Genomic DNA, 56,473 nt, shown 5'->3' with positions numbered 1-56,473 from the left:
CGTAAACGCTATCCCGATTACTATGTAGGCGGTAAGCCGGTCGGAGCCCCCAAGCTCGGATTGCGAAACAGGCCGGAGCCGGGAAGCGCCGCGTGAGTATCCCCAATTTAATCACCCTCGGGCGCATCCTGCTGGTGCCCGTGATCGTCTGGGCGATTGCCTCGAACCAGATGGAAATCGCCTTTGCAATCTTCGTGATTGCGGGGGTCAGCGACGCCGTGGACGGCTTTCTCGCCAAGCGTTTCAACATGGCCAGCGAACTCGGTGCGCTGCTCGACCCCTTGGCCGATAAGGCGCTGCTGGTCTCGATCTATGTCTCCCTGGGGATATGGGGGGCAGTTCCGCGTTGGATCGTGATTCTCGTGGTGTCGCGGGATATCATGATCGTGGGCGCCGTCATTGTGTCGTGGTTGTTCGGCAAACCGATCCCGATGAAGCCGCTAATGGTATCGAAGCTCAATACGGTGGCGCAGGTGGCCTTCGCAGCCTTGGTTCTTGCTGCCCTCGGATTTGGTTTCAAATCCTCGCCTTATGATTTGATTTTAATGGGCTTTGTGACCGTCTTGACGCTGCTCTCTGTGTCCTTCTATCTCGTCGAGTGGATGCGACACATGAGCACCATCGAACCCGGTCAAGAGCCCCGGTAAACCGGTATTCGTGACGTTCGCCGGCGGAGCCGGCAGGAGTATTTGCGTGGTCGCCCGCGTCCAACCCCGTCAATTGGCGTTCGCGCTGCCCCATGCGGAGAGTCTGTCCCGCGACAACTTCCTTGAGGGCCCGGCCAATGCCGAGGCGCTGGGACTGATCGACTGCTGGCCGGACTGGCCGAACCGGGTCATGCTCCTTGTCGGCCCGGAAGGGTCCGGCAAGAGCCATCTGGCGGCGATCTGGGCCGAGGAGGCCGGCGCGCGCTCCACCATGGCGCACAGCCTGACGGCTGCGACGATTCCGGCTGAGTTGGTGACCAACGCACTGGTGGTGGAGGATCTCAATGCCGGTGCCTTCGACGAGCGGGCGCTGTTCCACCTTCTTAATCTGGCACGTCAGGACAACGCCTATGTGCTGATTACGGCGCGGGTCGCCCCGGCCGCCATGGAGGTCGAGTTGCGCGATCTGCGGTCGCGGCTCCGTGCGATCCCGGTAGTCAATCTGCTGCCACCGGATGACGGGTTGTTTCGGGCGCTGATCGTGAAGTTTTGCGCCGACCGCCAGCTCAGCATCGACGAGAGCGTGGTCAGCTATGTGGCCAGCCGCATCGAGCGGTCATTCGCCGCCGCCCGCCATACGGTGGAATTGCTGGATAGCGAGGCGCTCCGGCTTGGGCGGCCGGTGACCCGTGCATTGGCTGCGGAACTGCTGCGCGACGCCTGACTTAGCCTTGGACGTCAAACGCGGCGCGTCGAACGGTGCCTTGACGGCGCGGCAGGCAGGTTCCTCAATGTCATCGAAGCGTCATGCAACTGACGCAATGTCCGCTGTGATTTGCCGGCACTATAGCGCTGCTTGAACTAGATGGATTGCTGTCTCATGGACTCCGCAGAAGAGATTGTTATTGAAGAGAAAAAGGGCGAAGCGAAGCCGGCAGAGGTGGTCGCGTCGGGTCCCGAGCGCTTCATCAATCGCGAGCTGTCCTGGCTGCATTTCAATCGCCGCGTCCTTGAGGAGTCCGTCAATCCGGGCCATCCGGCGCTGGAGCGCGTTCGCTTCCTGTCGATTTCCGCAAACAACCTTGATGAATTCTTCATGGTCCGCGTCGCCGGCATCAAGGCGCAGGTCCGTGAGGGAATCAGCGAGCGCAGCCCGGACGGCCTGACCCCGGCCGAGCAACTGGTGCTGATCAACAGCGCGGTCTCCAAGCTCGGCAGCGACCAGCAGGCGATCTGGCGCGACCAGCGCGGCATGCTGGCCGATGTCGGAATCGTGCTGCTCGACGGCAAGGAGGTCAGCAAGGCCGACCGGACCTGGATCGAGGACCACTTCCTCCACAACATTTTCCCGCTGCTGACGCCGCTGGCGATTGATCCGGCGCATCCGTTCCCGTTCATTCCGAGTCTGGGCTTCACCATCGCGCTGCATCTGTCGCGGGTGTCCGACGGCAAGACGATGAACGCGCTGATCCGCATGCCCGGCAAGATCGATCGCTTCATCCGCCTGCCGACCCCCGGCAAGGACGGCGCGGTCCGCCTTATCACGCTGGAACAGGCCACTGGCCTGTTCATCGCGCGTCTATTCCCGGGCTACACCGTTCAGGGGCAGGGTGCCTTCCGCATCATCCGCGACAGTGAACTTGAAGTCGAAGAAGAGGCCGAGGATCTGGTCCGGCTGTTCGAGACTGCGCTGAAGCGTCGCCGCAGAGGGTCGGTGATCCGCCTCGAAATCGAAGCCAGCATGCCGGCCGAACTCCGTGCCTTCGTGCAGCGCGCGCTGGCGACCTCGGATGACGAAATCCTGCTGGTCGACGGCATTCTCGCCATGAACGAGGTCTCGCAGCTCACACGGCTTGATCGGCCCGATCTCGAATTCGTGCCTTATGTGCCGCGTCATCCGGAACGTGTCCGCGATCATGGCGGCGACATCTTTGCCGCTATCCGTCAGAAGGACCTGATTGTCCATCATCCCTATGAATCCTTCGACGTTGTCGTGCAATTCCTGCAGCAGGCTGCGCGCGATCCGGACGTGGTGGCGATCAAGCAGACTCTGTATCGCACCTCCAACAATTCGCCGATTGTCCGCACGCTGGTGGAGGCCGCTGAGGCCGGTAAGTCGGTAACGGCTCTCGTCGAACTGCGTGCGCGGTTTGATGAAGAGGCCAATATCCGCTGGGCTCGCGATCTCGAACGCGCCGGTGTCCAAGTGGTCTATGGCTTCCTGGAATTGAAGACCCATGCCAAGCTGTCGCTGGTGGTGCGCCGCGAGGGCGGCTCGCTCACGACCTATGTGCACACCGGCACCGGCAACTATCATCCGGTCACCGCGCGCATCTACACCGATCTGTCATATTTCACATCCGACCCGATCATCGGTCGCGATGCCGCACGCGTGTTCAACTATATCACCGGTTATGCCGAGCCGAGCGACATCGAGAAGATGGCCGTATCGCCGCTGACCTTGCGCGGGCGCATGCTCGAACACATCCGCGGCGAAGCGGCATTCGCCCGCAGCGGCAAGCCGGGTGCGATCTGGCTCAAGATGAATTCGCTGGTCGATCCGGAAATCATCGATGCGCTCTATGAGGCGTCGAATGCCGGTGTATCCGTTGAACTGATCGTGCGTGGCATCTGCTGCCTGCGGCCGGGCGTGCCCGGCCTGTCCGAAAACATTCGCGTCAAGTCGATCATCGGCCGCTTCCTTGAACATGGTCGAATCTATTGCTTCGGTATGGGCAATGGCCTGCCGAGCCCGAAGGCGGCGATATACATATCGTCGGCTGACATGATGCCGCGCAATCTGGATCGCCGCGTCGAGGTTCTGTGTCCGCTGCAGAACCCCACCGTGCATACCCAGGTGCTCGAGCAGATCATGGTGGCCAATCTCAAGGATACGGAACAGAGCTGGCAATTGTTGCCGGACGGGTCGTCAACGCGTATGAAGGCAGCGAAGGGCGAGGAACCCTTCAATGTGCACAATTACTTCATGACGAATCCGAGTCTGTCTGGCCGTGGAAAGTCGCTTGAGAAATCATCCCCGCGCCGGCTCACCCGCCGTTCGGAGCGTCACCAATCCTCGTAAGGAACCAGCAACGTGGTAGCGCGTGCCAATCAACGCGCGACCAGCGTCGCCGTCATCGATATTGGCTCCAACTCGGTGCGTCTCGTTGTCTACGAGTCGCTGACGCGAAGCCTTGTTACGCTCTTCAATGAGAAGGCGCTGTGCGGTCTCGGCCGCGAAGTGCAGAGCACTGGACTGCTAGCCAAGGACGCCGTCGACAAGGCGCTGACGGCGCTTCGGCGCTTCCGTGCGCTGTGCAGGGTCATGAAGGTCGGTCGCGTCTACGCGATCGCGACCGCTGCGGCGCGCGATGCGAGCAATGGACCTGCCTTCATCGCAGCAGCCGAGAAAATCTGCGGCTGCGAGATCCAGATCATATCGGGGCCGCGCGAAGCGAAGCTCTCGGCGCTGGGCGTAATTTCAGGCGTGCACAAGCCGGATGGCCTGGTTGGCGATCTCGGTGGCGGTTCGCTCGAATTGATCGATGTCAAAGGCAATGCGGTCCGGCAGGGCGTGACGCTGCCGCTCGGTAGTCTCGCATTGCAGGACGCCTCACAAAAATCGCCGAAGAAGGCCGAACGCATCGTCAAACTGGCGCTGGCTGACGTCGCGCAACTCAAGGCGGGCGTGGGTCGCAATTTCTATGCGGTCGGCGGCACCTGGCGTGCTCTTGCCCGGCTGCACATCATCCAGAGCGGCTATCCGCTACGTGTGATGCATGGCTATTCGATCCCGGCCACCGAAGCGCTCGATTTCGTGCGCCGCTTGCGCCGGCTCGCAACAGCCAACATTCTTGCCAACATCGAAGCCATAGCCGAACAGCGCCAGCCTCTGCTGGTCTACGCGGCGCTCGTGCTTGAATATGTCATTCGCACCGCCAAGCCGAAGACTATCGTGTTCTCGACCTATGGCGTCCGTGAAGGCTTGCTGTACGAAATGCTGCCGCAAGCGCAGCGCATGCAAGATGGTCTGGTCGGCGCCGCGCAGACCATGAACGAGTTGCTGTCGCGTTCGGCCCGCCACGCGCAGGAGCTGAGCGACTGGAGTGATCGGTTCGCCCGTGTCGCCAAGCTCAAAGAGACCGACGAGGATCGTCGGCTACGCCGGGTGGCGTGTCTGTTGTCCGATATCGGCTGGCGCGTCCATCCGGATCATCGCGGCGAGCAGACGCTCAGTCTGATCACGAACGGCAATTTCGGCTCGGTCGATCATCACGGTCGCGCATTCCTCGCGCTCTGTGTGTACTACCGCTACGCAGGATTCGGCGCCGAGAACGAGCCCCCGGAGCTGGTCCGCGCGCTTGTCTCGCCGGCACAGGTCGAACGCGCCCGTTTGCTCGGCGCGTTATTCAGGGTCGCGCATCTCATTTCGGCGGCGCGGCCGGGCGTGCTGCCCGCCACGCATTTCGCCACCAAGGATCGCAAGATGATGCTCGTCTTCGAGCATCGCATGGTCGATCTCGTCGCCGACCGCGTCGGCAGCCGCTTCAAGCAGCTGGCACGATTAGTGGGGAAGTCCGGGACGATCGTCAGGCGATAGCCACCGTCGCTCATTCTGAATGACACTACTGATTGCAGCGCGGCGTGACTCTCGGTTTCCGTGCGTATACTATTTTCTGGTGCGGCCGTTTTGGTCCACGCGGCAAGTACATACGATTTCCGGACCGGGAGAGTCGAAATGTCAGCCCTTCTGATCAACCTTATCGTTCAACTGATTGGCGGCGCGATTGGCGGAAATGTTGCCGGCGGTGCATCGAAGTCTGTCGATCTTGGTACAATCGGCAACACGATCGCAGGTGCAATAGGTGGCGGCGTTGGCGGTCAAATTCTCGGAATGCTGATTCCTATGCTTTCAAACGCATCGGCGACCACCGATATCGGTTCGCTGATCGGTCAGGTGGCCGGAGGCGGTGTCGCGGGTGCGGTGCTGACGGCAATCGTCGGAGCCATCAAGAACAGATCGGCGGCGTAAAGCGATCGTCATTGCGTCTCGCAGGGCGAGGTCTGGTACGCCCCGTCCTGCTGTTTGCGGCAGGCAATTAGAACGCTACCTTGGACGACGCAGCCTACGCGCGATCCACCCGGATCACCCGGCCTTTTTCCATCGCCAATGCAAGGCGGCCATGCTTGAGCGCCAGGGCGGCCTCGCCGAACAACTCACGCCGCCAGCCGTGCAGGGCGCCGACGTCGGCATTGTCGTCGGTGGCGATCTGCTCGAGATCGTCGACGGTGGCGATGACCTTGCTGGCGACGGCGTGACGTTCCGACGTCATGCGTAGCAGCACTTTCAGCAGTTCGACGGTGGCCGCGCCATTGGAATTGCCGCGCGGCTTCTCGATCTTCGGCAACGTGGCGGGATCGCGGGCGACGCCACGCTGGACGGCGGCAACAATGTCGCTGCCCCACTTGGAGCGATCAAAGCCCTTCGGCAGCGAACGCAGATTGGCAAGCTTCTCCAGTGACGTCGGCGCATGGGTCGCGATATCGCCGACGGCATCGTCCTTCAGCACGCGCGAGCGCGGCACATCGCGGCTCTGTGCTTCCTGTTCGCGCCAGGCAGCGACTTCCATCAGCACTGCGAGCTCTTTCGGCTTGCGGACGCGGGTCTTCAGCCGTTCCCAGGCGCGCTCGGGATGGAAATCATAGGTCTTTGGCGAGGTGAGAATTTCCATTTCCTCGCTGACCCAGTCGCTGCGGTCGCGCTTCTTCAGATCGGCATCGAGCTTGGCGAAGACATCACGCAGATGGGTGACGTCAGAGACGGCGTAGTGCAACTGCTCTTCGGTCAGCGGACGGCGCGACCAATCGGTAAAGCGGTGGGTCTTGTCGGGGCGGTGGCCGGTGACGCGTTCGACGAGCTGGTCATAGGCGATGCTGTCGCCGTAGCCGAGCACCATGGCCGCGACCTGAGTATCGAAGATCGGATGCGGCACGACGCCGGCGCGGTGCACGATGATTTCGATATCCTGCCGCGCGGCATGGAAGACCTTCAGCACGGCCTCGTTGGCCATCAGGTCGAAGAACGACGTGAGGTCGATGCCCTCGGCAAGCGTGTCGATCACCACCGCGTCTTCCGCGCTGGCCATCTGGACCACGCAGAGCAGCGGGTAATAAGTGGTCTCGCGGAGGAATTCCGTATCGACCGTAATGACGGGGTGCTTGGCAAGTCGCTCGCACGCGGCGGTCAGCTGGGCAGTGGTCGTGATCAGTTCCATGGACGGTCCATAACGCTTTTGCCAAGGCGTTCGGCCGAAAAACCTGTTGAGTCAAGGTGTTTCGGGCAGATTGGAGGTCTGCTCCGATAGAATGAGGGTGTTTAGGTGCCGCAGAAGGTCTTCAGTACGCGCTGATCCGGCTCCGGCGGCTCGGCGTAATCCGCCATCTCCGGTTGATCTTCATAGGGTTTCGCCAGTACGGCCAGCAATTTCTCGAACGGCGCGTAGTCGTCGGCCAGCGCCGCCTGGATCACCGCCTCGACGCGATGATTGCGGGGGATGAAGGCTGGATTGATCGTCTGCATGGCCTGATGGCGGGTACCGGCGTCCTGCGACTCCCGGCCGAGTCGTGCCCGCCAGTTCACGGCCCAGGCGTCAAACGCCGTCGGATCGATAAACAGTCCGCGGACGGCTTCGTCGCTGTCTGCGTCAACCGCGGCGGCGCCGAGGCGGCGGAAGGTCAGGGTGAAATCGGCCTGATTGGCGGTCATGGCGGTCAGCAGATCCTGCGCCAATGCGGCATCGTCCGGCTGGCTGGTGAACAGCCCGAGCTTTCGGCGGAGACCGGCCTGATAGGCCGTGTCGAAAATATCGGAGAATTCGCCCAATGCGGCCTGCGCGATTTCGATGGCGGTCTTCTCGTCGCTGTCGATCAGCGGCAGCAGCGTCTCGGCGAAGCGCGTCAGATTCCACAGCGCGATGCGCGGCTGGTTCGCATAGGCGTAGCGGCCCATCTCGTCGATCGAGCTGTACACCGTCGCGGGATCGTAGGCGTCCATGAAGGCGCAGGGGCCGTAATCGATGGTCTCGCCGGATACCGAGCAGTTGTCGGTGTTCATCACACCATGGATGAAGCCGACATGCAGCCAGCGTGCGACAAGTTCGGCCTGACGGCGGATCACTGCATCGAGCAAGGCGCGAATGGGATGTTCGGCTTCGGCTGCGTCGGGATAGTGCCTGTTGATCACATGATCGGCGAGTTGTTTGACGCCGGCGATATCCTCGCGCGCGGCGAAAAACTGAAACGTGCCGACGCGAATATGGCTTGAGGCGACGCGAGTCAGCACGGCGCCCGGCAGCATCGTCTCACGCTGAACCCGTTCGCCCGTGAGGACGGCGGCGAGGGAGCGCGTTGTGGGAACGCCCAGGGCGGCCATGGCTTCGCTGACGATGTATTCCCGGATCACCGGACCAAGCGCAGCGCGGCCATCGCCGCGGCGCGAGAAAGGCGTCGGACCGGAGCCCTTGAGCTGGATGTCGCGGCGCACGCCGTCGCGGTCAATGACCTCGCCAAGCAGGATCGCGCGGCCATCGCCGAGCTGCGCCACGAAATGTCCGAACTGATGTCCGGCATAGGCCATCGCGAGGGGATCGGCGCCATCGGGTACACGCTTGCCGGCGAGGACTTCGACGCCTTCGGGACTGGCCAGCCAGTCAGGATCGATGCGGAGTTGGTCGGCCAGTGCGCGGTTCAGCTTGATCAGCCGCGGCGCTGTCACCGGCGTTGGTGCAACGCGGGCGAAGAAATTCGCGGGCAGGGCGGCATAGCTGTTGTCGAACGGGAAGTGGACTGTCATGGCCCCAAGATGGGGGGCCACGACGTGTTAGGCAACCGCTGAAAGCGGTCTCAGGCGGCGCGAACCGTGTCGAGGAACCGGTCGACTTCATCCTTCAGGCGATTGCTTTCGAGCGACAGCGACTGCGCTGCGGCCAGCACCTGGGTCGATGCGGAGCCAGTCTCGCTGGCGCCGCGATTGACCTCGGTGACCTCGCTGGCGACCTGGGTGCTGAGCTGGGCCGACTGCTGGACATTGCGCGCGATTTCCTGTGTCGCTGCGCCCTGTTCCTCGACCGCCGCTGCGATAGCCGACGAGACTTCGGAAATCAGCGTGATGGTCGAGCCGATCTCCTTGATGGTCTCGATCGTCTCCGCACTGGCCGCCTGCATGCCGGCGATCTGCATGCTGATTTCGTCGGTGGCCTTGGCGGTCTGCGACGCCAGCGCCTTCACTTCGGCGGCGACGACTGCGAAGCCGCGGCCGGCGTCACCGGCGCGCGCCGCCTCGATGGTGGCGTTGAGCGCCAGCAGGTTGGTTTGTTCGGCAACGGCGGTGATGAGCTTCACGACGTCATCGATCCGTGCAGTGGCCTGCGTGAGTTTGGTAATGCTTTCATTGGTCTTCTCGGCCTGCAGCACGGCGGTCGAAGCGATACGATTCGATTCATGAACCTGGCGGCCGATTTCATTCACCGACGAGGTGATTTCTTCCGTTGCCGCGGCCACCGACTGAACGTTGCTCGACACCGTATGCGATGCAGACGCTGCCGAGCCCGACAGCGTCATGGTGATATCCGACGTGCGGGTCAGCGTGGTGGCAGAGGCTTCGAGTTCGGTCGAGGCCGATGACAAGGAGCCCACCAGTTCGCTGATCATCGACTCGAAGTTGCTGGTCGCCTTCGTGATGGTTTCTGCACGGGCGGCCTTGATGGCGGCCTCGGCACCGGCAGCCTGATCCGCAGCACGCTTGGCGATGAGGGCGTCCTTGAAGATCTGCAACGCGCTGGCGATACGGCCGATCTCGGTGCTTTCGCCCTGATGCGGAATGACGGCCTCCAACTGACCATCGGTCAGCTGGCCCATTGGCTTCAGGATCGAGGCGATGCCGCCGGAGATGTCGCGCACCAGATACATGGCAGCGCTGAGACCGAGCACGACCGAGGCGCCGAGAATGATAACCATCATCCAGATCGCGTTGGCATAGGTGGCGTTCGCGTTGCTGCCGGCCACTTCGGCGCCCTTGTCGTTCAGCTCGACGAGCTTGGCCAATGTGCCGTCCATGGCGCGGCCGGTCGGAACGACCTTCTTGGCGTTGATCTCTTTGGCTGCCGCCACGTCGCCCTTGTTGGCGAGGGCCTGGACGTCGTTGCCGGCGGCGATGAAGGCCTTCCATTCCGCGTCAAGCTTATCGGCCAGTTCGCGTTCGGCTGGCGACGATACCAGCGGGGCGTAGGCCTTCGCGGCCTTGTCGAAGTCAGACTTGCGGGCGGCGAGGTTCTTGTCGACATCCGGACGGTCGGCATCGGCCACGATCAGGTGGTCGCGCAGCACAGCGCGATACCGCGCCGACTGAACGCGCATCTCACCGATCCAGCGGACGCTCGGGAGCCATTGCGTCTGGATATCCTGGGTCGCTGCGTTGATGGCTCGCATCTGCATGAAGGCGAGGGTGCCGATGCCCGCGATCACGACGAAAAGAAAAGCAACAATGACAAACAGCTTGGTACTGATCGAATATCTGGCGAGCACGAACATATTCCTCGGCGGTTCTAAGGCTGCGACGCCGGTCAGCCGAAATGGCGGCTGCCTTGGGTTGCGGCAGGGCAAGAAGCAGCAAGTTCCAGTTGAATCACCTGCCTTCAAAACGGGCTGGGTTCACGGCAAGACAGTGAATGGTGGTCGTCAACGTTCAGTAAATTTTGACACAAATACCGCTTTAAGTAGTTGAATCTGGTGCTGAAATACCGACGCGACGTATCCGGGTGCCGATGGTGCTTGACCCGAGGTAGCTGGTTATTGCGTGTGCAATCATGTAGTTCCCGCGTTGCGGGAGGTTTTCCGATCGCTCGATTGCATTTGGAAATGGTAGTCCGAAATTCATCGGTCGGAGGCCTCCGGTGATGCAGTCGCGGCCCGCAAATTCGGGCGATCTGATCGCCGAGCTTTGGTTGCCGCGTCGGATGCGGTCGGGTAAACCCTGCGCTTCGCGCTTGATCGCGAACCCGATTCCGCCCTCTGACGTATTTCCAGGATACCCATGCATCGCTACCGGTCTCACACCTGCGGCGCGCTCCGCGACAGCCATATCGACCAGACCGTTCGCCTGTCGGGGTGGTGCCATCGTATCCGCGACCATGGCGGCGTGCTCTTCATCGATCTGCGCGACCATTACGGCCTGACGCAATGCGTCGCCGATCCGGACTCGCCGGCGTTCAAGGTCGCCGAGACGCTGCGTTCGGAATGGGTCGTGAAGATCGACGGAAAGGTGCGTCGTCGTCCTGGCGGCACCGAGAATGCCGAACTGCCCACCGGCGATGTCGAGATCTATATCGATGCCATCGAGGTGCTCGGCCCCGCAGCCGAATTGCCGCTGCCGGTATTCGGCGATCAGGACTATCCGGAAGACATCCGGCTTAAATATCGCTTCCTCGACCTGCGTCGCGAGAAGCTGCATCAGAACATCATGACCCGCGGCGCCATCGTCGACTCGATGCGCAAGCGGATGAAGGAGCAGGGCTTCTTCGAATTCCAGACGCCCATCCTCACCGCGTCGTCGCCGGAAGGCGCGCGCGACTTCCTGGTGCCGTCGCGCATCCATCCCGGCAAGTTCTACGCGCTGCCGCAGGCACCGCAGCAGTACAAGCAGCTGCTGATGATGTCGGGCTTCGACCGCTACTTCCAGATCGCGCCATGTTTCCGCGACGAGGATCCGCGCGCCGATCGTCTGCCGGGCGAGTTCTACCAGCTCGATCTCGAAATGAGCTTCGTCGAACAGGAAGACGTGTTCGCGGCGGTGCAGCCCGTGATCACCGGCGTGTTCGAGGAGTTCGCCAAGGGCAAGCCGGTCAACAAGGACTGGCCGAAGATTCCCTACGCAGAGTCGCTCCGCAAATACGGCACCGACAAGCCGGACCTGCGCAACCCGATCGAGATGCAGAACACGGCGGAGCACTTCCGCGGCTCCGGCTTCAAGGTGTTCGCGCGCATGCTCGAAGACGACAAGAATCAGGTCTGGGCGATCCCCGGTCCCGGTGGCGGCAGCCGTGCATTCTGCGACCGCATGAATTCCTGGGCGCAAGGCGAAGGCCAGCCGGGCCTCGGTTACATCATGTGGCGCGAGGGCGGTGAGGGCGCTGGTCCCTTGGCCAACAACATCGGACCGGAGCGTACCGAAGCGATCCGTCAGCAGCTCGGCCTGAAGGCCGGCGATGCCGCGTTCTTCGTCGCGGGCGATCCCGAGAAATTCTACAAGTTCGCCGGTCTCGCACGCACCAAGGTCGGCGAAGAGCTCAACCTGATCGATAAGGAGCGCTTCGCGCTGGCCTGGATCGTCGATTTCCCGATGTACGAGTACAACGAGGACGACAAGAAGGTCGACTTCTCGCACAACCCGTTCTCGATGCCGCAGGGTGGCATGGATGCGCTGACAGGTCAGGATCCGCTGACCATCAAGGCTTTCCAATACGACATCACCTGCAACGGCTACGAGATCGCGTCGGGCGGCATCCGTAATCACAAGCCGGAAGCAATGGTGAAGGCGTTCGAGATCGCCGGTTATGGCGAGGAGACGGTGGTCGAGCGCTTCGGCGGCATGTATCGCGCCTTCCAGTACGGCGCACCGCCCCATGGCGGCATGGCGGCAGGCGTCGATCGTATCGTGATGCTGCTCTGCGGTACGAACAACCTGCGCGAGATCTCGCTCTTCCCGATGAACCAGCGTGCTGAAGATTTGTTGATGGGCGCGCCGTCAGAGGCTTCGCCGAAGCAGTTGCGTGAAGCGCATATCCGTCTCAATCTGCAGGACAAGTAGTCCGGCAAACCAACAAGAAGAAACGCCCTTCTACCTAACTTTTGTTTTATGACGCGCGGGAGCACGCATGTCTTCTTCATCTTCTGACGATCTCTCGCGCGCGGCGCTTGCCTATCATCGCCTTCCCAGGCCGGGTAAGCTGGAAATCCAGGCCACCAAGCCGCTTGCCAACCAGCGCGATCTGGCACTGGCCTATTCGCCGGGCGTAGCCGCGCCGTGTCTCGCGATCGCAGCCGACCCCAACGAAGCCGCTTCGCTGACCTCGCGCGCCAATCTCGTGGCCGTCGTCTCCAACGGCACGGCCGTCCTCGGTCTCGGCAATATCGGTCCGCTGGCGTCGAAGCCGGTAATGGAAGGCAAGGCGGTCCTGTTCAAGAAGTTCGCCGGCATCGACGTGTTCGACATCGAGATCGCCGCCGACACCATCGAGCGCGTGGTCGAGGTCGTCTCGGCACTGGAGCCGACCTTCGGTGGCATCAACCTTGAGGACATCAAGGGTCCGGAATGTTTCGAGATCGAGGCGCAGCTTAAAGAGCGGATGAAGATCCCGGTGTTTCACGACGATCAGCATGGCACCGCCATCATCGTCGGCGCCGCGATCAAGAATGCGCTGCTGCTCAACGGCAAGAACATAAAGAACGTCAAGATCGTCTGCTCGGGTGCTGGCGCTGCGGCGATCGCCTGTCTCAATCTTCTGGTGTCGCTGGGCGCGCAGAAGAAGAACATCTGGGTCTGCGATATCGACGGTGTCGTGCATGAGGGCCGCAACACCCTGATGGATCGCTGGAAAGCGGTCTATGCGCAGAAGACCGATGCGCGCGTGCTGGGCGATGTCATCGCCGGCGCCGATATTTTCTTGGGCGTCTCCGCTCCGGGCGTGCTGAAGCCCGAGATGGTCAAGGCGATGGCCGACAAGCCGCTGGTGATGGCGCTGGCCAATCCGACGCCGGAGATCATGCCGGACGAAGCGCGCAAGGCACGCCCGGACGCGATGATCTGCACCGGCCGGTCGGACTTTCCGAACCAGGTCAATAACGTCCTTTGTTTCCCGTTTATCTTCCGCGGTGCACTCGATTGTGGTGCGACGGCGATCAATGAGGCAATGAAGATCGCTGCCGTCGATGCCATCGCGCAGCTTGCGCAAGACCCGCCGTCGGATGCTGTGACCGCCGGCTTCGACAACGAGACCCAGGGCTTCGGTCCGGGGTCGCTGATCCCGAGCCCGTTCGATCCACGCCTGATCCTGCGCATCGCGCCGGCCGTCGCCAAGGCGGCGATGGAATCCGGCGTGGCCTCGCGCCCGATCGCCAATTTCGAGGAATACACCGCAGGTCTCGAGCGTTTCGCATTCCGCTCCGGTTTGGTGATGAAGCCGGTCTTCGCGAAGGCAAAGACCCAGCCGGTGCGCGTGATCTATGCCGAAGGCGAAGACGAGCGCGTGCTGCGCGCCGTGCAGGTGGTGCTGGAAGAGAAGCTGGCGCGTCCGATTCTCGTTGGCCGTCCGTCGGTCGTTGAAGCCCGCATCAAGCGGTTCGGTCTGGCGATCCAGGCCGGACAGGATTTCGACCTGATCAATCCCGAGGACGATCCGCGTTATCGCTCTTACGTGCAGTCCTATATCGACGTGGCTGGCCGTCGCGGCGTGACGCCGGATGCGGCGCGCACGGTCGTCCGCACCAATGCGACGGTGATCGCCGCGCTCGCCGTGATCCGCGGCGAGGCGGATGCAATGATCTGCGGCGTCGAAGGCCGCTACATGAGCCATCTGCGCCATGTGCGCGAGATCATCGGCTTCCTGCCGGGCGTCAGCGATTTTGCAGCGCTGTCGCTGATGATCACCAGCAAGGGTGCGCACTTCATCGCTGATACGCAGGTGCGTCCGAATCCGAGCGCGGAAGAACTCGCGGAAATCGCGGCGCTCGCTGCCAACCACGTGCAGCGCTTCGCCATGAAGCCGAAGATCGCTTTCGTGTCGCATTCTGACTTTGGCAGCTACGATACGGACTCTTCGCGCAAGATGCGCCGCGCCGCAGCATTGCTGCGTGAGAAGCATCCGGAAATCGAGTCCGATGGCGAAATGCAGGGCGACACCGCGCTGTCGGAAGCAGCCCGCAAGATCGTGCTGCCGCATTCGAAACTCGAAGGCTCGGCGAATGTCCTCATCATGCCGACGCTCGATGCCGCCAATGTCGCCTATCAGATGATCAAGACGCTGGCGGATGCGCTCCCGGTCGGCCCGATCTTGATCGGCCCGGCCCGTCCGGCGCATATCCTGACGCCGGGGGTGACAGCGCGTGGTATCCTCAACATGACGGCGGTTGCGGCTGTCGAGGCGCAGGAGCGGGCTGGGCGTCCGCAGGCGAGCCTGTTCGGCTAGCGCGTTCAGTCAGCCTCGCGCTGGCTGGATGCTTCCCGGCCATTGCGCTTTTGGATAGTTAGCCAATCTGAGAAGCATCGCGACAAATGGATGACGCCAACGAGGTCATCCATTTGTTCGTTTGAAAAATGTGATGGAATGATCATACTCGTCACGTATTTCGACAAGTATTCATTGCAGTCCAGCGAGGCCGACCAATGCCAGCGTTTATTACTTTCGGGCGCATTCTCTTTGCCGTGATCTTCATTGCGTCCGGCGCATCCAAGTTTCTCGACCTCAGCGCAACAGCAGATGCGATCGCGAACAAGGTTATCCCGACGATCCCTGCGGTCGTGACGCCCTATGCGACACAGCTCGAAGGGCTGGCGGGCATGGAATTGAAGCAGATTCTTGCAATCGCCGTTGCGACACTGGAACTGGTCGGCGGTATCCTCGTCGCGCTGAATCTGGGCGCGCGCTTCTTCGCCCTGGTGCTGGTGCTGTTCGTGATGGCCGCAACGTTCTACTTCCACGACTTCTGGAACCTGACCGGCCCTGAGGCCAAGAACCAGATGATCCACGCGCTGAAGAACCTGTCGCTGATCGGCGGCCTCTTCATGATCGCCGGTATCGGCCGCAGCGCGCGGCTGCCGGGCGGCTACAACGAAGTATAGTCCTCGCTCAGGACACCCGCCGCCAGGCCGTTACTGTGACTTCATGCGCGGAGTCGAGGATCTGGACCTCGCTCGCTTGCAGGCCGTGACTGGAGAGAATGTCCTGCGGTGATCGTTCGGGGACGCCGGGGAAGCATCCCTCGCCGCCGGGCAGGCGGACATGCGGCGCCTGCGACAGCCAAAACACGTCGATGCGATCAAAGAACATCTCGAATACGCTGGGGCCGCCGATGACGGCGACGGTGCCGGCATGAACGCCCGCATGCGCGCAAGCGTCTTCGAAAGATGCGCCGGCCGGATTCCACAGCGTGGCTTTGTTGTTTTCGGGATCGGGGCCTATGGCAGCGATGCTGCGGCTGACGATGATGCGCTTGCGTTTCGGTGAGTTCGGCTGATCCTCGAACGAATGCCTGCCGTGCACGATCAGGTCGGCACGGTCGAGACCTGCGGTGAAAAAGGCGAGGTCGCCGGGAAATTTGAGGGTATCGGGCATCACGCCACTGGCATCGGCGAGCATGCCGTCCGCCGAGACGATGACGTAGCCGTTGAAACGAAATGCGGGCATCAGGGGCGTCGACGAGTCCTCATTATTCCGAGATCGTCTGGACGACGCTGTTCACAGGACGGCTGCTGACCGTCGGCAGCTTGGCGTCCTTGACGATCGCTTCATCATAGGACGCGATGGTCTGTACGGGCGCCTTGGCCCGCATATGCACGACCTTGTAGCCACCGGCCTTGAGCTTGCGCAGCAGGGTCGGCAGCGCTTCGGCGGTGTGCTTCTGGAAGTCGTGCATCAGGATGATACCCTTACCGAGCTTGTCGAGCTTGGTCATCACATTGGTGATGACCTGTTCGGACTTGCGCGTCTTGAAGTCGAACGAGTCGATGTCACAGGAGAAGATCGCCATGTTGCGCGTGCCGAGATAGGTGACGATTTCCGGCGGGTGCTGCAGCGCCGGAGCGCGGAAGAACGGTGCGGGGGCTGAGCCGAGTGCCCACTTTACCGCGCTGAAGCCTTTCTCGATTTCATCAATGCGCTGCTGCTGGGTCAGTTTCTTGTTGGTCAGCGCGATATGAGCCCAGGTGTGTCCGCCGATGGTATGGCCGGCCGCAGCGACCTGCTTGAGCACCTCCGGATAATAGGTGGCGTGCTTGCCGATCGGGAAGAACACCGCCTTGACGCATTCGTCGGCGAGCGTCTTCAACACAGTCGGCGTCGTAGTCTGCCATGGACCATCGTCGAAGGTCAGCACCACTTCCTTGTCGCGCAGGAAGTCGAGCTGCTTGAAATGTTCGAAGCCGAAGCCCGGACCACCCGTCGTGTCGATCTCGACCACACGGCTGACGCCGAGCGCATCGGGATTGGCGCAGGTCGATTTGGCGGGGGCAGGTGCAGCCGCGGGCGCCGGTGGCGGCGCAGGCGTTGCCGCGGGGGCGGGGGCAGCAACACCGGCTTTGGGTGCCTGCGCCTGTGCGCCTGCTGCCCACAATGAAATAGCGCTCGCAAAAATCAGACCTGCCGCACTGCGCATCACGTCCCCCTTGACCTGCGACCAGCGTCGTCAGCGAGGTGGTCGGGCTGATCCAGATGGTCGTGGCCGCAATTCTAGCGCGATTTCAGGCGGTACCGCTATGGCAACGGCCCTTATCCCCAGTCAGTGGCTGGATCGATATTGAACCGCTCAAGCCGCGGTCAGGGCACGTCCGACGGCGGTCTTGATGCGTGTATCGGTCGGTTCGAATTCGGAGGCGAAGGAGTCGGTGAGATAGCCATCGCGGCCGACCAGATATTTGTGGAAGTTCCACCGCGGCAGGTCGCGCGGCCGTGCCTCTGCCGCCCATTTGTAGAAGGGGTGCGCGTTCGGTCCCTTCACGACGGTCTTGGCGGCCATCGGGAAACCGATGCCGAAATGTCCCTCGGCAATGTCGGCGATCTCCTTGGCGCTGCCCGGCTCCTGTCCGCCGAAGTCATTGGACGGTACGCCGACAATCATCAAGCCGCGCTCGCGGAACTCGGTCCACAGTGTCTGAAGCCCGGCATATTGCGGGGTGAAGCCGCATTGCGAGGCGGTATTGACCACCATGATCGGGCGGCCTGCATAGTCGGCAAGTTTGATGTCGCCACCCTTGAGGCCGGGAAACGCGAAGCCATAGGCGGTCATGCGGCTCACGGCGCCTTGCGCCGAGGCGTGACGCGCGACCGCCACAGCACTTGCCGCGCCCAATACCGTTGTCAGTATCTGCCTGCGATTGATCATCGCCATTCGTCGTAGCCCAGCCTGTGTCGCGAGCAGAGTAGCGTCATCTCCGAGATGACGCACTCAACAAGCTGTTACAGGGCCGGAGTGAACGAGGCTAGCGCAGCGGCACCACGAATTCGGTGCCCTGGCCGGTCTCGCCGCCGGCGGCAATGCCCTGATCGGACACCACGATGGAGCCGCCACTCGCGAGCGCTTCGGTAATCTGTGCCATGGCGTCCGCAGGGATCGTCAGGCGGTCGAGCGCTTCGGCGGCGCTGTTCGGCAGCGGCCGGGTTTTCACTTCAACCGCGCCAGTGGATTTGCGGCGTCGCGAAACATTGTCATCCTCGTCGGCGCGATGCGGCACGGCAGGCAGCGAGACTGCGGTCCAGTGAAATGCCTTGGCATCATCCTTGTCGATGCGGGCGGTAAAGATGTGAGTGCCGAGCGGGCGATCGCTGGGCTTGATCGCGATCGGCGTCTCGAACAGCGGCGCGAAATTCTGCCGCACATAGAGCTTGCCGTCCTTGCCGCTGACCAGCACGGCAATCTGGCCGGACCGCTTTGGCGTCGCATCGGCGGCAGGCATCTCGGCCTTGGCTGAATCGGCGGGGCGCGTTTCGTCCTTCTTGACGTCGGGTACGCTGGCGGCGACCGGCGTGACGTTATCTTTCGCGATTTCCGCCTTCGGTGCTTCCGTCTTGGCAGGTTCAAGCTTGGCTGGCGCTTCCGCGACGGTCTCTTCAGATTTGACCTCGGGGGTCGGCAGTTCGACGACTTTGGCAATGGCGGCGTCAAGATCGCGGCGCGTCATGATCTCGGGTTCGGCGGCTTTGACGGCGGTTTCGACCTTTGCAGATGTGGCGTCCGACATCACAGTTGCTGGCGCCGGTTTTGTCATCGCATTGCTGGCATCGGCGGTCTGGGTCTTGTCCTGAGTCTTGGTGCGGTCGGCGGCGGATGGCCTCAGACCGAGGTCTTGGGGCTTCGCATCTGCCGATGCCTTATCAGCCTTGGGCGACGCCTGGACGTCTTGAGGCGCCGCTGCCGCGACCGGAACCAGCTCAGGCTTCTGAGCGGCGAGCAGGGGATGCGAAATTTCCGCAGGCGAGATTTCGCCGGGCGCGATGATCACGCGGGCACCCATGCGGGTCCAGCCCCAGATTTTGGTCGCAAAGGCCATCGGCATGCGGATGCAGCCGTGGGACGCCGGATAGCCTGGCAGCGCGCCGGCATGCAAAGCAATGCCCGACCAGGTGATACGCTGCATGTAAGGCATCGGCGCGCCGCTATAGATGTTGGAGCGGTGCCATTTGTTCTTCTGGATGATGCTGAACACGCCCATGGGCGTCGAATGGCCGCGCATGCCGGTCGAGATCGGCGTTTCCGCGAACAGGCCGTTGGCGTCGAACACCCGCAAGGACTGTCGCTCGATCGAGATGGCGATCACCAGTGGGCCGACCGGCTTGGTGTGTTCCTTGACCTGTTTCTCAAGTCTGGCGCCAAGGCGCTTCAGCTTCTTCTGGCGCTGCTGCGGTTGCGGCGCCGGCGGTTCGATCTCCCGCATGATCATCGGGTTTTCGTCGGTCCAGAACACCGCGGCGTCCGCAGGCGCCGCCACGGTCATGCCGGCCACGGCGACCAGCGCGATCCGCAGGAAGCTGCCGGAAAAAATCGTGCCGCTCAGAAAACGGCAGTTGTCTCCCGGTTCACGCGACAATTGAAATGCACCCACGTCCAATATCCTCGAATCCATCTGAAAACATTAGTCTCGCAGGCGCGAGATGGGTTCACCAGCATGAGTGATCTGGCTACCGCTGAGTCGGGATCAGCCTAGCAAAAAAGCCTCACATTGAATTAACAGAGGGGCATCCTGGCTTCCGAATCCGGTTGGAATGCCTACATATTCTGGATCGGTCACGGAGAGTTGCATGACGTTTAATGGATCTGGCGGGCTCACCAAGATGTTGCGGCGCGGCGTCCTGGCGCTTTCGGCATTCGCGGCGTTGGCAATTGTCCCGGCGCAGGCTGCGGATGAACCGGATCTGATCTTCCGGCGCTCGACCGTGTTCAAATGGCTCAGCCCGAACGACAAGCTGGCGACCTATGGCGTCGACGACCCCGAAGTCGACGGCGTCGCCTGCCACTTCACGGTGCCTGAAAAGGGCGGCTTCAAGGGCTGGCTCGGTCTGGCCGAAGAAGTTTCGGACATCTCGCTCGCGTGCCGGCAGATCGGTCCCATCACGTTCAAGGCCAAGAGCGATCAGGGCGAGGACATGTTCCGGCAGCGCCGCAGTCTTTTTTTCAAGAAAATGCAAATCGTCCGGGGCTGCGACGCCAAGCGAAACGTGCTGGTTTACATGGTCTATTCGGACCGGATCATCGAGGGTTCGCCGAAGAACTCGACGTCATCAGTTCCGATCATGCCCTGGGGGCAGTCAGACGTTGCCGTCCAGAAATGCGGCGACTTCATCAAATAAGCGATCTATCGGCCGCTAGAACTTAGCCGTGCTTCGCTATTCAGCGGAGTGGGTGACGACGCGTTTCGTGCGCAAGCGGTCCCATGACTGCTGCGGCTGCGGGTCACGATAGCCCACGAGCTGGACTAGCTGCTGCGGATAGCACTCGTTGCCGTGCGAGCCGTAGCCCTGCTGCGACATGGCGCCTTGGCATTTGGCGCGCGCGTGTACCGTGGAGATCAGTGGCCGTCCGGGGGCGCTGATCGGGGTATCCTTGCCAACGTCGTTGTTGCCAGTTCCCACGACTGCATTCCTTCTCTTCCAAGTGAACAGAAACGCGCAGTCGCCTGAAAAGGTTGCATACGCTCTCCTGAAGTCGCTTTAGCCGCGTTTAGGTTCAGTTTTGTTAAGGGCGTGCGACAGCCAGACGAACTTTCGAGACATCCTTTCCAAGGCGTTCTTTTCGAGCCGTTCGCATAGTAACCGCCCGGATTGTGTCGTCGGATGGGCGCGACGAAACAATTGAGCAGGCAGACGAAACCATTTTCCTCTTGGGTCGCAGACGTGCCGAAACCGCCATTGGTTATCCATTTGCCAACGACGCGGCGGGAAGCGCTGCCGAACTGGAGACGTCAGATGCGCACCATCAGCTTCATCCTCGCTTTCGCCTTCATCCTGGCCGGCCCGTCGATGGCCGGTTCCACCGATGGTAACCTACCCGGTATCGGTACGTTCGCCTTTACCGGTTCGCCCGCGATCAGTGCTGCTGCGCCGATGGTTGTGGCCTACGTACGCTGATTTCGATCGCGGGTAGACAACCGAGAAACAACAAGAAAAGTTTTGAAATGACCCGACCACGTGTTCTGACCGCCATTGTTGTCGCTGCCACCCTTGCAAGTTCCATCACGGGAAGTGCAGCGCAGGCGCAGATCTGGTCGTGGCGGAAATTGCCGGACCAGCGCGGCGAATTCGTCCGCCTGTGCTCGCCGCATATGGTCGGGCGATGGGCGCATCCAGAAGAAGTGTGCGGCTGCCTGCATGACCATGCTGTAGCAACGGTGGAAGACGTCGATTTGCGCGAGGCACTGCTGCGGGGCATTAGCGAGCGCGGCGTGCCTACCATCGAGAAGGACTGGATCCCGGCATCCAAGCAGTCGATGATCAGCGCGACCTTCACGCAGATCGCGAAGCCGACCCTGCAATGCATGTATGATCCGGCGCCGCTGGATTGAACCACTCAGTTAGTTCGCGTGATCTTTTTGCGCCGCGTCGTCGCGCCAAAATGATAGCGGATTTCTGTCTTTCCCTCTCGTCATCCCGTTACTGCCGATGATAGCGTTTTGCTACACCACCGTTAGGTGGGTGGATTCGCTACTAATTGAATTGGTGGGAACCGAGGGATTTTTTATGCGATTTGTTTCGATCGGCTTGACGTGTGTCTCGATATTTCTGACCGGCGCGGCGTTAGCTGCAGATGCCAGCACCCAGGAAGCCAACAAGAAAGCCGTCGTTGAATTCTATGAGAAGGGCCTCAACCAAAAGGACTTCGAGGCGGCATCCAAATATTTCGGTCCGCGTTATGTTCAGCACAATCCCAACGCGGCTGATGGTGTCGAGGGCTTCAAAGGCTTTATCGGTTTCCTGCGGGAGAAATTCCCGGACTCGCATAGCGAGATCAAGCAGGCCTTCGCCGACGGCGACTATGTGATCCTGCATGTGCATGCCGTGCGCGAAAAGGGCACGCGCGGTAACGCGATCATCGACATCTTCAAGCTTGAGAACGGCAAGATCGTCGAACATTGGGATGCCGTTCAGCCGATCCCGGAAAAATCCGCTAACACCAACGGCATGTTCTGATGGATATGGCGCAGCCCCAGCGTGACGATCGATTGAAAGGCAAGGTCGCCATTATCACCGGTGCGGGTTCCCGCGGCGATGGCATTGGCAACGGACGTGCCGCAGCGGTGTTGTTGGCGCGGCATGGCGCGCGCGTCGCGTTGGTCGACACCGACGTAGACGCTGCCGAAGAAACCGCGCGATTGATCGCTGTGGAGGGCGGCATCACGCAGATCTATGACGGCGATGTCAGTGATCGCGCGTCATGCGAGGCGATCGTCGAACGCACCGTCGAAGGCTTTGGCCGTCTTGATATCCTCGTCAACAATGTTGGCCTCACCGGGCCGCGCGGCGACGCCATCGAGGTCGACGACCGCGCCTGGGACGGCGCCATGCGTATCAACGTTGCCTCAATGATGCTGATGGCGAAGTATGCGATTCCGGAAATGATGAAATCCGGCGGCGGCTCGATCATCAACCTGACGTCGATCGCCGGCCTGCGTGGTGGCCATCCGAGCTTGTTGTATCCAACGTCGAAATCGGCGGTGATCGGCCTCACCAGAGCGATGGCGGCACATCACGGCCGCGACGGCATTCGCGTCAACTGCATCGCTCCCGGCACGGTCTATACGCCGATGGTGGCGTCGCGTGGCATGAGTGATGAGATGCGCAAGGCGCGCGCAGCGGGCACACTGCTGGGCACCGAAGGGACCGGCTGGGATATCGGCTATGGTGTTCTGTTTCTTGCCAGCGACGAGGCCCGCTGGATCACAGGGATTACGCTAGCGATCGATGGCGGTGCGAGTGTGGGCCAGACCGGTTCACCGGTGCCGCCAAGCGAGCCGCTGCGACATTGATGAGCATGTCTTGGACTAGCGCGTCTTGGTGCCCGCGCGGGGAACGCATTTGCGAACACGCGTCACACCGGACGTGGTCAGCGTCGTGCCGGACACTTCCTTGATCTGGCCGGTGGGGCAAGAGCCGTCATCGACCAGAATGCGCTGGCCGAGGCGGACATCAACAATGTCCTGTTCGCGGTTGACCTGATCGATCGCAAGCGCCGGCGTCGCTAACGCAAGCGAAGCCAGAATTCCTGATAGCCAAATTGCCGAGCGCATTGTGCGACCTTTATTACTTGTTCTGGATCTTGAGGCCGTCGGGGCCGACATTGATCTGCAGCCCGCTGGGTTCTTTCTTGGTCTGGTAGAGATTGTAGCCGAGCACGCCGATGCCGACGATCAGCGCGCCGATGATCAGGTAGAGCACGTTGCGATTGCCGGACATGAGGTCTCCGTTGGGGGCAGATCTGCCTGCTGGGCATTTTGTCTGCCTGGATTGTAGGGATGCGCATCCGATTCTAGAAGCGCAGCGGTTGCCGGCATTGAGTGCCAGCCAGCCTCAAGTTTTAGCCCCCCACGCGGGTTCCACGCGTCTTTGCTGCAGGCTTGCGGTGGGCGCGCAAACTCGCCGCTGAGGCTTTCGCCAGTTTTTCCGCCGATGCGACAAGTTGACGAATGGGATGGCCGGCGAAGCCGAGCACGAAGCCCGGCGCAGGGCGAGCGCGCAGATAGGTGTCAGCCAGCAACCAGCCCTCGACGCCGGCTGCAGCCTTGGCCTTTGCGGCGATCTCAAGCGACGTCGCGGGCGCGAACTTCGCCACCAGATGCAGGCCCTGTGACGGCACCGGCACGGTCAGTTGCCCGTCCGACGCATCCGTCAACGTCGTCGCCAGAGCGTCGCGCGCCTCGCGATAGATGTTCCGCATCTTGCGCAGGTTGGCCGCGAAGGCGCCGGAGTTCAACATGTCGGCGACGGCGCCTTCCATCAATGTGCCGGGAAAGCGGTCCATCGCCGCGCGCGCCGTCGTGACCGGGCCAATCAGGCGTTCGGGCAGGGCGCAGTAGCCGATGCGCAGACCGGGAAACAGAGTCTTGGCAAACGTGCCCATATAGATCACGCGTTGCAGGTGATCGATGCCGGCGAGCGACAGCAACGGCGCGCCGTCATAGCGAAACTCGCTGTCGTAATCGTCTTCGAATATCCATGCGCCGGCGTCCTTCGCCCAGTCGAGCAATTCAAGACGCCGCGGCATCGCCATTTGCACGCCGAGTGGAAATTGATGCGAGGGCGTGACATAGGCCGCGCGCGCAGATGGCGCCGTGGCACGGCCCCTGGCGACGATCAGGCCGAAGTCATCGACCGGCACCGACACCGGCCGGGCGCCGCAATGTTCGATCGATTTTCGTGCGGCGGGGTAACCGGGGTCCTCGCACCAGATCTGTTCGCCTGGCTTGAGAATGGCTGACAGCACGATGCGCAGCCCGTGCTGTGTGCCCGATGTCAGCATGATCTGATCGGGATCGCAGCGTAGCCCACGCGCCGACAGAAGATGATTGGCGATGGCGGTGCGTAGTTCATGACTGCCGCGGGGATCGCCGTAGTGCAGATGCTCGGCGCCGAAAGCGCGCAGGCGGCGGCCGGCGAAAGCGCGAAAACGGCGCAGCGCCTGTTCGTCGATATGCGTGCAGCCGAGCGCGAGCGTGCCCCGCTGCGGTGCGTCGATGGCGATGGTCTTTGTCGGCTTGCTGCTGCTCCGCGTCGGGATACGCGCGGCGACGAAAGTGCCGGAGCCGACGCGTGCAATGGCAAAGCCATCGGCGATCAGCCGCTCATAGGCATTGGTGACGGCGTTGCGCTGAATGCCGGTTTGCTTGGCGAGAATACGGGACGGCGGCAAAGCTTCGCCGGGCTTGGCGACGCCGCCGGTGATGGCATGGCACAGCGCCTGATAGAGCCGATCCTGCGAGGACGATCCTTCGGTGATATGTGCGCCCGTGAGATCGAGCGGCAGCTCGGGTTTCGGAATTGGCTTCGCCAAATTGGTCGGAATTTTTCGCATGGAATTGGCACTATCGCAGACCAAATGTGGCGGTACAACACATTCGAACACTTCCAATTGACGGGGAATTGCCGTGACCACAGCCGAACTGAAGACCGATGAACCGACGAACGCAGACATCGCGTCATATCCGCTCACGGCGCGCAATCGCGTGAAGCGACGCCATGACCGCGGCTTCTATGACCACGAGACCGTGCATAAAATTCTGGACGCATCGATGATGTGCCATGTGTCCTACGTGATCGACGGGCAGCCCTATTGCACGCCGACCTTCTTCTGGCGCGAAGGCACGAAACTGTACTGGCACGGCAGTAGCGCGAGCCGCATGCTGAAGAACCAGACCGCGCAGCAACGCGTCTGTCTCACGGTGGCCTTTCTCGACAGCCTCGTGCTGGCACGTTGCGGCTTCAATCATTCAGCGGACTACCGTGCGGTGATGGCATTCGGAAACGCTTATCTCGTCACCGATCCCGACGAGAAGGAGCAGGCTGGCATCGCGATGGTCGACCGTTTCTTTCCGGATCGCACCGCCGGTCTGCGCGAGACCACGGCACAAGAGATGAAGGCGACGTCCTTCATCGCCATGGAGATCGAGGAGGCGTCGGCAAAAATTCGCGCCAAGGGCGTGGCTGACGATGACGAGGATTACGAACTGCCGATCTATGCCGAGCGCATTCCGGTGAGGACGGTGATCGGTGCGCCGGAGCCGTGTCCGCGGTTGTTGCCCGGCGTCGAACGGCCTGCATCCTTGCAAGCATATTCGGAAGGCCGGCTGCTCGAAGATGCGCTGACAGATGCCTACTTTCTGCAGTACCCGAAGGGGTAAGGGGCGAGCATCTCAGATGACGGCGTCGGTGCTCGTGCCGGTTACGGCCACAGCGCCGCGACGATCGCGTCGAGTCCGTCCGTCAATGCTGCTGGTCCTGGCTGCAGGATCAGCGGCGATTTGATCTCATAGATGCGATTGTCGCGCACGGCAGGAATCGCGTTCCAGCCCGGTCGCTGCCGGATTTTATCGGGCACGACTTTCTTGCCGCACCACGAGGCGAGGATCACATCGGGGGCCGCGGCAATCACGTCGGCAGGCATGACGATGCGATCCTTCGCTGCCTTCTGATGTCGAAGCTGCGGAAAAGCGTCTTCGCCGCCGGCGATCTCGATCAGTTCGGACACCCAGCCGATCCCGGTAATCAGCGGATCATCCCATTCCTCGAAATAGACGCGCGGCTTGTTCTGCCGCAAGTTTGCTGCATCATTGACGCTGGAAAGTCGCAGCTCAAACTGCGTTGCAAGCTGATTTGCGCGCTCAGCTGCGCCGACCATGGCACCGAGCGTTCGGATCATCGCCAGAATGCCGGCGATGTCGCGCTGGTTGAATACATGAACGGCGATGCCAGCGCGCGTCAGGTCTGCGGCGATTTCAGCCTGCAGATCGGAGAAGCACAGCACCAAGTCAGGATCGAGTGCGAGGATCTTCGGCAGGTCGGCCGAGATGAACGCGGACACCCGCGGCTTTTCGCGCCGGACCTGCGGGGGCCGCACCGCATAGCCGGAGACGCCGACGATGCGATCCTGTTCGCCGAGCAGGTACAGCGTCTCCACGGTCTCTTCCGTAAGGCAGACGATCCGGCGTGGCGGGAAGTGGCGCATGACGTCGATATGCCTGTTAACAAAGAGCTTGTCACGGCAGGGTGTTGTGTCGTGAAATTTCATCAAGCCCGCACGACGATAGGCGAGACAGGTTGCAGGGAGACGATGCCAGCATGACGCCACTCGACAAGATTCACAGCCTCGCGATGCCGTTTTCGGTCTCGATGGGCGTGACCTTTACCGACGCCGACCTGGAACGCGTCGTTGCCACGATGCTGGTGCGCGAGGACCTGTGCACACTCGGCCATACGATCCATGGCGGCGCGGTGATGGCGTTCGCCGACGCGGTGGGTGCGGCGGCGACGGTCATCAATCTGCCGGAGGGCGCCAAGGGAACGACGACCATCGAGAGTAAGACCAATTTCACAGGCGGGGCGAAAGCAGGAAGCACCGTGCGCGCCATCGCAACGCCGGTTCATCGGGGGCGCAGGACGCAGGTTTGGCAGACCCGAATCGAGACCGAGGAGGGCAAGCTGGTGGGCATCGTGACGCAGACCCAACTGGTGCTGTAGAGCGGCGCGTTGCGCCTTTAAGGCTTTGTTAATCCTGGATAATTGCATGGCTCACCTGCGGTGGGCGCTGGCAGGTGCGGCATCAGCGCCCTTGAATTTCATGGTGCGTTGCACAATATAGGGCATCTAGGGAATCGACGCTTTCCTCGAGGGCAACTTGAGGATTTTGACCATGTTAGACGCAGCTACCACCATTGCCATTTCGACACGCGCTCCGGCCCGCGGACATGTACGTGTCCTTGCAGCCCGCGAGCTGCCGCTGTTCCGCGATCATCTCTTGAGATTGGACCGCGAGAGCCGCCGTGATCGTTTCAACGGTTCGCTCGACGACGAATGGGTCGCGCGTTACGCCGAGAAGTCCGTCAATACCGGCACCGTCATTCTCGTTTACTTCGAGGATGGCATTGCGCGCGGCGCCGCCGAATTGCATCAAGCCGACCTGTCGCCGGACTCGCTGCCCGAGATTGCCTTCAGCGTTGAAGCCATCGTGCGTCGCAAGGGCGTTGGCAGCATCCTGTTCACGAAGCTGATCGCCAAGGCGCGGTCGATGGGCTACGCGAGGCTGCGTATCACCACCGGCGCGCAGAATGATGCGATGCGTGCACTGGCCAACAAGTTTGGTGCGCACCTGTCGTTCCGGCACGGCGAATCCACGGGAGTTATAGACCTGCGCGATCCCATGGGCGCTGGTGTCGCGCCGCGGCCCAAGACCTCGGCGCTCGATGTGGCGCGCGCGGTGGCCGACTATAACCGGGCTTATTGGGGTCTGTGGTTGAAGCTCGCCGGCTGGGGCAAATCGTCCTGAGCCAAGAAACTATCGCGACAAAGAAAAAGGCCTCGTGGTGAACGAGGCCTTTTTTGCGACTGCGGAGAGGGCTGTGAGCGCCCTTAAAATCAGATGCGCTTGTCGTTACCGAATTTGCGCGTCACGCGACGTTCCACGACCACCGAACGCTGAGCACCTTGCTCGCCTGCGATAACGCGGGTCACGCGCAGCGTGCCGGTCGAACGATTGGCCTTCTTCACTTCAGCCTGCACGGCGTCGAACGGCATGCCCATCAGCGAGGCGGCGATCTCCGCCTGCTGATCGAGATCCTCGGTGATACCCATCGCGGCGAAGATGGCTTCTTCCAGGGTCGGGGGATCGCGCCGTACGCGCCGCGTTCCATATTTCGTGTTCCAGTCTTCGCTCATCGCTCGCCTCAGTGTTGATTTGCGATACCTAAGCGAGCAGTTGTTGCATTGCAATATGGAATTACCGCGACAAAGCAGCCATGCAAACTTGTTCCCGGAAAACGAGAAAGAGTTTGATCGGTAGCTTTACGACAAAGCGGATGGCGGGGCGGTATCCCGTTGGGGTTGCGGCCAACGTTTCAGCGCCGCGTAACCCGCATCGGTGAGCGCGTAGGTGCCACGCGCCGGACTTTCGAACCAACCATAGACGTTGCGATGCAGGATCTTCTGCGCATCCGGATAATCCGGCGTGAGCTCACGCACCTTGCGCGGACCGACGACAAGCATCGCAGCGCAAGCGAGCGCCTGCTGGCGATACGCCGTCATGATCGGCGCGCGCGTGCTGCCGCCAAGGGCAGGATCGCCTTGACGTTTCTTGTGTTCGGTAATGAGGCGTGAACGCTTCTTCGGATTGCGTCGGGGCGCGACAGTGGCAGGCGCGACGAGAACCTCGACACCGCCGGCTTCCGTAATTCCGAGCATGCCGAAACCGAGTCTGCGGCACAGGTTGCGGTAGCGCGCATCGCTTTCGCGCCCCTTGCCCCGGATGGAGAGCTTGGCGGCGACCCAGACTTCATCACAGGCGCCGGCGCGATCGACAGCCTGCAGGATCAGTTCGAGATTGAAGCTGAGCTTGAGCTCGCCGATCACGACGATTGGCGGATCATCGCCATTCAGCGCCACGAGATCGCAGCCTGATATCTCGCCTTTGACGGTAAAGCCAAGGCCTTCGAGGAAGCGTTTCACCGGGAGGTAGAGCGAGGTTTCCAAATCGAACGTCCAAGTCGAGGTCCATGAGACGATGCGCCGCTGCAACCGCGACTCACTGGTCGAGTTTATCCAGGTTGGCCCGCGGGGACACCCGAGGCGCCTTATCCCTGTGCGATCGGAGACCCGCGGTGAAGACCCTTCTGGAAATGTCGGACAGCTTTCGTCTGTTGCCGCATCTGATCGCCATGTCGATCGCCTATGTTCTGGCGCTGCCCATCGGCTGGAATCGTGAGCGCGCCGAGCGCAGCGCCGGGCTGCGCACCTTTCCGCTGGTCGCGCTCGCCACTTGCGGTATCGTCCAGGCCACTGAGGGGTTTCTGAACGGTCATCCCGAAGGCACAGCGCGCATCATCGAAGGTCTGATGACCGGCATGGGATTTATCGGCGGCGGCGCCATTTTGAAAGACAACGGCTCGGTGCGTGGTACCGCCACTGCAGCCAGTCTGTGGGCAACCGGCGCAACTGGCGCTGCCGTGGGCCTCGGCGCCTATGACGTGGCGGTCGTCATCTCGCTGTTCACCTTCCTGACTCTTTGGCTCCTGGTACCTTTCAAGCAGGAGGGGCCAAAGACGGAAGAGGACGTTGAAAAGCCTCCTAGCGAAATTTGAGCGACAAAATACCGGTGCTGGCGCAATTCTGTGAGGGTTAACCTCATTTCGCCCGATTTCGCCGGTACATGGCAGCAATGATTGGCCTTTTGCTGCGAAGCAGCGTAAAGCTCCGTCGATCCCGATACGCACCGGACTCCTGGACCCGACGTGACCGCCAACTGAAGGGCGGCAGATTCGTTTCCGTTTGGTCCCAAGTATTGATCCCGTGGATCTCAATGAGTCCGACCGCGACGCGGTCCGCTGCAACCAAGGTTTACATCTGTGTCATTTCTTTCGACTGGTCCGTCGCTCGCCCGCGCGTTGGCTGAGCGCAACTACAATGAATCCACGCCCGTCCAGGCCGCCGTCCTCGCTGACGATGCTGTCGGTCGCGATCTTCTCGTGTCTGCGCAGACCGGCTCCGGCAAGACCGTCGCTTATGGTCTGGCGATTGCCGAAAATCTGCTCGAAGGCGCGGAGAAGCTGCCGAAGGCGGGATCGCCGCTGGCGCTGATCGTCGCGCCGACGCGCGAACTCGCACTGCAGGTGCATGGCGAACTGACCTGGCTCTATCAATATGCCGGCGCACGCGTCGTTTCCTGCGTGGGCGGTATGGATCCGCGCAAGGAGCAGCGCGAGTTGGCCGCAGGCGCGCATATCGTCGTCGGTACGCCCGGGCGTCTCTGCGACCATCTGCGTCGCAACCGCCTCGACGTCTCCGAACTGAAGGCCGTGGTACTCGATGAAGCCGACGAAATGCTCGACATGGGCTTTCGCGAGGACATGGAGTTCATTCTCAAGACCACGCCGGCATCCCGTCGTACGCTGCTCTTCTCGGCAACGTTGCCGCGCGGCATCGCCAATCTGGCCAAGCAGTATCAGCAGCAGGCGTTCCGCGTCGAAGTCGCTGGCACCGAAGGTGGCCACTCCGACATCGAATATCGTGCGATCCGGATTTCGCCGAACGACGTCGAACACGCTGTCGTCAACGTGCTCCGCTATTTTGAATCGCCGAGCAGCATCGTGTTCTGCAACACCCGCAATGCGGTGAACCATCTGCAGACCGTTCTGCTGGAGCGCGGCTTCTCGGTCGTCGCTCTGTCGGGCGAACTGTCGCAGAACGAGCGTACTCACGCGCTGCAGGCGCTGCGCGATGGTCGCGCACGGGTTTGCGTCGCCACCGACGTGGCTGCGCGCGGTATCGATTTGCCCAATCTCGGTCTCGTCATTCACTCCGACCTGCCGAACGATCCGGAAGTGATGCAGCATCGCTCGGGTCGTACTGGCCGTGCCGGCCGCAAGGGCGTCAGTGTTCTCTTGGTGCCACCATCGCGCCGTCGCCGCGCCGAGATGCTGCTCAATCTCGCTGGCACGGATGCCGTCTGGGGATCAGCGCCGACCGTCGAGGAAATCCGCGTGCTCGATCAGCAGCGCATGCTGCAGGATACGTTGTTCACTGAAGAGTCCACCGAGGACGATCTGACGCTGGCGCGCGCGATGCTCGCCGAGCGTTCGGCCGAGGAGATCGCAGCGGCGCTGGCGCGGCTGTATCGTTCGCGTCTGCCGTCGCCGGAAGATGTGCAGGATCCCGGCACGTTCCGCGGTCGCGAGGATCGCCCCGGCAGCCGTCGCCGGGACGAAGAAGGCGCTCCGGTCCGCAAGACCCCGAAGAAGAGCGAACCGATGGGCGAGGGCGCCAAGTGGTTCCGCGTCGCCATCGGCCGGCAGAAGAATGCCGAAGCGCGTTGGTTGCTGCCGATGATCTGCCGTCGCGGCGGCATCGAGAAGGCCGATATCGGCGCGATCAAGATCTATGACGGCAATTCGGAATTCGAGATTTCGGCAGCCGCGGCTGAGAAGTTCGCGACCATGATCAAGCGTCCGGACAAGGAAGACAATATCCACATCGAGCCGCTGGCTAACGGTCCGGAAGGCGCGGTCGCATCGAGCCGCACGGCGCCGGAAGATCGCGACTATTCCAACAAGCGCCCGCGCAAGCCCAGCTTCAGATCCGATGGCGACCGTCCGGACTTCAAGGACAAGGGTGCCTATAAGGAGAAGTCCTGGAAGGACAAGCCGAAGAGCGACAAGCCTTACCAGGGCGACAAGCCGCGCTACGAGGGCAAACCGCGTTTCGACGACAAGCCGAAATATGAAGGCAAGCCCAAGTTCGACGGCAAGCCGAAATACGATCCGGTGCGCGCCGACAAGCCGGCTTATGCAAAGCCCCGCAGCGAAGACACGCGTTACGAAGGCAAGCCGAAGTTCGACAAGAAACCACGCGCGGACAAGCCGCCCTACGTCGCCAAGGCCAAGCGCGATGGCGGTGCGCCAGCTGCCAAGCCGGCTTTCGGCAAGAAGAAAAAGATCTGGGGCAACGCCGGGTAGTCTGGGCTCCGACCTCATGGTGAGGAGCGCGCTACTTTAGCGCGCGTCTCGAACCATGAGTTGGTGATATGCAATCATCCTTCGAGACGCGGCCAAGCGGCCGCTCCTCAGGATGAGGGCGGAGCGTGGGACAAATAGTGGCTAAACCCGTCCGCTTACCGGCAGCAGCGCGCCGGTCAACGCACTCGCCGCATCGCTCGCCAGGAACAGGATCACGCTGGCGAGTTCGTCCGGCGTGACCCACTTTGAAAAATCGGCATTGGGCATATCGCGGCGGTTCGCGGCTGTGTCGATCGTCGACGGCAATACGGCATTGACCGTGACCTTGCCCTTCAGCTCGGCGGCGAGCGTTTCCGTCAGCCGATGCACGCCAGCCTTCGAGGCGGCGTAAGGCCCCATGCCGGCGCCGGCCTGTAGCGCACCCATCGCACCGATATTGATGATCCGTCCGGCCTTCGACGACGTCAGATGCGGGATTGCCGCGCGCGAGGCATTGAGAGCCGTGAGCAAGTTGAGCCGATGCATCGTCTCCCAGCTCTTGTTGTTACCGTCGGCAATATTCTCGAAGGTGAATGCGCCGGCGATATTGATCAGCACGTCGATCTTGCCGAGTTGTTTGACCACTGCAGCGATGGCGGCGTCGGCTTGCGCGGCATCGGAGAGGTCGACGCCGCCGATCTGCAAGCGATCTGGCGTTGAGGCCGGCGTCCTGGCGGAATGGTCGATGGCGGCAATGGTTGCACCGCTCTTAACGGCGCGTTCGAGCACGACCTGACCCAGCGCACCGGACGCTCCGGTGATGACGACGATCTTTCCGTTCATGGGGTACTCCTGTTACGCGCGATGATCCTGCCCGGAATTGGCCTTGGGTAATAGCCACAGATAGATCGCGCCGGCGGCGAGCGCCATGCCGGCCATCAGGCCGGTCATCACCAGCGCCGGGTGTCCGAACGGTTCGAACACCGCGATCATGGCGCTGGCGAAGGCGCCCATGACCATCTGCATACAGCGCATCACGCCAGCTGCCGCGCCTGCCACATGCGGCAGGTTCTGCAAGGCTTCGTGGTTGGTGCTCGGTGCGAGCAGGCCGAAGGAAAAGATCGTGAGCGCCATCAGCGGCATCAACGACAGCGTCGTGACGGCGCCTGCAGGCACCAAAGCGACCGCTGCAACAGCGCTGGCGATCATCAGCAGCAGACCGGCCATGATGATCTTGCGTGAGGCCACATGGCGGCGGCTCAGGCTCCCGCTGATCAGCGAGGCAACCAGCACGCCGCAGGAGGTCAGCCCGAACAGCAGCGCGAACACCGTGGTGGAGAGGCCGAGGCTGCCGATCAATACCGACGGCGCGCCGGAGATGAAGGCGAACATGCAGGCAAAGGCGAAGGCATAGAGCAGGGAGAAGCCGACGAAGATGCGATCGGACAGCACCATGCGGTAGCTCTCGAGCAATTGCGCGGGATTGAGCGAACGGCGTTTCTCGACCGGCTGAGATTCCTCAAGACTGATCGCGCCGACGATCAGCAGGATCAGGCCGACGGCGGCCTGCACCGCATAGATCGTTCGCCAGTCACTGACGGTCATCACCCAGCCGCCCAGCACGGGCGCGATCATCGGCGCGATGCCGAGGACGGCCGCGATCTGCGACAGCTTGTGGCGCGCCGTGCCGTGTTCGAACAGGTCGCGCACGATGGCGAAGGGCAGGATGGCGCAGGCGCCTGCAGCGAGGCCCTGCAGCAATCGAAAGGCAAGCAGCACGGTGAAGGATGGCGCGAGCGCACAGGCGCCCGCCGCGATCGAGAACAGCAGCAGTCCATCCAGCAAGGTTGCGCGGCGCCCGAAGCGGTCAGCCAAGGGACCGCAGATCAGCGGCGAGATCGCAAAGCCCGCCAGGAACAGGCTGAGCGTCAGCGGCCCGCGTCCTGCGGCGTCGGCGAAACTCGCCTCGATCGCCGGAAGACCCGGCAATCCCATGTCGATCGACAGCGGTGGCAATGCTGTCAATGTGCCCAGAAAGGCAGTGAAGGCGAAACTGTCGCGCCTGAGGGCCAAAATCGTTTCCTTGAAAATGCGAAAATACTTACGCGGTCGCGACGCTATTCTGCCGGACTGATCTGCGCCGGCAAGATCCGGCGGTCAATGAGACTGCTCAGCGTGAGCCCAAGCCCGACCATGGCAACGAGCGCTGCGAGCAGCGGAAGCTGCGCGTAGTGCATGCCGGCATTCAGCGGACAATAGGCCGGCTGTGCGATCTCAGCATAAAATGCAGGCGGACGGCTCAGACCGGAGGCCAGCTGCGCATGGCCATGTCGGCGAGTTTTCGCAATTGCTCGCGCGGTGCGCCGCCTGCGGCTTGCACGGCCATGCCCTGCAAGATGGCAGACACGTAGCGCGCGAGATCGCCGGCATCCGCGTCGGCTGGCAGATCGCCTTCGGCGAGGGCGCGTGTGAAGCGAAGGCGCAGATCGTCCTCGCTCTTCGAGCGACGCGCCATCAGTTCCTGCTTGATCGTCTCCGCGGCATCACCGCAGCAGAGGGCGCCCTGGACCGCGAGACAACCGGGATTCCTGGGATCAGTCACCGCCTCAACGGATTCGTAGAGGATATGTTCGACCGCTTCGCGGGCCGTGGCCTTCTCCAGGCCGGTGCGGAAATAGCCGCCGGGGCCATCGACGTAGCGATCCAGCGCCTTGCGGAACAGATCTTCCTTGTTGCCAAACGCTGCATAGAGACTGGGCTTGGTGATGCCCATGGCTTCGGTGAGGTCGGCCATCGACGCGCCTTCGTAACCCTTGCGCCAGAACACATGCAGCGCGAGGTCGAGGGCCGTGTCGGTATCGAATTCACGAGGACGTCCCAGTGCCACGACGGGCCCTCCAAAGTTTTCTACCGTTCAGTAGATAAGTCTCTTGACAGTGGATGTCGATAGTCCATCTATACCGGACGTTACGAATGTGTGCGTTGCAGCGAGATGCCCGGCGGGACCGGCCAGACGCGGAATGTACAGCTTAGCTACTGAAATGACAGGGCTTTACAAAGCCCACGCAGATTAAATGGGGTTCACAATGGCACATAATCTCCCTCGCAAGATCGCTTTTGGCGCCGGAATCGCGTTGGTAGCGGTCGCCGTTGGCGGCGGTGCGGCGCTGATGAATCTGTCCAGCGTTGCAGCTCAAGCCGAGTCCGGTGCGGTTGTTCCCGCTGCTGTTCAGGCTTCGGTTGCCCTGGTGGAAGCCAAGGCCACGGCGCCTTCGGACGAGTTCTCGGGCCGCCTTGAGGCAATTGAGCGCGTGGAGATTCGCTCCCGCGTCGCAGGCGCCGTTCAGGAGATCCACTTTCGCGAAGGCGCGCTGGTCAAGAAGGACGACCTTCTGGTGCTGATCGATCCGGCGCTCTACGCCGCCGACGTCGATCGTGCCCAGGGGCAGGTGTCCGCGTCGCGGGCACGCCTGATCCTCACCAAGGCCGATTTCGACCGCGGTCAGCAACTGACCAGCTCCAGCATCACCCAGCGCGACCTCGACAATCGTATCAATGCGTATCGTGAGGCCGAAGCCAACCTCAAGGCTGCAGAAGCCGCGCTCAAGACCGCCGAGCTCAATCTCAGCTACACTGAAGTGCGCGCGCCGGTCGCGGGCCGGGTCGGCAAGGTGGAGATCACCGTCGGCAACCTGATTTCGGCCGGCCCGTCCGCGCCGCTGCTGACGACGCTGGTCTCGGTCAATCCGATCTATGCAAGCTTCAATGCCGACGAACAGGTAGTGTCGCGCGCGTTGAAGACGCTGGCAGACGAGAAGACGCCGGGCGATATCGACCGCATCCCGGTTCACATGACCACCGTCACTGATAGCGCACCGGTGAAGGGCCGCATGCAGTTCATCGATAATCAGGTCGATCCGCGCAGCGGCACGGTGCGGGTGCGTGCGATGTTCGACAATGCCGATGGTCGCTTGATGCCCGGCCAGTTCGCGCGGCTCACAATGGGCCAGCCGAAGGCAGAACAGACGCTGCTGATTAGCGAGCGGGCAGTTGGCACCGACCAGAACAAGAAGTTCGTCATGGTGGTCGATGCCAAGGACAAGGCGCAATATCGCGAAGTGATCCTGGGGCCCTCGGTTGATGGCATGCGCGTGATCCTCAACGGCCTCAAAGCCGGTGAACGGATCGTCGTCAACGGACTTCAGCGCGTGCGGCCGGGTGTGACCATCAAGCCGGAGATGGTGGCGATGAACGCCGCGTCTCTCGTCTCGATCAAGGCCGTCGCGCAGAACTGATAACGACCGCCCTGTCCGCAGGCGGGCAGGGCGCTCTTCCTAATACACAGCACGTCATCGAGGTCGAGCGATCGGCCGCGCGGGGCCCTTGTACCCCGCAGGTCTGGATCGTCACGGAATAGCGCCATGAACTTTTCAAAATTCTTTATTGATCGTCCGATCTTTGCCGGCGTGTTGTCGACGGTGATTTTTCTCGCCGGCCTGTTGTCGATGCCGGTGCTGCCGATCTCCGAATATCCGGAAGTCGCGCCGCCGACCGTGGTGGTGACAGCGAATTATCCCGGCGCCAATCCAAAGGTGATTGCGGAAACGGTCTCGACGCCGATCGAAGAGCAGATCAATGGCGTCGAGAACATGCTTTATATGAGCAGCCAGGCGACCACCGACGGCAGGATGACGCTCAACGTCACCTTCCGCCTTGGCACCGATCCCGACAAGGCGCAGCAACTGGTGCAGAACCGCGTCTCGCAGGCCGAGCCGCGCTTGCCGGCGGAAGTGCGCGCGCTGGGCGTGACGACGATCAAGAGCGCGCCAGACCTCACCATGGTCGTTCACTTGCTGTCGCCGAACGACCGCTATGACATGACCTATCTGCGTAACTACGCCGTGCTCAACGTCAAGGATCGCCTCGCGCGCATCGAAGGCGTCGGTCAGGTTCAGCTGTTCGGCTCGGGCGACTACTCCATGCGCGTCTGGCTCGATCCGCAGAAGGTCGCCGAGCGCGGTCTGTCGCCCGGCGACGTGGTGCGTGAGATCCGTGCGCAGAACGTGCAGGCGGCAGCGGGGCAGGTGGGCGGTTCGCCCAATGAGCCAGGCCTCGATCTACAGCTCTCCATCAATGCACAGGGACGCCTGCAGACCGAAGAAGAGTTCGGCGAGATCATCGTCAAGAACGGCGACAATGGCGAGGTGACGCGGCTGCGCGACATCGCCCGTATCGAACTCGGCGCCGCCGACTATGCACTGCGCTCGCTGCTGAACAACAAGTCCGCAGTGGCGGTTCCGATCTTCCAGTCGCCCGGCTCGAACGCGATTCAGATTTCCGACAACGTGCGCAAGACGATGAAGGAGCTGAAGGAAAACATGCCGGATGGTGTCACCTACGACATCGTCTACGACCCCACGCAATTCGTTCGCGCCTCGATCGAGGCGGTGATCCATACGCTGCTTGAGGCCATCGCACTGGTGGTGCTCGTCGTCATCCTGTTCCTGCAGACATGGCGAGCCTCGATCATCCCGCTGATCGCCGTGCCGGTATCGGTGGTCGGCACCTTCGCCGTGATGCATGTGTTCGGCTTCTCGGTGAATGCGCTGACGCTGTTCGGCCTCGTTCTGGCGATCGGCATTGTGGTCGACGACGCCATCGTTGTGGTCGAGAATGTCGAGCGCAATATCGAGCGCGGGCTCGATCCGAAGAGCGCGGCCTATCAGGCTATGCGCGAGGTGACCGGCCCGATCATCGCGATCGCGCTGGTGCTGGTCGCGGTGTTCGTGCCGCTGGCCTTCATCACCGGCCTGACCGGGCAGTTCTACAAGCAGTTCGCGCTGACGGTGGCGATCTCGACTGTGATCTCCGCCTTCAATTCGCTGACACTGTCGCCAGCACTTGCCGCGCTGCTTCTGAAGGGCCATGACGCGCCGAAGGATGCGTTGACGCGCTTCATGGACAAGACGCTCGGCTGGTTTTTCGTCCGCTTCAACCGCTTCTTTGCCAGAAGCTCCGACGCTTATAGCGGCGGCGTGAAGCGCGTCGTCTCGCGCCGCGCGGCGGTGATGGGAATCTACGTTCTGCTGATTGGTGTTACCGGGTATCTGTTCCACGCAGTCCCGGGCGGTTTCGTGCCCGGTCAGGACAAGCAGTATCTGGTCGGGTTTGCGCAGCTCCCCGACGGCGCTACGCTGGATCGTACCGAAGAGGTGATCCGTCGCATGGGCGAGATTGCGCAGAAGGAGCCCGGCGTCGAGAATTCGATCCAGTTTCCGGGCCTGTCGATCAACGGCTTCACCAACTCGTCCAACTCCGGCATCGTCTTCATCGGTCTGGATGCGTTTGACAAACGCAAGGATCCGAGCCTGAGCGGAAATGCCATTGCGTTGTCGCTGAACAAGAAGTTTGCCGGCATTCAGGACGCCTTTATTGCCATGTTCCCGCCGCCGCCTGTGTCGGGTCTTGGCACGATCGGTGGCTTCAAGCTGCAGATCGAGGATCGCGCCGGTCTCGGCTATGAGGCGCTGAACGACGCCACCAAGGCTTTTATCGGCAAGGCAATGCAGCAGAAGGAGCTGGCCGGTCTGTTCTCAAGCTATCAGATCAATGTGCCGCAGCTCTATGCGGATGTCGATCGCACCAAAGCGCGGCAGCTCAACGTGCCGGTTACCTCGGTGTTCGACACGATGCAGATCTATCTCGGCTCGCTCTATGTGAACGACTTCAACAAATTCGGTCGCACCTATTCGGTGCGCGTCCAGGCTGACGCCAAATTCCGGGCGCGGGCCGACGATATTGGCCAGTTGAAAGTTCGCTCCGACAGCAACGAGATGATCCCGCTCTCGACGCTGCTGCGCGTTAAGGAAAGTGCAGGGCCGGAGCGCGCCATGCGCTACAACGGTTTCCTGTCGGCCGACATCAATGGCGGCGCGGCGCCCGGCTATTCCACCGGCCAGGCGCAGGACGCCGTGGCGCGTGTCGCCAAGGAGACGTTGCCCAAGGGCATCGACTTCGAATGGACTGAACTGACCTATCAGGAAATCATCGCCGGCAATTCGTCGCTGATCGTGTTCCCGGTGGCGATGCTGCTGGTGTTCCTGGTGCTCGCCGCGCAATACGAAAGCCTGACACTGCCATTGTCGATCATCATGATTGTGCCGATGGGCTTGCTGGCGGCGATGTTCGGCGTCTGGTTGACCAAGGGCGACAACAACGTCTTCACCCAGATTGGTTTGATCGTGTTGGTGGGTCTGTCGGCGAAGAACGCCATCCTGATCGTGGAGTTTGCCCGCGAGCTGGAATTTGCCGGGCGGACACCGATCCAGGCCGCGATCGAGGCCAGCCGTCTGCGGTTGCGGCCGATCCTGATGACGTCGCTGGCCTTCATCATGGGCGTCGTGCCGCTGGTGACGTCCACTGGCGCAGGCTCGGAGATGCGTCATGCCATGGGTGTCGCGGTGTTCGCCGGCATGATTGGCGTCACGGCCTTCGGCATCTTCTTCACGCCGATGTTCTATGTGCTGCTGCGCGCCATGGCAGGCAACCGTCCGCTGACCCAGCATGGCGAAGCGACGGTCGATCAGGCGGCGCCGCTGGCACCGGGATCGCACGAAGCAGAATCGCGCCCGCACGCCACGTCGCATTCGTAACGCCCGGGACCGGGGAAGGAGACGCCTGATGAGGGCTGCTGGTCCACGAATGCGCCGTTTCGACCCATTCTAAGGCGAGGAATTGCGTAGCCTGCGTCCGAGGCTGTTGGAATCGCCCCCAATTGGCCGGGTGCGCTTTCCTCCACTGCACATCTTCCGCTACAATGCGAAAGGCACTGCAGGGGAATGACGGGTTGCGGACGGGCTTCTACAAATGCGAATACCGGGTTGATGAGGCGGTCGGTCGCAGTGTGATGTTTGTCGAGCATGGCAGCATGCTCGGCGGCAATTCCGCTTTTGCCCATATCGGCAGCTATGAGCTCCGGGGTGACGAGGTGGTGGCGGAGATCGAGAGCCGCCGCCACATGAACGATCCCAACTATCCCTCGCTGCTCGGCCAGGATGTGGCGACCATCAGCGTCACCGGCCGGCCCTATGGCGACACCTATCGTTTTCAGGGTTCGTCGCCGCAAATGCCGGGTGCGAAATTCGAGTCGGTCATGACGACGATCGATGACGGCGAGATGCCTCCGGCCGGACCGATCGGTGCGGGTGGCATCGCCAACGGGCTGTATTCGATCCATCTGCGCACACTCGACGGCATCGATGGCGGGCTCAACGGCGTGATGCTGCTGCATGACGGCCGCATCCTCGGCGGAGACGCGTTCTTCTATTATCTCGGCGCCTATTCCTCCGCGGACGGACGCTGGAAGGGCGAGATGCTCAATCAGGAGCACACGCCGGCAAAGGGCGAGAACCCGGTCTTCGGCGGCCATGAAATCGGTATCGGCTTTTCTGGTACTTGCGACGAAACCGGTGCCGAACTGGAAGCCACGGCGCTGGCGGGGAAGCGGAGCCTGCGGTTGCAGGCAGTGCTGAAGCTGATCCGCAAGGCCGTGTAAGTTCCAGGCTGGCGCACGGCTTGATGGGGTGCGCGCCTGTCCGTAATGTCACCGGCGAATGACACAGGTGGCGACAAATCCATGACCCAGCGTATCGGCGCGACGCCTCTGATCTGTTTGCTCGGTATCGCCGTCGGACTGGCTGTGCTGTGCGCGCCGGTGCGCATGCAGGCCCAGTCCGCCGATCTGGTTCTGTGCGATCGCCTCGCGGCCGATCCTGCCGATCCCGACAAGCCTGCCGATGTGAAGGGCGTGGCCGATATTGCCAAAGCCGATATTGCCACCGCCATCAAATTCTGCCGGACCGCGTCCGGCGGGTCGCGCCGTGCGATGTTCCAGCTCGGGCGTGCTTACGCGGCCAATGCGCAGGCAGCTGAGGCGCTCGCGGCATGGCGCAAGGCGGCTGACAAAGGCAGTACCTCCGCCATGGTCGAACTCGGCGTCGCCTATGGCAACGGAACCGGCGTCGCGCGCGACGAGGCGCAGGCGCGCAAACTGTTCGAGCGTGCGGCTGAAGCCGGCAATCCGCGCGGCGTAAGCAATCTTGCGGCACTATCCGGAGGCGCAGGCGCGGGTTCAGACCCGGTGCGTGCACGGCAATTGCTGGCGAAATCCGCGGAGACCAATGCCGAGGCGCAATATCAGCTCGGCATGATGCTGTCGGAAGGCATCGGCGGCGCGAAAGACGATGTTGCGGCACGCAGCCTGTTCGAGAAGGCGGCAGCACAGAACCATGCGGGCGCGTTGGAGCGCATGGGCGCGTTCGCGCAAAGCGGCCGCGGTGGTGCGTCGGATAAGGATGCCGCGAAGGCCTATTATGAGAAGGCCGCAGCGCTCGGCGACGACGATGCGAAGAAGGCGCTAGAACGCATCAAGTGCCCTTATGTGCTCAAGGACAAGCGCGGCAACGTGGTCAGCAATATGTGCTTCTGATCAGCCTAGCCTGACTGCGGTCTGTCGCAGGCGCGCGCCGGCGTACCCACGTCGAATTCGCGCCGGTCATTCACCGACGGATCAACGAAATAGGTGACGGCGTTGAACGGCACCGTGACGCGCGACTTGATCCCCTTGAACCACAGGTTGACGCTGAAGCGATCCGCGGTGACGTTCAGTCGCTCGAACTGGTGCTGCAGCACGAACGTCATGTCTTCAGGATATTTGGCGCGCTGGGCATCGGGCACGATGACGCCGTCGAACGATGTCCTGAACGTGATCTCGTAATAGTGCCGGCCGCGCAGACCGCGTTTGGCGACGTCGGCGAGCGTGGATCTCACCTCGGCATATTGTGCGAGCGGGGCGGCGGTGCAGGGCTGTTGTGCTGCCGCGTGTGATGTGAGCGTGGCCAGCATCATCATGGCAACGGCGAGGGTGCGAAGGTCGTGAGGCAAGGATGGTGTCATGATCCTTTGTCGCGGCGGCAGCGGGCGGGTTCATGGGGCTGCGACAGCGACAGCGATTTTCTGCCGCATGCGTCCGCAACCATTTGTTTGAAATTGGCCGCCTAAACTCTCGGCTCTGAGTCGCCTTTTGCGTTTCCCTGGAGCCGCCTGTGAACGAGAGCCTGATCGCCATCTGCCAGTTGTTTCTGGTGCCGCTGACCATTCTGTTTGCCGCGGTGGGGGTGGCCAATGCGCGCTTCGTCAAGCTGTTGGTGTGTTTGCTCGGCGTCGGTCTCGCCGGCCTCTGGTTCTATCGCATCTATCTCTGGACCGGCCTGTCGGTGATCGATCGCCGCACGGCCTACGGCCTCGCGGGAGCCTTTGCGCTATGCTGGGTGCTGACGCTGCTGCATCAGATCAAGAGCAGCTTCGGCGGCGGATACGATCGCTAGGCTCAGGCAAATCTGAATCAGGCCAGCCCGAGCGAGAAGGCCAGCGTGCCGATCGCGGCATGCGACAGGATCACCGGCCAGATGTTGCGCATCCGCAGATAGGCGAAACCCCAGACGATGCCGACCAGGAACGTGTTGAGCAGCAGCACGCTGTCGCCATAGGCGATGTGGATCAGCGAGAATACCGCCGAAGAATAGATCACATAGGTCCAGGGCCTGACCTGCAGCCGATCGGTCATCAGTTTCGGTATAGACCGGCACACGACTTCCTGGCATGGGCTGGAGACCAGGACATAGAAGGGCGCGAAGCTGAGCCAGACCGGCGGTTTGTGGTCGAAGGTCAGAAAGCGGGTCTGCGCCACCATGATTGCCGCGATGCCTACCGTGATCGCGGCACAGAACAGCCAGTGCCTGATGTCAGAGGGACGGCTGAGGCCGAGTTCCGCGACCGAGAAGCCGGCCAGAAGGCACAACGCGATGCACAGCACGGACACCAGCAGCAACGCGGGAATGCGATATTCGAACGGCAGAAAGCCCCAGTGAATGGCGAGACCAGGGGCCAGCAGCAGCGCGGCAAATCCCGGCAGTGGAGCGATCAATCGCCATTGGAATCGTTGCTGTCGTAAAACCGTCATGATGTTCTATAGCTGAAATCATGTGGTGGTTTAAGGGCGGAGTGGCCACGCAGGCTGAGAGCGACGAAAGCGCGATCGTCGATATGTCAGCAGAAGGTGGTGACATTTCCGTCCGACGGTCTGCTCGGCCGTTGCTGGCCGCTCCGATGCGACAAAGTGGAACTCGCCGACTAATATTGTGTCTCACACATCCGTCCATGACGTGAACAGCGCCGCCTGACCGCGTCGCTCGCCGTTCTCACTTCTCAATTCCCAGACGATGCCGCCTTCGATCCAGAAGCGCCGGCCGGATTTTGCGATCCGCAACCCGCGATAATTGTCGATGAAGCCGTTGCGCGCGACGGCATCTAGCAGGCGCTGGCGCTCGTCGCGGTTCGGCGCTTCCGCCGACAGCCGCGACGGGATGGTGACGAATTCGTCCCACTTATATTCGAAGCAAGATTGCGCGGTGCGATTGGCATAGGTGAACACCGGATCGGCGTCGGTGTTATGTGCGAGCACCGCGAATGGTGCGTCGCTGTAGAGCCACGCTGCATCTTGCCCAGGCGCCAACAGGGGCTTCCCGACAGTGCGGAGATAGCTCCCGGTGAGGAGTTTGAAGAAGGGTGCATCGAGTGCGAAAGCAGGGGGCGTCGGAGCGGTCACGGGACTCTCTCGGAGATAGGCTATGAGGACATAGCCCGCATGGCTCTATACGACATCGGCAGCGAAAGCGGTGCTGACTGCCCCGTAATGCATGGAGCAGCCGCTGTCGGTCGGCAGGAAGGATCAGGTCGTGATCAACCTGTTTTCGAACGCCACGGTGCATTGAGTCACCGAGACGGCCGCGTCCCGTGTAATCCGATAGCTGGCCGGCTTATTTAGTCGTCGCATCGGCTGGGCTCTTGTTTTAGCCTCTCCCGAAAATGTCGTTCCAGGCGAAAGCCCAATGGACCGGCGCAAGGGGAGAAAACGTGAGCAACAACAAGAAGGGGCGATGGGTTTCCATTGCTGCGGCCCTTGCCGCATCGCTGTTCGCCGCAGCACCAGGGCAGGCCCAGCAATATCCCGATCGCAACATCACGATGGTCGTGCCATTTCCGCCCGGCGGAACGACCGATATCGTCGCGCGCATCCTCACCGAACAGCTCAGCACCGAACTCGGCAAGCAGGTGGTGATCGAGAATCGCGGCGGCGCCAGCACATCGATCGGTGCGCAAGTCGTGGCCGGTGCCGACAAGGACGGTTACACGCTTCTATTCGCCAGCGCGACGACCTTCACGACCAACCCGCATCTGCTGGCCTCCATCAAATACAAGCTTGAGGACTTTGCGCCGGTCGCGATGGTGGTGAAGGTGCCGTTTGCCTTCGTCGTGAAGAAGGACTTTCCGGCCGCCGACGTCGCGGCGTTTCGTGCCTATGCGCTGGCCAATCCGAGCAAGGTCAACAATGCCACCAACGGACCGGGCAGCACCGTGCACCTCATGGGTGAGATCGTGGCCCGCGGACTCGGCGTGAAGCTGCAGCATGTACACTATCGCGGTGCTGCGCCGGCGATGAACGACATGCTTGCGGGCATCGTCGACAGCAATGTGGAGGCGCTGACCAATACCGTGCCAAACCACAAGGCGGGCATGTACCGCGCGCTGGCGGTCTTGTCCGAGGAGCGCCTTCCGCAATTGCCTGATGTGCCGACCTTCAAGGAGCTCGGATTCCCCTCGATCGTCGGCGCGACATGGTTCGCAGTCTTCGCGCCCGCGGGTACGCCGCAGCCGGTGCTGAACAGGCTCAGCGCCGCCATCACCCGCATCGTCAAGACGCCGGAATTTGCAAAGAAGATGGAGCCGATCGGCAATCAGCCGTGGCCGATGACGCCGGCAGAACTCGAAACCCATGTGAAGAGCGAGCGCGACCGCTTGGGCAAACTCATTCGCGAAGCCAACATCACGGTCGACTGACCGCATGAACAAGATCAAGGGAGAACATCAATGAATGCAGCCGTCAGCTCACCCGCCGTGAAAGTCGTCCGTTCGGTGCAGGATCAGGTCAGTCCCGAGGAGTGGCAGTCGCGCGTCAATCTCGCGGCCTGCTACCGTCTCACGGCGATGTACGGCATGACCGAGATGATCGCCAACCATATCTCGTGCCGCGTGCCGGGAACGGAAGATCAGTTCCTGATCAATCCCTATGGCATGCTCTATGAGGAGATCGATGCGTCGAGCCTCGTCAAGATCGACCTCGACGGCAACACGCTGTTCAACGCGTCCGACTACGCTGTGAATGCTGCGGGCTTTGTGATCCACAGTGCCATTCACATGGCGCGTCACGATGTCGATTGCGTCGCGCATACTCATACCGTGGCCGGCATGGCTGTATCGGCGATGGAATGCGGGTTGTTGCCGGTGGCGCAGACCTGCATGCGCTTCCTTCATGTCGCCTATCATGACTTCGAGGGCATCGCGGACAATCCAGAAGAGCGGGAACGACTGATCGCGCATCTCGGCAATCACGAGGCGATGGTGTTGCGTAATCACGGCCTGCTGGTGGTCGGCAAGACCATCGCCGCGGCTTTCAACGTACTGTTCCGGATGGAGCGGGCCTGTCAGGTTCAGGTTGCAGCGCTGTCGTGCAACACCAAGCTGATCACGCCGCCACAGAAGGTCCTGCAGGATACCTATGACCGCATGAAGCCGCGCGACAATGTTCCAGGCCTCAGTGGTGAACTGGCCTGGCCGGCGCTGCTCCGCAAGCTCGACCGGGTCGATCCGTCCTATCGCAACTGAGCTTGCGCTAGAGTCTGACCCATCTTCGATGGATCAGACTCTAGCTATTTTCTCTATGAGAGCATGATCTTGTCCGAAAACCGGTGTCCACTTTTCGGGATCATGCTCTAGCAGGCTCCGCGGCTGCCGGGCCCGCAGGCGTGGCATCCACCTGATGAACGGAAGGGATGCGCGGCATCAAGAATGCGGCGCATCATAGGTTCGGCAGTCAGATGCGCGACTGCAGGTCCGCCTACGGCTTGAAGAAGGACACCGGCGTCATCAACTGGTTTTCCTGGCTGATGAGATAGGCGGCCTCGGCGCTGATCTTCAGGTAGTCGGCCCAGGCCGGGTCCTTCTGCAGCGCCTGGCGCTTGGCCTCGCGATCGGCTGGGCTGTCATAGACCCAGATGTGCATGTAGCTGTTGACGTTGCCGGTCTCGGTTTGCATGTAGGCCAGCGGCTTGCCCAGATGGCGGCTCTGGATCTCGTAACCGTGCTCGGCATACAGCGCCAAGTGTTTCTTGATCGTGCCGGGGCGGCAGGTGTAGGTGCGAACGTCAAGCAGCATGGGGTTTCCTCGAGCGGTGGCGGATCAATAGGGTCATTCGGCGGTGGCGCCGGACTGCGCGACAAGCACGGCCCAGCGCGCCACCTCGTCGTTCACGTATTTCTGGAATGTCGCCCGATCGTCGCCGACGGGGTCGGCGCCGAGCCCTTTGAGCCGCTCCTGGACAGCGGGGTCAGCCACGCTCTGAACAATGGTCTGCGCAAGCTTCTCGACGATAGCGGGGGGCGTGCCGACCGGTGCGAACAGGCCGAACCACGAGCGCGCGTTCATGCCGGGGAACGGCGTTTCTGAGAAAGCGGGCACGTCGGGCAAGGCGGCGTGACGCGTGCTGCCCGTCACCGCCAGCGCCTTGAGCTTGCCACTCTGCACCAGAGAGAGAACTTCGGGCAGGTTGGCGAACATGATCTGCACTTGGCCGCCGATCATATCGTTGAGCGCCTGCGCGCCGCCCTTGTAAGCGACGTGCGTGATCTTCGCACCAGCCAGTGTGCTGAACTGCTCGCCGGACAGATGGGACGCGGTGCCCACGCCGCCCGATGCATAGTTGACGCTCGCGGCATTGGCCTTGGCGTAAGCGGCGAGTTCGCTCACCGAATTGACTGGCACCGACGGGTGCACCACCAGCAGCAGGGGCACCGACGCCAGGTTTGACAAGGCCGCGAAATCGCGCGTGAGGCTGTAGCTGAGCTTCTGGTAGAGCGATGCATTGATCGCGTGGCTCGATGTGGCCATCAGCAGCGTATAGCCGTCGGGCTCCGAGCGCGCCGCCGCGGCACCGCCGATATTGCCGTTGGCGCCGGCCTTGTTTTCCACCACGATCGACTGGCCGAGCCGTACCGACATGGCTTGCGCCACGGTGCGCGCGATCACGTCGGTGGCACCACCGGCGGCGAACGGCACGATCACGCGCAGGGGACGTTCTGGATAATCGGCCATCGCGCTGACTGAGGTGAGGGCCAATGCTGCGGCCACGACGAGGCTCTGCAACGGGATGATTGCTTTGTGCATTTTGTTTCCTCTGCCTCTTGTTTTTATGTCCTGCCGACGGCGCGCTCCGCAGATGCGGGGCGGTCGTGGCGGTGGGCGTCATGCCATGCCCACCTGCGCATACAAACGCGCAGGTGGCGATGGCAGCGCCCGGTCAGGCGTCCATGCGGGACACTCTATGCAGCCGCGCGGCGACGGCGCTAGGACGGATCAGACGTTGTGTTGGACTTTTTCGCGTGTCAGTCCAGTGGACGGCAATGCTTCCTCCGGAAGTCGCCCGGCGTGAGGCCGGTCTGCTTCTTGAAGAAGCGCGCGAAGTAGGCCGGATCCTCGATATTGAGGCGGAACGCGATCTCGGCGATGCCCGTTTCGGTGTTGCTGAGCCAGCGCTTGGCTTCGAGGACCACGCGCTCCTGCACCACCTGGCTGGCCGTGCGCGCCACAGTGCGCTTGACCGCATCGTTGAGCTGGCGCTCGCTCACGCCAAGCGCCTCGGCGTACTGGCCGATGGTACCGAAGCGCAGGTAGTGCGTTTCCACCAGCATCGCGAAACGGCGCGCGAGCGCCTGGTGTGGACCAACGCCACCGGCGGGCTCGTTGTCGGGGCACACACGGCGCAGGCGCGTGAGCAGGATCAGCAGGCTGGCCCGCACCACATCGGGAAATCCCGGCTGGCGATCGCGTGCCTCACGCTCCATCTCGCAGAGCAGTGGCAGCATGCCGTCATGCTGGGCCTGCGTGAGATAGAGCGCGCTGTTGCCGCGCGCAGGGTGGAAGAACGGAAGTTTCGCGACATCTTCGGCGCGCGGAAACATCCGCGCGAAGAAGTCGGTGCTGAAGTTCAGCACGTAGCCGTGAGGCTTGACCGATGACGTCCAGGCATGGACCTGGCCCGGCGAAAGAAAGAACACTGAGTGGTCGCGCACGTCGAAATGCGCGAAGTCGAGTGTGTGCGTGCCGCTCGCCCGGGTCATCCAGAGCAGATGGTAGTAGTTGTGCCGGTGCAGGAAACCGCGCGGGATGTCGTCGCGGTCCTCCAGTCGTACGAGGTCGAAGTAGAACGAGCCTTCGCCCGCGAAATCCGAGGTTTCAAAGGTCGGAAACTCGCCGGAGCGGGCGGAGAGGAGAGCTTCGGGCAAGTGAAGGTGTCCTTGCGGTTTCGGGGCACGGTTATCAGCGTTATCCTATCGCAAAAAGCCGGAGAGTACCGCGTATTGGCGAATGCGACACCGGACGGTCTCTCCGAGGAGTTCGGCAGCTCTATAAGAATTCTGGGTGCCGCTCCATCACACCGGGAAGTTGCGTCGGGGGATGCTCCTGCAGGCATTTTATGGCGCTCGCTCGGAAGGGGACCTGATGGAACGGACGCAGACGGCGGGTCGTCGCAACTGAGTTTGCGCTGGATCAATTGCAGAACGGATTTCGGGCGATGGCGGTTGCCGAGCTGGCCGCCGTCGCCTACATCAGGGCGCATGACGCAAACCTCCGAAATCGGCTTCACCAGCTTCCAGCCCTCCCTGAATGAAGAAAATATCGCGCTTCTGGTGCAGACCTTTTACGGCCGTGCCCGCGAGGATGATTTGCTGGGGCCGATCTTCAACAGCGCCGTGACCGACTGGGATCATCACATCGCGCAGATCAGCGATTTCTGGTCGTCGATGATGCTGAAGACCGGCCGCTACAATGGCCGCCCGATGCGTCCACATCTCGTGCTGCCGCTGAAGGGCGAACATTTCGATCGCTGGCTTTTGCTGTTCGAACAGACCGCGCGCGAGATATTTCCGGCTGAGGTCACCGAGGCCTTCATGATCCGCGCGCGCCGTATCGCTGACAGTTTCGAGATGGGCGTTGCCTCGGTGCGCGGCGAAATCGCTGCGCCGCGACATAGCGTTTAAGCGGTAGGCACGTGATGCATAGCCGGTCTTGCGAGAGCCCGTGGTTGCGCTAGGCTGCAGCTCCAACAAACCGGGAGTCGGTCCATGAAACGTCTGTCTGTCCTCGTTCTCTTGAGCCTGTTCAGTGCTGCGCCCGCAATGGCGCAATCCTGCAACGCCGTCAGCGGCGACGGCAAGCCGCTCGCGGGCGCTGCCAAGAAGAGCTTCATGAAGAAGTGCTGCGAGGACAACGCCAAGAGCGCCGAGGGCAAGCCACTGGCCGGCGCCGCCAAGACCTCATCGGTTAACAAGTGCATGAAGGGCTGAGGCTGCTGCCTCACGCATCCAGACGTGCAAAAGCCCCGCTCGCGCGGGGCTTTTCGATTCCGGGCTGAAGCGACGTCAACTCGAAGTCTTCGTCTCAGCTCTTCGCTTCGAGCTTGTCCTGAGTCTTCGTGTCGAAGTCGCTGGCGTCATGGCGTTCGCGCAACTGGCCGGCAGGGTCGCCCGAGGTGCGATTGACCATGCGACCGCGCTTCACGGCAGGTCGTGCCGCGATGGTCCTGGTCCAGCGCTGCAGGTTCTTGTAGCTCTGCACATCGAGGAAAGTGCCGGCATCGCCATAGATCGCATTCTCTGCGAGGCCGCCATACCAGGGGAACACCGCCATATCGGCGATCGTATAATCCTTGCCGGCGAGATACTCGTTATCGGCGAGGCGACGGTCCAGCACGTCGAGCTGACGTTTCGTCTCCATGGCGTAGCGGTCGATGGCGTATTCGATCTTGGTCGGCGCATAGGCATAGAAGTGGCCGAAGCCGCCGCCGAGGAAGGGGGCGCTGCCCATCTGCCAGAACAGCCAGGACAGGCACTCGGCGCGTTCCGGGCCGCCGTTTGGAAGGAAGGCGCCGAATTTCTCGGCGAGATGCACCAGGATCGCGCCGGATTCGAACACGCGAAACGGCTTGTCGCCGCTGCGGTCGATCAGGGCTGGAATCTTGGAATTAGGGTTCACATCGACGAAACCCGAACCGAACTGGTTGCCGTCGATCCGGATCAGCCAGGCATCGTATTCCGCGCCTGTATGGCCGGCAGCGAGCAGTTCCTCGAACATGATCGTGACCTTCTGGCCGTTCGGCGTCGCCAGCGAATAGAGCTGGAACGGATGTTTGCCGACCGGGAGCTCCTTCTCATGGGTGGGGCCGGCGATGGGCCGGTTGGTCGAGGCAAATTTGCCGCCGTTTTCCTTGTCCCAGGTCCAGACTTTGGGAGGCGTGTAGGGGGCGTCGGTCATGTCAGGCTGGCTCCGGAAAAGGGGCAGGGTTGATGGTTGCCGGGGACAGGTAGGGATGAATGCAATTGCATGCAAGATGGCGAGGCGTCCTATGCCGGAAGCCGCCTTGTGCCGGGCGAAGACATGCGATGTAACGACTCCGCACCGCCGTCGCTGCCGATGGCGGGATTCTCCTGCTTGCGAAGATTCCCCTCCCGATGAGCGACACCCCAACGCAGGCCGTCGGCGCATCGCCCACCAAACGATCCTTCGCGGCGCTGCATCACCCGGGATTCCGCGCCCAGTTCATCACCTATGTGCTGGCCATGATGGCCGACAATATCGAGCATGTGATCAGCTACTGGGTGGTGTTTCAGAAATTCCAGTCACCTGCGCTCGGCGGGTTTGCCATCGTCTCGCACTGGCTGCCGTTCCTGCTGTTCTCGGTCACGTCTGGCGCGCTGGCGGAGCGGTTCGACCCGCGGCGCGTGATCCAGTGCGGCATGGTGCTGTTCATTCTGGCATCGCTGGGCTGGGGCTATTTCTTCATCACTGACACACTGCAGATGTGGCAGGCGATGGTGCTGCTGGTGATTCATGGCTGTGCTGGCGTGCTGTGGCAGACACCGAACCAGATGCTGCTCTACGACGTCGTCGGTTCCGCCGACCTGCCGAGCGCGGTGCGTCTGAACGCCATGGCGCGCTATCTCGGTGTCATGGTTGGCCCAGCGGTCGGCGGCGTGATCCTGCTCGCGCTAGGGCCGGCCTATGGCATCATGCTCAACACCATCTTCTATCTGCCGCTGGTGCTGTGGCTGATCAAGGCACCCTATGGTCCGCGTTTTCGCACCGGCGCGCCCGCGCCTCAGCGCGCCGTGCGGGGCTTTGCGGACATCGTCCAGACCATGCGCGACGTGCGCCACCGGCCGGTGATCGTGTCCATGATCGCGCTGGCCGGCGCGGCCTCGTTCTTCGTCGGCAATGCCTATAGTTCGCAGATGCCGGGCTTTGCCAGTGATCTCGGCCATGGCGATCCCGGCATGTCCTACAGCATGCTGCTGGCGGCTGACGCAGCCGGTGGCCTGCTTGCCGGCCTGGCGCTGGAGGGCAGGCAATTGCTGGCGCCGAAGCCGCGTACGGCGATCATTCTGGCGCTGCTCTGGTGCGGTGCGTTGGCGATCTTCGCGCTGACCGGTCACTACGCCATTGCGCTGGTGTTCCTGTTTGCGGCGGGATTCCTCGAATTGTCGTTCAACGCCATGGCACAGAGCCTTGTGCAGCTCGATGCACCCCTGGACAAGCGCGGCCGCGTCATCGGTCTGTTCAATATGGCGAGCCTGGGCTTGCGCGCCTTCAGCGGCATCTCGGTCGGCGTCGTCGGCGGCATGATCGGGATCCATTGGTCGCTGGCGCTGTCGGCGCTGGCGACCATGATTGTTGCTGGAGGCCTGCTGGCGCTGCCCTAGCGAGGAAAAACCTCGGTGTCCTACCAGTCGACCAGCCGGTCGTCGCCGCCGAACGCCGCCGGCATGGCAGCGTAATGTGGCAGGCCGTCGCGGACCGGAGCAATCGCCTCGCTGCAATTGATATGCAGGCTCGGCTTGAACGCGTCCCCGAGCAGATAGCCGTTGATGCTGCGCATGCCGATCCCGTCGAGTTCGATAATCAGCCGCGTGGCACATTTTGCGCAACTGAGGCGCGGGGTCGTCTTCAGCGCGAACGACGTCGTGTCGCCTTGTACGACTTCAACGTCGTCAGCCGGATAGACGGCCTCGGCCACATAAGCCGCGCCGTGGACGGTCTGGCAGTCGGCGCAGTGGCACCAGAAATGGGCGATGGGGTCGGCTGAAATCCTGAGCTTCACGGCGTTGCAGGGGCAGGCGAGTTCCATGGGCGCACCTCATCTGATGCGCAAAACTACCAGCCGACCGCAATCGCCGACAACTGCCGTGGCTTGCGACAAATCGCTCGCCGCGGCTGGCAGTCGCTATTTGCCGCTTTGTAGCGCAGCCGTTTGCTTGGCGAGCTGCTTGTCGAAATCCTGTTCGAGCGTTGCAGCGTAAGCGGCAAGCTCGCCCGGTTTCACGAACGGATTCGGCGCGCCGTCCTTCATCGCCGCGCGTTTGGCCTGCATACCATAGACTTCCGGATGCGGCCCGAGCAGCACGTCGATCTTCATCGCCTTGGCCTTGGCATAGGTCGACCGATAATCGTCGACGATGCCGGCATGGGTTGGATTGCCGACCAGCCGGTTCAGCGCCACGGTGCCGCTGCAGAAGAACAGGACCTCACGGTTCTCGCTGCCGTCCTTTACGGTCATTTCCCAGCTCGTGCAGCCCGGCGAATGGCCGGGCGTCGCATGCGCCGTCAGCGTGGTGCCGCCGAGCGTGACCTTATCGCCCTCGGTGACGGTGCGATCCACCTTGACCGGCGGGAAACCAATATCGGTGTTCTTTTCATCGCCCGGATAGGTGCCGCTTTCGAGCAATGGCTTGTCCCGTAGGCCTGCGATCAGTTGCGCCCCGGTGTCCTTCTTGATCTCCGCAAAACCGCCGGTGTGATCGAAATGGGCATGGCTGTTGAGGATGATCTTGATATCGGCTTCCTTGAAGCCGAGCTTTGCGATGTGCTCCTTGATCATCCCGGTCGATTGCGGGACGCCCGTATCCATCAGGATCAGGCCGTCGGATGTCTTGATGAGATAGACCGCGATGCCGTCGGTGCCGACGTAATAGATGTTGTCGATCAATTGAAAAGGCTCGAATGGCGCGGTCCACTTGACCATCACCTGCGCCAGAAAATCCTTGACGGTCTGCGCCTGCGCGTTGCCTGCAAATAGCGCCAGAGCGCAGATGGCTCCTGCGAGCGTCTTCATGATGGCCTCCCGGTCTGATTTTATTGGTTCTTCTGAACGCCAGGATTGAAGCGCGATTTGGGCGGATGGCTCAAGCGCCATTCCTGCATGCCGGCATCGCGCATGACTGGCACGGCCGGGCGGCGAATGTTGTGAGCGCGTTGAACCATCCCGGCCGTTTCGGGTTAGACTTCACCCATGAAACAACTGATCTGCCCCAATTGCCAGACACGCGTCTTCTTCGAGCAGAGCGATTGCGTGCAATGCGGCGAGGCGCTGATCTTCGACACCGCGCAGTCCAATGTCGTCAGCGCCGCGGCGGCCATGTCCTGTGCCAATCGCGATCTGATCGCCTGCAACTGGGCCACGGATGACAGCGATCCGTTCTGTCCGTCCTGCCGGCTTACGCGAACAATTCCCAATCTGGTATCCGATCGCAATGTCGCGCTCTGGAAGCGGGTTGAGCAAGCCAAGCGACGTCTGACCTATGACCTGATGCGGCTCAGACTGCCCCTTGCCGTGTCGAGCGGCGCGCATATCGCGTTCGACATTCTCTCGGATGAGACCGCCGGACATCCGATCATGACAGGGCATTTGTCGGGGCTGATCACGATGAATCTCTCGGAAGCTGACGATGCCGAGCGCGAGGCACGGCGCGCGGCGTTTCGCGAACCGTATCGGACGCTGCTCGGCCATTTCCGCCACGAGGTCGGGCATTTCTACTGGGAAGCGCTGGTCGATCAGTCGCAGCTTATCGGTCCGTTCCGGATGATCTTCGGCGATGAAACGCGCGACTATGGCGAGGCACTCGCGGCCTATCACAATCGCGCCGATCGCTCGTGGAATAGCGATGCCTTCATCAGCGAATATGCGACGTCGCATCCGTGGGAAGACTGGGCCGAGACCTTCGCGCATTTCCTGCACATCGTCTCGACGCTCGGCACCGCGTCGTCGCTGCCGCTGTCACTGGACGAGCGCTCGCGTCATACGCTGGACGATCCCTATCTCGAGCGTGACTTCGAAGCGCTGCTGTCGCTGTGGGATGCTGTGTCCTACAGCATGAACGAACTCAATCGTTCGATGGGCATGAGCGACGCCTATCCGTTTCATCTCACACAGGCGGTGAGGGGAAAGCTGCATTTCGTGCATCTGGCGATTCTGAAAACGCGCAGCGAAAGCTGAATGGCCTTACGCTGTCATTCCGGGGCGGGCCGAAACGCGAAGCGGTTCGGCGCGAACCTCAGCCACTCCAATTGGAGTGGCGGGGAATCTTGATGTGTTCATCACCTCTTGATCCAGCGCGGCGGAGGGAGCGACTCTCATCTTGAGATTCCGGGTCCGCGACCGCCAAGTGGCGCTCGCGTCCCGGAATGACGAGCTATGTACTTACTGCTCCATCTTGATCCCGGCGTCCGTGATCACTTTCTTCCAGCGCGCGATCTCGTCGGTGACGAAGGCGCGGAATTCATCCGGGGTGGTGCCCATGGGGACGATGCCCTGATCGTCGAGCTTCTTCTTCAGGTCGGGATCGGTGAGCGCTTTCTTTGCCTCCGCGGCTACGCGGTCGACGATCTCCTTCGGTGTGCCTGCGGGCGCGATGATGCCGGACCAGGTGCCGGAGACGAAATCAGGCACGCCGGCTTCCGCCATGGTCGGCACGTCGCCGGCCGCCGGGACGCGCTCCTTGGCGGCGACGGCGAGCGCCTTGGCATTGCCGGACTTCACCTGCGACATCAGCGGGCCGATGACGTCGAACATCACATTGATCTGGCCGCCGACCGTATCCTGCAGCGCGCCGGACGTGCCCTTGTAAGGAATGTGCTGCAGGTTGATGCCTTCGCGGCTCTTCAGCATTTCCATGGTCAGATGCGCCGCCGAGCCGATGCCTGACGAGGCGAAATTCAGCGAGCCGGGCTTCGCCTTGGCGAGTGCGATGAACTCCTTCATGTCCTTGGCGGGCAGGGACGGCGTCGCAATCAAAATCAGCGGCGCGACCGAGGTCAGCGACACGTAGGTGAAGTCCTTCATCGCATCATAGGGCAGCTTCGGATTGAGCGTCGGATTCACCGAATGCGCCGCGATCACGGTGCCGAAGGTGTAGCCGTCGGGGGCTGCCTTGGCGACGGCGTCGGTGCCGATGGCGGCATTGGCGCCCGGCTTGTTCTCGATGACGATGGGCTGGCCCAGCGCGATCGCCATCTTCTCCGAGACGAGGCGCGCCATCAGGTCGGTGTAGCCGCCTGGCGTGTAGGGCACGACCATGCGGATCGGCCGGTTCGGCCAGCTCTGCGCTTGTGCCATTCCGGCGCTGCCGGCGCAGGCGGCCATCACGGCGATCACGCTCGCGGCGCGGACGAAGCTCTTCATCATTTCATTTCCTCGACTGCCGGCGCGCTCCAAGGTGGCGGGAGCGCCGTAGCGCCTGCCTCGGATCGCAGACCGTTCTTCTTGTTGCCTGCCCGTTCTGCGCCGTGACGGATGTCGCGGAATGCAGAGTCCCGTAGGCAGGCTACCGCATCGCACGGTAACGGGGAAAGTAGACGAAAGGCCGCTAACGTCTGCTGCCGCAGCGTGGAATTTGTCGGTGTGAGACGCGGATGCATGTGACCTCCCGTGACGACCTTGTTGATTGCTGTGATGCAGGTGAGGGGATGGGCGTACGCCATCGATGCCCGCGCCTGAGCGCGTGCGTGGCCGTCCCGGTGGCCTCCCTCGAAAATGAGGGAGATGAAGCGCCGAAAGGCGCGACTTGGTAACAGTGCCGCAGCGTAGTGTCCGGATCGCCGGACCACAGAGGCCGCGGAAACGCCTTTCGACGCTCCATCGTGGCGATTTCTGTCCCCGGGACCGTTCTTCCGGGCAAAGGCGCAGAGCTCCGCAGTCCGCTGATCCCGACGGTTTCCCGCCGTTCACCAATGCCACGTCCAGCCAGCATGAGTGGCAGACCCCCGTAGTGGGGCCGGACGGTGACCCAAGGCCTCCCGAGTGCGTGAGGGAACGTCTCCCTCCCGCCCGCAGGCGCCACATCCCGCCCCGCGCTAACAAGCGTCCCTGGC

At 62.0% G+C, this 56,473-nt stretch carries 57 protein-coding genes; 30 read left to right on the top strand and 27 right to left on the bottom strand.

All coding sequences use genetic code 11. From position 1 onward, the window contains the following. Nucleotides 1-92 precede the first annotated feature (92 nt). The 5 genes from HP556_RS04940 to HP556_RS04920 all read left to right on the top strand — a co-directional run bounded on the left by HP556_RS04940 (nt 93) and on the right by HP556_RS04920 (nt 5,679). On the top strand, nt 93-647 hold the full coding sequence (locus HP556_RS04940; protein WP_068731090.1) for a CDP-alcohol phosphatidyltransferase family protein: 555 nt from the start codon (nt 93-95) through the stop codon (nt 645-647). Between the two features lie 46 nt (nt 648-693). Continuing rightward, nucleotides 694-1,371: a P-loop NTPase family protein gene (locus HP556_RS04935; protein WP_175366121.1), complete on the top strand. Its 678-nt coding sequence runs from the start codon at nt 694-696 to the stop codon at nt 1,369-1,371. A 156-nt stretch (nt 1,372-1,527) separates the two neighbouring features. Beyond that, entirely contained in the window at nt 1,528-3,729 is a 2,202-nt protein-coding gene (locus HP556_RS04930; protein WP_120292383.1) for an RNA degradosome polyphosphate kinase, read from the top strand. Between the two features lie 12 nt (nt 3,730-3,741). Next, nucleotides 3,742-5,247, top strand: a complete 1,506-nt coding sequence (gene ppx / locus HP556_RS04925; protein ID WP_175366120.1) for an exopolyphosphatase — start codon at nt 3,742-3,744, stop codon at nt 5,245-5,247. Between the two features lie 138 nt (nt 5,248-5,385). Further along, nucleotides 5,386-5,679: a hypothetical protein gene (locus HP556_RS04920; protein WP_089263970.1), complete on the top strand. Its 294-nt coding sequence runs from the start codon at nt 5,386-5,388 to the stop codon at nt 5,677-5,679. 94 nt (nt 5,680-5,773) lie between these two features. Here the strand turns inward: HP556_RS04920 and rnd are convergent, their stop codons facing one another. From rnd to HP556_RS04905, 3 genes are all read right to left on the bottom strand, one after another. Then, the gene (rnd, locus tag HP556_RS04915) at nt 5,774-6,922 is read right to left on the bottom strand and encodes a ribonuclease D (RefSeq protein WP_089263971.1); all 1,149 of its coding nucleotides are present in this window, start codon (nt 6,920-6,922) and stop codon (nt 5,774-5,776) included. A 101-nt stretch (nt 6,923-7,023) separates the two neighbouring features. Continuing rightward, the gene (locus HP556_RS04910; RefSeq protein WP_175366119.1) at nt 7,024-8,499 is read right to left on the bottom strand and encodes a protein adenylyltransferase SelO; all 1,476 of its coding nucleotides are present in this window, start codon (nt 8,497-8,499) and stop codon (nt 7,024-7,026) included. Nucleotides 8,500-8,549: 50 nt separating this feature from the next. Beyond that, nucleotides 8,550-10,229 (bottom strand): methyl-accepting chemotaxis protein, encoded by a 1,680-nt coding sequence (locus HP556_RS04905; RefSeq protein WP_175366118.1) that lies wholly within the window; start codon nt 10,227-10,229, stop codon nt 8,550-8,552. Here HP556_RS04905 and HP556_RS04900 point away from each other — a divergent pair. The 4 genes from HP556_RS04900 to HP556_RS04885 all read left to right on the top strand — a co-directional run bounded on the left by HP556_RS04900 (nt 10,201) and on the right by HP556_RS04885 (nt 15,540). Next, nucleotides 10,201-10,428 (top strand): hypothetical protein, encoded by a 228-nt coding sequence (locus HP556_RS04900; protein ID WP_158596856.1) that lies wholly within the window; start codon nt 10,201-10,203, stop codon nt 10,426-10,428. The two genes, HP556_RS04905 and HP556_RS04900, sit on opposite strands and share 29 nt — an antisense overlap. A gap of 309 nt (nt 10,429-10,737) precedes the next feature. Next, nucleotides 10,738-12,510: an aspartate--tRNA ligase gene (aspS, locus tag HP556_RS04895; RefSeq protein ID WP_175366117.1), complete on the top strand. Its 1,773-nt coding sequence runs from the start codon at nt 10,738-10,740 to the stop codon at nt 12,508-12,510. A 67-nt stretch (nt 12,511-12,577) separates the two neighbouring features. Then, complete coding sequence (locus HP556_RS04890) at nt 12,578-14,887, top strand: NADP-dependent malic enzyme (protein WP_068731100.1); 2,310 nt, start codon at nt 12,578-12,580, stop codon at nt 14,885-14,887. A gap of 197 nt (nt 14,888-15,084) precedes the next feature. After that, complete coding sequence (locus tag HP556_RS04885) at nt 15,085-15,540, top strand: DoxX family protein (protein ID WP_089263975.1); 456 nt, start codon at nt 15,085-15,087, stop codon at nt 15,538-15,540. A gap of 7 nt (nt 15,541-15,547) precedes the next feature. Here HP556_RS04885 and HP556_RS04880 read toward each other — a convergent pair whose 3' ends face one another. The 4 genes from HP556_RS04880 to HP556_RS04865 form a co-directional block, all read right to left on the bottom strand. Next, the gene (locus HP556_RS04880; RefSeq protein ID WP_175366116.1) at nt 15,548-16,105 is read right to left on the bottom strand and encodes a dihydrofolate reductase family protein; all 558 of its coding nucleotides are present in this window, start codon (nt 16,103-16,105) and stop codon (nt 15,548-15,550) included. A gap of 22 nt (nt 16,106-16,127) precedes the next feature. Next, entirely contained in the window at nt 16,128-17,072 is a 945-nt protein-coding gene (locus HP556_RS04875) for a polysaccharide deacetylase family protein (RefSeq protein WP_068731103.1), read from the bottom strand. Nucleotides 17,073-17,222: 150 nt separating this feature from the next. Further along, on the bottom strand, nt 17,223-17,798 hold the full coding sequence (locus HP556_RS04870; RefSeq protein ID WP_089263978.1) for a glutathione peroxidase: 576 nt from the start codon (nt 17,796-17,798) through the stop codon (nt 17,223-17,225). Nucleotides 17,799-17,895: 97 nt separating this feature from the next. After that, entirely contained in the window at nt 17,896-19,515 is a 1,620-nt protein-coding gene (locus HP556_RS04865) for a L,D-transpeptidase (RefSeq protein WP_338117531.1), read from the bottom strand. Nucleotides 19,516-19,744: 229 nt separating this feature from the next. On the opposite strand from HP556_RS04865, the gene HP556_RS04860 reads away from it, so the two are divergent. Next, the gene (locus tag HP556_RS04860) at nt 19,745-20,260 is read left to right on the top strand and encodes a CreA family protein (RefSeq protein ID WP_120292570.1); all 516 of its coding nucleotides are present in this window, start codon (nt 19,745-19,747) and stop codon (nt 20,258-20,260) included. Between the two features lie 36 nt (nt 20,261-20,296). Here the strand turns inward: HP556_RS04860 and HP556_RS04855 are convergent, their stop codons facing one another. Continuing rightward, nucleotides 20,297-20,542 carry a hypothetical protein gene (locus tag HP556_RS04855; protein WP_120292395.1) on the bottom strand — a complete coding sequence of 82 codons (246 nt, stop codon included), beginning with the start codon at nt 20,540-20,542 and terminating at the stop codon, nt 20,297-20,299. Between the two features lie 333 nt (nt 20,543-20,875). Here HP556_RS04855 and HP556_RS04850 point away from each other — a divergent pair, with 333 nt between their 5' ends. The 4 genes from HP556_RS04850 (at nt 20,876) to HP556_RS04835 (ending at nt 22,932) form a co-directional block, all read left to right on the top strand. Continuing rightward, a complete protein-coding gene (locus HP556_RS04850; RefSeq protein WP_175366113.1) occupies nt 20,876-21,037 on the top strand; it encodes a hypothetical protein in 162 nt (53 codons plus the stop codon). Nucleotides 21,038-21,084: 47 nt separating this feature from the next. Beyond that, complete coding sequence (locus HP556_RS04845) at nt 21,085-21,471, top strand: hypothetical protein (protein WP_120292397.1); 387 nt, start codon at nt 21,085-21,087, stop codon at nt 21,469-21,471. A gap of 175 nt (nt 21,472-21,646) precedes the next feature. Then, a complete protein-coding gene (locus HP556_RS04840; RefSeq protein WP_120292399.1) occupies nt 21,647-22,096 on the top strand; it encodes a nuclear transport factor 2 family protein in 450 nt (149 codons plus the stop codon). After that, entirely contained in the window at nt 22,096-22,932 is an 837-nt protein-coding gene (locus tag HP556_RS04835) for an SDR family NAD(P)-dependent oxidoreductase (RefSeq protein WP_244558278.1), read from the top strand. Before HP556_RS04840 ends, HP556_RS04835 begins: the two co-directional genes overlap by 1 nt. A 15-nt stretch (nt 22,933-22,947) precedes the next feature. Here HP556_RS04835 and HP556_RS04830 read toward each other — a convergent pair whose 3' ends face one another. The 3 genes from HP556_RS04830 to pdxR form a co-directional block, all read right to left on the bottom strand. Further along, nucleotides 22,948-23,193 carry a DUF6719 family protein gene (locus HP556_RS04830; RefSeq protein ID WP_089263984.1) on the bottom strand — a complete coding sequence of 82 codons (246 nt, stop codon included), beginning with the start codon at nt 23,191-23,193 and terminating at the stop codon, nt 22,948-22,950. A gap of 13 nt (nt 23,194-23,206) precedes the next feature. Beyond that, on the bottom strand, nt 23,207-23,359 hold the full coding sequence (locus tag HP556_RS04825) for a hypothetical protein (protein WP_165826841.1): 153 nt from the start codon (nt 23,357-23,359) through the stop codon (nt 23,207-23,209). Between the two features lie 121 nt (nt 23,360-23,480). Then, a complete protein-coding gene (pdxR, locus tag HP556_RS04820) occupies nt 23,481-24,974 on the bottom strand; it encodes a MocR-like pyridoxine biosynthesis transcription factor PdxR (RefSeq protein WP_175366112.1) in 1,494 nt (497 codons plus the stop codon). 118 nt (nt 24,975-25,092) lie between these two features. Here pdxR and HP556_RS04815 point away from each other — a divergent pair, with 118 nt between their 5' ends. Next, nucleotides 25,093-25,800, top strand: coding sequence for a pyridoxamine 5'-phosphate oxidase family protein (locus HP556_RS04815; protein WP_175366232.1), 708 nt, complete (start codon nt 25,093-25,095; stop codon nt 25,798-25,800). Nucleotides 25,801-25,841: 41 nt separating this feature from the next. Here the strand turns inward: HP556_RS04815 and HP556_RS04810 are convergent, their stop codons facing one another. Next, the gene (locus HP556_RS04810; protein WP_175366231.1) at nt 25,842-26,624 is read right to left on the bottom strand and encodes a cobalamin-binding protein; all 783 of its coding nucleotides are present in this window, start codon (nt 26,622-26,624) and stop codon (nt 25,842-25,844) included. 113 nt (nt 26,625-26,737) lie between these two features. On the opposite strand from HP556_RS04810, the gene HP556_RS04805 reads away from it, so the two are divergent. Beyond that, the gene (locus tag HP556_RS04805; protein ID WP_175366111.1) at nt 26,738-27,136 is read left to right on the top strand and encodes a PaaI family thioesterase; all 399 of its coding nucleotides are present in this window, start codon (nt 26,738-26,740) and stop codon (nt 27,134-27,136) included. A 172-nt stretch (nt 27,137-27,308) separates the two neighbouring features. Further along, nucleotides 27,309-27,941, top strand: coding sequence for a GNAT family N-acetyltransferase (locus tag HP556_RS04800; protein WP_175366110.1), 633 nt, complete (start codon nt 27,309-27,311; stop codon nt 27,939-27,941). Nucleotides 27,942-28,030: 89 nt separating this feature from the next. Here HP556_RS04800 and HP556_RS04795 read toward each other — a convergent pair whose 3' ends face one another. Further along, the gene (locus tag HP556_RS04795) at nt 28,031-28,330 is read right to left on the bottom strand and encodes a hypothetical protein (RefSeq protein WP_089263988.1); all 300 of its coding nucleotides are present in this window, start codon (nt 28,328-28,330) and stop codon (nt 28,031-28,033) included. A 126-nt stretch (nt 28,331-28,456) separates the two neighbouring features. After that, nucleotides 28,457-29,140 carry a DUF2161 domain-containing phosphodiesterase gene (locus HP556_RS04790; protein ID WP_175366109.1) on the bottom strand — a complete coding sequence of 228 codons (684 nt, stop codon included), beginning with the start codon at nt 29,138-29,140 and terminating at the stop codon, nt 28,457-28,459. 128 nt (nt 29,141-29,268) lie between these two features. Here HP556_RS04790 and HP556_RS04785 point away from each other — a divergent pair, with 128 nt between their 5' ends. Together HP556_RS04785 and HP556_RS04780 are read left to right on the top strand one after the other, a co-directional pair. Then, the gene (locus HP556_RS04785) at nt 29,269-29,748 is read left to right on the top strand and encodes an MgtC/SapB family protein (RefSeq protein ID WP_244628541.1); all 480 of its coding nucleotides are present in this window, start codon (nt 29,269-29,271) and stop codon (nt 29,746-29,748) included. 264 nt (nt 29,749-30,012) lie between these two features. Next, nucleotides 30,013-32,118, top strand: a complete 2,106-nt coding sequence (locus tag HP556_RS04780; protein WP_093758332.1) for a DEAD/DEAH box helicase — start codon at nt 30,013-30,015, stop codon at nt 32,116-32,118. Nucleotides 32,119-32,259: 141 nt separating this feature from the next. Here the strand turns inward: HP556_RS04780 and fabG are convergent, their stop codons facing one another. From fabG to HP556_RS04765, 3 genes are all read right to left on the bottom strand, one after another. Beyond that, entirely contained in the window at nt 32,260-32,940 is a 681-nt protein-coding gene (fabG, locus tag HP556_RS04775; protein ID WP_175366108.1) for a 3-oxoacyl-ACP reductase FabG, read from the bottom strand. 12 nt (nt 32,941-32,952) lie between these two features. Further along, the gene (locus HP556_RS04770; RefSeq protein ID WP_175366107.1) at nt 32,953-34,170 is read right to left on the bottom strand and encodes a multidrug effflux MFS transporter; all 1,218 of its coding nucleotides are present in this window, start codon (nt 34,168-34,170) and stop codon (nt 32,953-32,955) included. A gap of 226 nt (nt 34,171-34,396) precedes the next feature. Then, nucleotides 34,397-34,984 carry a TetR/AcrR family transcriptional regulator gene (locus HP556_RS04765; RefSeq protein ID WP_068736841.1) on the bottom strand — a complete coding sequence of 196 codons (588 nt, stop codon included), beginning with the start codon at nt 34,982-34,984 and terminating at the stop codon, nt 34,397-34,399. Nucleotides 34,985-35,183: 199 nt separating this feature from the next. On the opposite strand from HP556_RS04765, the gene HP556_RS04760 reads away from it, so the two are divergent. From HP556_RS04760 to HP556_RS04745, 4 genes are all read left to right on the top strand, one after another. Continuing rightward, nucleotides 35,184-36,392, top strand: coding sequence for an efflux RND transporter periplasmic adaptor subunit (locus HP556_RS04760; protein ID WP_093758336.1), 1,209 nt, complete (start codon nt 35,184-35,186; stop codon nt 36,390-36,392). Nucleotides 36,393-36,518: 126 nt separating this feature from the next. Beyond that, nucleotides 36,519-39,749: an efflux RND transporter permease subunit gene (locus tag HP556_RS04755; protein ID WP_093758337.1), complete on the top strand. Its 3,231-nt coding sequence runs from the start codon at nt 36,519-36,521 to the stop codon at nt 39,747-39,749. A 194-nt stretch (nt 39,750-39,943) separates the two neighbouring features. Beyond that, complete coding sequence (locus HP556_RS04750) at nt 39,944-40,651, top strand: GrlR family regulatory protein (protein ID WP_093759064.1); 708 nt, start codon at nt 39,944-39,946, stop codon at nt 40,649-40,651. An 81-nt stretch (nt 40,652-40,732) separates the two neighbouring features. Beyond that, nucleotides 40,733-41,584: a tetratricopeptide repeat protein gene (locus HP556_RS04745; protein ID WP_120292576.1), complete on the top strand. Its 852-nt coding sequence runs from the start codon at nt 40,733-40,735 to the stop codon at nt 41,582-41,584. A 5-nt stretch (nt 41,585-41,589) separates the two neighbouring features. Here HP556_RS04745 and HP556_RS04740 read toward each other — a convergent pair whose 3' ends face one another. Further along, nucleotides 41,590-42,051, bottom strand: coding sequence for a ClpXP protease specificity-enhancing factor SspB (locus tag HP556_RS04740; RefSeq protein WP_175366106.1), 462 nt, complete (start codon nt 42,049-42,051; stop codon nt 41,590-41,592). 149 nt (nt 42,052-42,200) lie between these two features. On the opposite strand from HP556_RS04740, the gene HP556_RS04735 reads away from it, so the two are divergent. Then, on the top strand, nt 42,201-42,482 hold the full coding sequence (locus HP556_RS04735) for a hypothetical protein (RefSeq protein WP_175366105.1): 282 nt from the start codon (nt 42,201-42,203) through the stop codon (nt 42,480-42,482). Between the two features lie 17 nt (nt 42,483-42,499). Here HP556_RS04735 and HP556_RS04730 read toward each other — a convergent pair whose 3' ends face one another. After that, nucleotides 42,500-43,117, bottom strand: a complete 618-nt coding sequence (locus HP556_RS04730) for a CPBP family intramembrane glutamic endopeptidase (RefSeq protein WP_175366104.1) — start codon at nt 43,115-43,117, stop codon at nt 42,500-42,502. 183 nt (nt 43,118-43,300) lie between these two features. Continuing rightward, a complete protein-coding gene (locus HP556_RS04725) occupies nt 43,301-43,762 on the bottom strand; it encodes an MEKHLA domain-containing protein (RefSeq protein WP_175366103.1) in 462 nt (153 codons plus the stop codon). A gap of 308 nt (nt 43,763-44,070) precedes the next feature. On the opposite strand from HP556_RS04725, the gene HP556_RS04720 reads away from it, so the two are divergent. Together HP556_RS04720 and HP556_RS04715 are read left to right on the top strand one after the other, a co-directional pair. Beyond that, nucleotides 44,071-45,054, top strand: coding sequence for a Bug family tripartite tricarboxylate transporter substrate binding protein (locus HP556_RS04720; RefSeq protein ID WP_210269075.1), 984 nt, complete (start codon nt 44,071-44,073; stop codon nt 45,052-45,054). A 30-nt stretch (nt 45,055-45,084) separates the two neighbouring features. After that, nucleotides 45,085-45,879 carry a class II aldolase/adducin family protein gene (locus tag HP556_RS04715; protein WP_068736808.1) on the top strand — a complete coding sequence of 265 codons (795 nt, stop codon included), beginning with the start codon at nt 45,085-45,087 and terminating at the stop codon, nt 45,877-45,879. Nucleotides 45,880-46,111: 232 nt separating this feature from the next. Here the strand turns inward: HP556_RS04715 and HP556_RS04710 are convergent, their stop codons facing one another. The 3 genes from HP556_RS04710 to HP556_RS04700 form a co-directional block, all read right to left on the bottom strand. Further along, a complete protein-coding gene (locus tag HP556_RS04710) occupies nt 46,112-46,429 on the bottom strand; it encodes an NIPSNAP family protein (protein ID WP_089264009.1) in 318 nt (105 codons plus the stop codon). Between the two features lie 33 nt (nt 46,430-46,462). Beyond that, nucleotides 46,463-47,437: a Bug family tripartite tricarboxylate transporter substrate binding protein gene (locus HP556_RS04705; protein ID WP_175366101.1), complete on the bottom strand. Its 975-nt coding sequence runs from the start codon at nt 47,435-47,437 to the stop codon at nt 46,463-46,465. Nucleotides 47,438-47,655: 218 nt separating this feature from the next. Next, nucleotides 47,656-48,555 (bottom strand): helix-turn-helix domain-containing protein, encoded by a 900-nt coding sequence (locus tag HP556_RS04700; protein WP_089264011.1) that lies wholly within the window; start codon nt 48,553-48,555, stop codon nt 47,656-47,658. Between the two features lie 333 nt (nt 48,556-48,888). Here HP556_RS04700 and HP556_RS04695 point away from each other — a divergent pair, with 333 nt between their 5' ends. Together HP556_RS04695 and HP556_RS04690 are read left to right on the top strand one after the other, a co-directional pair. Then, nucleotides 48,889-49,311, top strand: coding sequence for a group III truncated hemoglobin (locus tag HP556_RS04695; protein WP_089264012.1), 423 nt, complete (start codon nt 48,889-48,891; stop codon nt 49,309-49,311). Between the two features lie 84 nt (nt 49,312-49,395). Then, the gene (locus HP556_RS04690; protein WP_093758344.1) at nt 49,396-49,617 is read left to right on the top strand and encodes a hypothetical protein; all 222 of its coding nucleotides are present in this window, start codon (nt 49,396-49,398) and stop codon (nt 49,615-49,617) included. Nucleotides 49,618-49,711: 94 nt separating this feature from the next. Here the strand turns inward: HP556_RS04690 and yghU are convergent, their stop codons facing one another. Continuing rightward, a complete protein-coding gene (gene yghU / locus HP556_RS04685) occupies nt 49,712-50,584 on the bottom strand; it encodes a glutathione-dependent disulfide-bond oxidoreductase (protein WP_175366100.1) in 873 nt (290 codons plus the stop codon). A 197-nt stretch (nt 50,585-50,781) separates the two neighbouring features. On the opposite strand from yghU, the gene HP556_RS04680 reads away from it, so the two are divergent. Further along, nucleotides 50,782-52,029, top strand: a complete 1,248-nt coding sequence (locus HP556_RS04680) for an MFS transporter (protein WP_175366099.1) — start codon at nt 50,782-50,784, stop codon at nt 52,027-52,029. Nucleotides 52,030-52,049: 20 nt separating this feature from the next. On the opposite strand, the gene HP556_RS04675 is transcribed toward HP556_RS04680, so the two are convergent. Together HP556_RS04675 and blaBJP are read right to left on the bottom strand one after the other, a co-directional pair. Further along, nucleotides 52,050-52,454 carry a GFA family protein gene (locus tag HP556_RS04675; protein WP_175366098.1) on the bottom strand — a complete coding sequence of 135 codons (405 nt, stop codon included), beginning with the start codon at nt 52,452-52,454 and terminating at the stop codon, nt 52,050-52,052. Nucleotides 52,455-52,550: 96 nt separating this feature from the next. Continuing rightward, nucleotides 52,551-53,438 (bottom strand): BJP family subclass B3 metallo-beta-lactamase, encoded by an 888-nt coding sequence (gene blaBJP, locus HP556_RS04670; RefSeq protein ID WP_092143721.1) that lies wholly within the window; start codon nt 53,436-53,438, stop codon nt 52,551-52,553. A gap of 177 nt (nt 53,439-53,615) precedes the next feature. Between blaBJP and HP556_RS04665 the strand changes: the two genes are divergently transcribed. Then, on the top strand, nt 53,616-54,599 hold the full coding sequence (locus HP556_RS04665) for a zinc-binding metallopeptidase family protein (protein WP_175366097.1): 984 nt from the start codon (nt 53,616-53,618) through the stop codon (nt 54,597-54,599). Nucleotides 54,600-54,803: 204 nt separating this feature from the next. Here the strand turns inward: HP556_RS04665 and HP556_RS04660 are convergent, their stop codons facing one another. Further along, nucleotides 54,804-55,784, bottom strand: a complete 981-nt coding sequence (locus HP556_RS04660; protein ID WP_175366096.1) for a Bug family tripartite tricarboxylate transporter substrate binding protein — start codon at nt 55,782-55,784, stop codon at nt 54,804-54,806. Nucleotides 55,785-56,473 lie beyond the last annotated feature (689 nt).

It is taken from the genome of Tardiphaga robiniae (genome assembly GCF_013359755.1).
GTDB lineage: Bacteria > Pseudomonadota > Alphaproteobacteria > Rhizobiales > Xanthobacteraceae > Tardiphaga > Tardiphaga robiniae.
Note: the sequence above shows the minus strand (reverse complement) of the source record. Positions and strands in the feature narration are given on the sequence as shown.

Coding starts and splice junctions, on each gene's coding strand:
- HP556_RS04755 (WP_093758337.1), top strand. CDS start 36,519: ATGAACTTTTCAAAATTCTTTATTGATCGTCCGATCTTTGCCGGCGTG.
- HP556_RS04730 (WP_175366104.1), bottom strand. CDS start 43,117: ATGACGGTTTTACGACAGCAACGATTCCAATGGCGATTGATCGCTCCA.
- HP556_RS04830 (WP_089263984.1), bottom strand. CDS start 23,193: ATGCGCTCGGCAATTTGGCTATCAGGAATTCTGGCTTCGCTTGCGTTA.
- HP556_RS04660 (WP_175366096.1), bottom strand. CDS start 55,784: ATGAAGAGCTTCGTCCGCGCCGCGAGCGTGATCGCCGTGATGGCCGCC.
- HP556_RS04860 (WP_120292570.1), top strand. CDS start 19,745: ATGTTGCGGCGCGGCGTCCTGGCGCTTTCGGCATTCGCGGCGTTGGCA.
- HP556_RS04885 (WP_089263975.1), top strand. CDS start 15,085: ATGCCAGCGTTTATTACTTTCGGGCGCATTCTCTTTGCCGTGATCTTC.
- yghU (WP_175366100.1), bottom strand. CDS start 50,584: ATGACCGACGCCCCCTACACGCCTCCCAAAGTCTGGACCTGGGACAAG.
- fabG (WP_175366108.1), bottom strand. CDS start 32,940: ATGAACGGAAAGATCGTCGTCATCACCGGAGCGTCCGGTGCGCTGGGT.
- HP556_RS04665 (WP_175366097.1), top strand. CDS start 53,616: ATGAAACAACTGATCTGCCCCAATTGCCAGACACGCGTCTTCTTCGAG.
- HP556_RS04920 (WP_089263970.1), top strand. CDS start 5,386: ATGTCAGCCCTTCTGATCAACCTTATCGTTCAACTGATTGGCGGCGCG.
- HP556_RS04810 (WP_175366231.1), bottom strand. CDS start 26,624: ATGCGCCACTTCCCGCCACGCCGGATCGTCTGCCTTACGGAAGAGACC.
- blaBJP (WP_092143721.1), bottom strand. CDS start 53,438: ATGAAGACGCTCGCAGGAGCCATCTGCGCTCTGGCGCTATTTGCAGGC.
- HP556_RS04715 (WP_068736808.1), top strand. CDS start 45,085: ATGAATGCAGCCGTCAGCTCACCCGCCGTGAAAGTCGTCCGTTCGGTG.
- HP556_RS04740 (WP_175366106.1), bottom strand. CDS start 42,051: ATGACACCATCCTTGCCTCACGACCTTCGCACCCTCGCCGTTGCCATG.
- HP556_RS04710 (WP_089264009.1), bottom strand. CDS start 46,429: ATGCTGCTTGACGTTCGCACCTACACCTGCCGCCCCGGCACGATCAAG.
- HP556_RS04930 (WP_120292383.1), top strand. CDS start 1,528: ATGGACTCCGCAGAAGAGATTGTTATTGAAGAGAAAAAGGGCGAAGCG.
- aspS (WP_175366117.1), top strand. CDS start 10,738: ATGCATCGCTACCGGTCTCACACCTGCGGCGCGCTCCGCGACAGCCAT.
- HP556_RS04835 (WP_244558278.1), top strand. CDS start 22,096: ATGGATATGGCGCAGCCCCAGCGTGACGATCGATTGAAAGGCAAGGTC.
- HP556_RS04840 (WP_120292399.1), top strand. CDS start 21,647: ATGCGATTTGTTTCGATCGGCTTGACGTGTGTCTCGATATTTCTGACC.
- pdxR (WP_175366112.1), bottom strand. CDS start 24,974: ATGCGAAAAATTCCGACCAATTTGGCGAAGCCAATTCCGAAACCCGAG.
- HP556_RS04805 (WP_175366111.1), top strand. CDS start 26,738: ATGACGCCACTCGACAAGATTCACAGCCTCGCGATGCCGTTTTCGGTC.
- HP556_RS04875 (WP_068731103.1), bottom strand. CDS start 17,072: ATGCGCAGTGCGGCAGGTCTGATTTTTGCGAGCGCTATTTCATTGTGG.
- HP556_RS04825 (WP_165826841.1), bottom strand. CDS start 23,359: ATGTCCGGCAATCGCAACGTGCTCTACCTGATCATCGGCGCGCTGATC.
- HP556_RS04680 (WP_175366099.1), top strand. CDS start 50,782: ATGAGCGACACCCCAACGCAGGCCGTCGGCGCATCGCCCACCAAACGA.
- HP556_RS04800 (WP_175366110.1), top strand. CDS start 27,309: ATGTTAGACGCAGCTACCACCATTGCCATTTCGACACGCGCTCCGGCC.
- HP556_RS04695 (WP_089264012.1), top strand. CDS start 48,889: ATGACGCAAACCTCCGAAATCGGCTTCACCAGCTTCCAGCCCTCCCTG.
- HP556_RS04795 (WP_089263988.1), bottom strand. CDS start 28,330: ATGAGCGAAGACTGGAACACGAAATATGGAACGCGGCGCGTACGGCGC.
- HP556_RS04690 (WP_093758344.1), top strand. CDS start 49,396: ATGAAACGTCTGTCTGTCCTCGTTCTCTTGAGCCTGTTCAGTGCTGCG.
- HP556_RS04910 (WP_175366119.1), bottom strand. CDS start 8,499: ATGACAGTCCACTTCCCGTTCGACAACAGCTATGCCGCCCTGCCCGCG.
- HP556_RS04890 (WP_068731100.1), top strand. CDS start 12,578: ATGTCTTCTTCATCTTCTGACGATCTCTCGCGCGCGGCGCTTGCCTAT.
- HP556_RS04870 (WP_089263978.1), bottom strand. CDS start 17,798: ATGATCAATCGCAGGCAGATACTGACAACGGTATTGGGCGCGGCAAGT.
- HP556_RS04850 (WP_175366113.1), top strand. CDS start 20,876: ATGCGCACCATCAGCTTCATCCTCGCTTTCGCCTTCATCCTGGCCGGC.
- HP556_RS04845 (WP_120292397.1), top strand. CDS start 21,085: ATGACCCGACCACGTGTTCTGACCGCCATTGTTGTCGCTGCCACCCTT.
- HP556_RS04880 (WP_175366116.1), bottom strand. CDS start 16,105: ATGCCCGCATTTCGTTTCAACGGCTACGTCATCGTCTCGGCGGACGGC.
- HP556_RS04675 (WP_175366098.1), bottom strand. CDS start 52,454: ATGGAACTCGCCTGCCCCTGCAACGCCGTGAAGCTCAGGATTTCAGCC.
- rnd (WP_089263971.1), bottom strand. CDS start 6,922: ATGGAACTGATCACGACCACTGCCCAGCTGACCGCCGCGTGCGAGCGA.
- HP556_RS04745 (WP_120292576.1), top strand. CDS start 40,733: ATGACCCAGCGTATCGGCGCGACGCCTCTGATCTGTTTGCTCGGTATC.
- HP556_RS04760 (WP_093758336.1), top strand. CDS start 35,184: ATGGCACATAATCTCCCTCGCAAGATCGCTTTTGGCGCCGGAATCGCG.
- HP556_RS04705 (WP_175366101.1), bottom strand. CDS start 47,437: ATGCACAAAGCAATCATCCCGTTGCAGAGCCTCGTCGTGGCCGCAGCA.